Here is a 57,671-nt window from a genome sequence, read left to right on the forward strand (position 1 = left end):
AGTCACGGCAGCGCTTGATCGTCTCGAAGTCGAGAAGGCTCGCGTCTTCGAGCCGGGCGCGTTCCTCTTGACGGAGATCGCGGGCACAGTCGACACAGTGGCGTCGACGGGACGTCGGACGCCCACAGCGGTCGCACGTCATCGTTCCCTCCCGTTGAGCGTCACGTGATCGATCATCGCGACGCCCTCTCCCCAGGGAACGCAGTCGCCACAGCGGAAGACGTCGCGACCGTCTTCGACGCCGATCCGTCGAATGGGTCGGATCCGATCACAGCCGTCACAGTGACCGATCTTCGGTCGGGTCAACGGACGTCACCCCCGTCAGTACGAGCGTGGACGCGACGACCGCGGTTCCGGTTCGGGTGATCCTGAGGATCGGGTAGATCGACGATCGTGCCGGCGGCGCTCCCGCGTTGGATTCGCGCCCGGCAGTCACACGCGAGACAGCGGTGGGCGACGTCGTTCTCGTCGCCGAAGACGCGGCGGAAGTCGTCGGTGACGTGGGCCCCGCAACACGCGCACGCGGTTTGCCCTTCGGGGCGATCGCGAACGACGTGCATCATCGTGATCCCCCCGGGATGCGGGTGTCTCGATGTACTGATAGATGGGGCTCTCGGGTGTGTGAACGGAATCGAATATTGGACGGTAGACCGTCCAACACCGTAGAATATCCGCCCTCCCCGAATTGAACGGGGGACAAGCCGATCTACAGTCGGCTGCTCTACCAGGCTGAGCTAAGGGCGGTCAACTCTACGTAGCGCCGCTGGCGGACTTAAGGGTTACTCATCGGAGCCGTCAGTCGATTCTGTGGGGAGGATTCACAGACGCCCCTCACGGCGCGTGGTCGGCGCCATCCACCAGGAACCGCTCGACTGTCCGGTCGATCTCGTGTTGCACGGCGGCCAACTCGGGGATCGTCTTTTTGTTGTACGCCCGCTTCGAGCAATCGACGTGGTCGGGAACGATCGAGTGGGCCTGCCGTGACAGCGCAGCGAGTCGCTGCTGTCGAGGCCCCGACGACCACTCGGGCAACGCGAGTTGCTCGACCGTCGACTTCGAGAGGCTCGATTTGCCGCCGGAAGAGATGTCCCGGAGACACCGCTGGTACGGCGCGGAGTTGAGGAGCGCACAGAGATAGTGGGCCTCCCGCTCCTCGTCGGTGGCGACGAACATACAGTGATCGCCCGGGACGACGGGCTTCTCGCCGACGACCGGATCGGAGACCGTCGAGACGACGGCGAAGTGCGGTTTGAACCCGAGGCGACACCAGACGATCTTGTACTCCGACCACGTATAGGGACCGACGCCGAACAGCGAGTAGAACGGTCCGTCGTCGAACCACGAGGACCCGCGGTCGCGGAGTCGGTCGCGGTGGGCGTCCAGATACGCGAACGTCGCCGGCGTCTCCGTCCGAAGTTCGTCTTCGTTGTCCTCGTTGACCCGTCGCTGCGGGACGAGTTGGAGGTCGTGACCGAAGAGACCGTATTTCACGATGTGTTTCGACTTCAGGTAGGGGTAGACGTGGTCGGGTTCGAGCCCGTGGCGTTCGATCGTCTCTCGGTCGACGGCGTAGACCGCCTTGGCGTCGTCTTTCACGCCGTGTCGGATCCGATAGGTGCACGTGCCGACCGCCGCTCGCTCCGCGTCGGCACGGAGCCACGGCGACGACGGGACGTCCGGTTCAGCCGGGACGAGGCGCGTCCGGGTGCGATCGAACGCGGATCGCATCGTCGACAGCGACTCGAAGGACCCGCCACGACGTCGCGAGGCCGTGGCGTCGGGCGCCGCTTCGGACTCTTCGGAGGCGGTGTGCCACCGCGTCGTCGGGACACCGTTCGGGTCCTCGTTCGCCCCGATCCGGAGCGCGAACAGTGCGGTTCCCGCATCGACGTCGGAGAAGGGGCGCAACGAGTCGAAGTCGTGGACGCGGTCGTAGACGATCGACCGATCGCCGAGGTCCGCTCGTCGGAGGCGCTCTCCCGCGGGGCCGGTGAGGAGGTCGCGTTTCAGGATCACCGACGCTCGGCCGCCGTCGCGAAGCAGGTGGTGGACGCATCGCAGCGCGTACGGGACCGAGAGGTCGTCGTTCGCGTACCCGAGTCGAGCGTCGAGACCGCGGCGGTCGAACAGTTCGGGTGCGGTCTCGGTTCTCTCCGGATCCGGTTCGGTCCCGTCTTCTTCCGGGTCCGGTCCGGTCTCCTCTCCCGTCTCGGTCCGCCAGCGGTCCTTCGCCGCCTCCGACAGCGAATCCCACGTCAACCACGGCGGATTTAGCAATAACGCGTCGGCCCGCGTCCCGCCGAGTGGAGGATCCGCTACCGTCGCTTCCGACGCGTCGCCGAGAACGATGCGGGGCGTAAACGTCGGCGGAGCGTCTGCCGACGCTGTCGCGTCGCCAACCGCTTCGAGCAGCGGTCGGACGGCGAGCACGAGCGCGAGCCGCGAGGCCCGAACGGCGTTCGGCGCGACGTCGAACCCGCGGACCGAATCGAAGACGGTCCGGACCCGTTCAGCGGCCGGAGCGTCTCGGTGGATCCCCGCGAGGCGCGTCGCAGCGGCCGCGAGGAGGGCCCCCGCCCCGCAGCCGGGATCGACCACGGTCGGGGGTCTACCCGGGCGACTGGAGTCCGATCCGCCGGTCCCGGCGGCTCCCTCGTCTCCGCCGAAGTCGTCGAAAACCTCCTCGGCGGCGAGTTCTGCGAGTCCGCCGGGCGTGTCGTAGCGGCCGAAGGCGCGGCGGGCGACCGGCGAGACGCACTCTCGGTGGAGGGCGCCGACGTCGTACGGCCTCGCCGCGTCGAGGAACTCGCTTGCCGCAGAGCGGAACGAGGCGAACGCGTCCGGGGGTAGCCGGGCGGTGACTCGCTCGTGGACGGTCGCGAAGCGCGCCTCGAAGGAGACCCCAGCATCGTCCGCGAGCGGTCTGGAGACGGTACAGCCGAGCCGACTTTCGAGTGTGTTGAGCAGTTCGGTGAGCAGGAAATCGAACGTCAGCGTCTCGACGAACAGCGCCTCGTCGACGCCGACTCGCGGCGACTCGGTGCCGCTCGCGTGAGAGTTTTCTGGACGTCCGACGTCTGTCCCTTCTGGGCGTCGGACACCTGTCCCTTCTGGATGTCCGACGTCTATCCCCTCGTCGGCGAGGTGAGAGAACACATCGCCGTGCCTCTCTCTCACGTACTCCCGCCAGGCGACGAACTCCGGTCGGATCCCCGGATCGCCCAACGAGGCTTCGAGCGTCGACCGGTACCCGCAGAGCAGATCGGTATCGAGAACCCTCGAACAGCGTTCGGCGACGGAATCCACGTCGGCAGATCGGTCTCGACCGGACATCGTACAGGTCAGCCTCCGGTCTCTGGGTCGCCGTCTCGGTTTTCCGCGTCTGGGTCGCCGTCTCGGTTCTCCGCGTCTGGGTCGCCATCCCGGTTCTCCGTCTCTCGGGCGCCGTCTCGGTTTTCCGCGTCCGGATCGTCATCTCGGTCCTCGCCATCTCCCGTCTGAGTGCGGTCGGATTCCGTCACCCGAACGCCTTTTTCCGCGAGGTGACGCATCCGCCGCTGTGCGAAATCTTCCTCGGAGGTGCCGCGAGTGGCGAGCACGTACACCCGGGACCCGCCGGCCGGGCGCATCGTCCGTCCGGCGCGCTGTGCGCCCTGTCGGCGCGATCCCCCGAGTCCGGACGCGACGATCGCGACTTCGGCGTTCGGGAGGTCGATCCCCTCGTCGCCGACGCGGGATATCACGAGCGTGTCGAGGTCGCCGTCGCGGAACGAGTCGAACACGCGTTCGCGGCGATGGTGCGGCATCTCGCCGCTGACGAACGGTACGTCGAGCGCCTCCGCGATCGCCTCGCCCTGGTCGAGCCAGTCGACGAAGACGAGCGCTTTCGAGTCGGGGTGTGCGTCGAGCAACCGGCGGGCCGCTTCGATCTTCTGTGGGTTCTCCGCCGCGATCCGGTGTCTGTCTCGCCCCTCCGCGCTCGCCCACTCGTTGCGTGCGAGGTCGTCGGCCCACGGCAGATACCTGATCTGAACCTCCGGTTCCTGGACGTACCCGGCGTCGAAGAGCTTCGACCAGTCGGTGCCGATCGGCGGCCCGATCAGCGTGAATATCTCCTTCTCCTTGTCGTCCTCCCGCACGGGCGTCGCCGAGAGTCCGAGGCGGTGCTTCGTCTGGAGGTCCGCGCTCCGTCGGTAGATTTTCGAGGGGATGTGGTGGACCTCGTCGTAGACGACGAGCCCCCATCCGCGGGAGCCGAACAGGGAGCGGTGGCGGTCCATCCCGGCGGTCTGGTACGTCGCGATCGTCACCGGCCGGATCTCCTTCTGCCCGCCGTGATACTCGCCGATCTGATCCGGGTCGAGCGTCGTGTGCCGGAGGAGTTCCTCGCGCCACTGGGTGGCGAGTTCCCTAGAGGGGACCAACACGAGCGTCTCGCCGCCGACGGCCGCCAGTACGCCGATGGCCGTCACGGTCTTGCCCGCGCCCGAGGGGCCGACGAGGACGCCCGAGCGCTGGTCGAGGAACCGTTCGATCCAGTCTTCCTGATACTCGCGGAGGTCGACCGTCAGTTCGAGGTCGAGCGGGTCCCCGGTGTCGAGATCGCGGTCGTCGACGACCGGATAGCCCGCCTCGTAGAGGGTCCGCTTGATCTCCGCTTCCGCGCCGTCGCGGACCCAGCTCTGAGTGTCCGATATCGGGGCCACCAACTGCTCCTCACCGAGTTTCTGGCGGCCCACGTTCCCCATCAGGCTCTCCGAGGCGCCTTCGAGGACGACGTAGCCGTCCTCGTGGGTGAACAGCCTGAATCGGTTCGCTCGTTTCCACTGCGACTCCACCCACGATTCGAGGTGCGGTGATCGCCGCGGGAGTACCGAGCGCATCAGCGAGAGCAGGTCGGACACGTCGTCGAACGGGGCCTGCCAGACGTCCTCCTGTCTGATCTCGTAGATGTATCCGCGCGTGTTCGCCTCCCGATCCGCGGTAGTTCGCTGTCGCTTCCCGGTGGAATCGACCAGGTGGGCGAACTGCGAGAGCTGCGCGCGGGTGTACTGTGTGGGACGGTCGACGACGATCTCCCGACGCTCGGGGAACAGCACGATCCGCTCCCGGTCGGCGAGTTCGCTCCACTCCGTCGGAAAGTAGACGATCGGGTCCGATTCGACGTTAACGCGCTCTACGGAGCCCGACTCCGAGAGGTCCTCGAGTGTCTCCGCAGCGGCCGACTGCGTGGTGTCGAGTCTCCGGGCCACTTCCGACGCCGTCACCACGGGCCGACCCTCCGCCTCCAGTACGTCGCGGAAGCTCTCGACGTCGACCGCCTCGCCGTCGGCTGTCTCGAGGCCGGGGCTCTCGGCGGCGACAGCCTCGGCCGCGCGGCCGGACGTCTCGTCCGGTTCGGACCGGTCGTCGGTATCTGATTCGGCGCTCCCCTCCTCGTCGGTCATTGTCCTTCGGGAGGGCCCCAATCGGGAAACGGCTTGCGACTCTCGCAGCGATCTCGCAGGTTCGACTGGTCATCATTCTAATGTGCAGACCCCGCCGACGAACGCGTCGAACGAGAGGACCGCGTGAACGGACACACCGGGTTTCCGGTGAAACGTCGTCGTCGCGAGCGGTCGGCCTGCGCCGGTTCGGCGGGACTCGGGTTCGCGGTGGCACACCACGTTTCCGGTGAATTCGACACCCTGGTGAATCGCCCCCGAAGGAGCTTGCAGAACGAGCATCAACCCGAAGTTCAAGCTGGGTACCGTCCTCGGGGGCACACCGGGTTTCCGGTGAAATGCGCTGGTACTGACTCGTCCGATATAGAGCGACCCGAGATAGCATAACTGAATCGCGTGAAGATGGGCCCCAATTCTGTCCTTCGAAAAGCAACAATTAAGTACTCAGTTTTCGTTACCTACCAGTGACTCCGTCGCACGCTAGTGAGAGAGGCTCGTCGAGCCTGTTCCGATCGAAATACGCCCGTCGTCCTCTCCCTCCATTTTATAGGCAGAGTCCGCTCGCCTCGTTCCTCATCGACGCATTCTGGATTACGGCTGTCCGCTGATCGGCGTCTTCAGCCCGAGAGACGCCCACGAATCGGCCCAGGCCTGCGGGGACCACACCGTGTTTCCGGTGAACACGACCTCCGTTCGCGACCCCCGCTTCGAGTCCAACCCACCCCCTCCTTCCCCCGTTTCACCGGAAACCCGGTGTGTGTCCGATGCCGAAATATACACCATTCTCCGAGGGAGGCGGACGCGGCACGAGCGACAAGTACCACCCCGTGAGTCGCGGGGAATAACAACGTATTTCACCGGAAACCCGGTGTCCTGTAGTATGCCGGACACCAGCGACGACCTCTTTACGCGAGAGGATCCCATCTTCTCCAACAAGGAGTTACTCGAGATCAATCACCTCCCGGGAGAGGGACGAATCGTCGGTCGCGACGACGAGATCTCGGACCTCGCGGCCGCGGTCAACCCCGCGATCTTCGGTCAGAGTCCCAGCAACGTCCTCATCTACGGGAAGACCGGGACCGGGAAGTCCCTCTGTGCGAAGTACGTCTCACAGCGTCTGGTCGACACGGCCGGCGAGGAGGACGTGAAGGCGACCTTCGCCTACGTCGACTGCGCGCAGGACACCACGGAAACCCAGGCCGTCCAGACGATCGCCGACGGCGTCAACGAATCGGGAGTCACCGGCATCAAGGTCCCCGACAAGGGGCTCAGCACCTCGACGTACTACAAGCGCCTGTGGCGGATCCTGGACGCACAGTACGACGTCGTCCTCATCCTCCTCGACGAGATCGACAAGCTCTCCGACGACGACATCCTGATGCAGCTCTCGCGGGCCGGCGAGGCGGGCAAGATCGAGCAGTGTAAACTCGGCGTCATCGGCATCAGCAACAAGATCCAGTACAAGGATCGGATGGACGAACGGGTCAAATCCAGCCTGTGCGAACGGGAGTTCGTCTTCCCGCCGTACGACGCGAACCAACTGCGAGAAATTATGGAGGCGCGCTCGGACGCCTTCCGCGACGGGGTCCTCGACGCCTCGACGATCCCGCGGGCGGCCGCCCTCGCCGCCCGGGAGCACGGCGACGCCAGGAAAGCGATCGACATCCTCCGGTACGCCGGCGAGATCGCGCAGTCGACCGGCGCACAGACCGTCCGAGAGGAGTTCGTCACGCAGGCGCGCGAGCGAGCCGAAACCGATCGGTTCCGCGAACTCATCCGGGGATCGACGCCCCACTCGCGATACGTGCTCCAGGCGCTCGCGATCCTCTCGCTGTCGAGCGACCGCCAGGAGGGGTTCCGGACGAGTCGCGTCTACGAGGTCTACGAGAACATCTGCGACGGCCAGGGATCGGACACGCTCTCGCTGCGGCGCGTGCGCGACCTCCTCAAGGAGCACGCCTTCCTCGACATCATCGAACAGTCGAAACACAGCGGCGGGAGCGCCGAGGGCAGTTACACCAAACACCAGCTACTCGAAGACCCGCAGGTCGTCAAGGACGTACTGACCGAGGACGTTGCCTGATATCGATTACTCTCGTCTCGTACCGCCGAGGGCTCCCCCCGTTGACGACGCTCGGCAGTGAACAGTGAGAGTAATCATCACGATCCCATCCGACAACCCGGCGGTGATCGAAGTCCTTCTCTGATTCCGTTTCCGCTCCGGTTACGCTCTCTCCCCGAGCACCTCGTCGACGTCGGCGAGGGAGTCGAGGACAAAATCCGGTTCGACGTCGACCGCGTCGATGGTTTCGCGGTCTGTCACTCCCGAGAGCACCAGTACGGTCGTCATCCCGGCGCGTTCGCCCATCCGGATGTCCGTCTCGATCCTGTCGCCGACCATCAGACAGCGTTCGGGGTCGACACCGACCCGATCGAGCGCGGTCTCGATCATCCGGGGAGAGGGCTTCCCGAGCACCTCGTCCACCGTCTCTCCCGTCACGCCCTCGATCGCGCCGATCATCCCGGCCGCGTCCGGGATCGCCCCGTCCTCGGTGGGACAGGTTCGGTCGGGATTCGTCGCCAGGAACGGCGCGCCGCCGTCGAGGGTTCGGAGCGCAACGTCCAGCGCCTCGTAATCGAACTCCCGATCCATCGACGCCACGACCAGATCGGCCGGACGGTCGGTCGTCGTCTCGACGCCGGCCTCGTGGAACTCGTCGAGTAGCGGTGCTTCTCCGACGACGAACGCTTCCTCGTCGGGATAGGTCTCGCGAACGTACTGCGCCGTCACCCACCCGGAGTTGACGACGTCGTCGACGGTGGCCTCGACACCGAGTCCCCGGAGTTTCTCGCTGTAGTCCCGCCGACGGGCGATCGCCTTGTTCGTGAGAAACAGGACCGTTCCGACGCGCTCCCGAAGCGTCGCGATGCTGTCGTCGGCGCCGGCGATGAGCCGATCGCCCAGGTAGACGGTCCCGTCCAGATCGAGGATCGCCGCTTCGTAGGGACCGCCCGTCGGTTCCAGAGTGCCCCCGTTCATCGGCGGTTCCGTCGCTTCCCGCACTGTGGCACCTGCGCTCTCCTGTCGGAATCGAGAACCGCCCGACGGTCCACACCTGAGCGATTCCCGGATAAAATTACGGGCGCTATCCACTCCATCAATAAACAATTCCTACACGTTCCTAAATAAATCTTGTCGTGACAGCGTCCGTGACGCTCCGTCACTCGGGATCGACGGCTGGTTCCCTCGTGCGGTCGAGCGCTGACATCCGGTCTCCTACTTTTGACTGTCTCTCCTCCCGAGGCGGTTCACCGCTCCGCCTCCACGTACGGGTTCGGCGCGACGGTCGCGGTGATCTCCGTCTGCTCGTGCGACTCGACTTTCGGGTTTTCCGACTCGCCGCCGGGTTCGCCCCACACGAGCGTCACCTCGGTTCCGGGCTCGGCGTACTCCTCGTCGACGAGCGCCAGCGAGAGCACCGCACGCTCGTTGTACGTGTACCCGAAGTACTTCGAGAGCCCGACCGTCTCCTCGCCCTTCAGCACCTCGTCGTAGTGGAACACCGCCCAGTACGGCATCGAGAGGTCGAAGTACTTGTACGTCTCTCCCTCTCGCAGCAACGAGGCGAACAGTTCCAGAACGTCCTCGTCGTCCCAGACGAGCGTCACCTTCTTTCGCTGGGACTCCTCGGTCATCGCCCGCAACGCCTCCTTCCCGACGAAGTCGTGATCGAAGTCCACGAAGCGCTCGTAACCCAGTTCGATCGGGTTGAGGTAGTACTCCGAGACGTCGTCGGCGTCGAAGCTGCCGCCCAGGGTGCTGATCGCCTCGTAGCTGTCGGCGGGGAGCCACTCGCGGTACTCCGCCATCTCGTCGCCGTAGATGGCCGGCACCGGACGGGCGATCCACCCCTTCTCCTGACCCTGGGCCTTGTAGCTCTTCTCGCCCAGCTGCCGCAGCCCGTGGTCCTCGCCGGCCGCGACGAGGGCGTCGCGGACGGTCTCGTGTTCCTCCCACGGCCCCCAGATCTCGAACCCGACGTTCGAGGCCATCGAGTGCTTCAGCGCGTGGGCGTCGACGCCCGCGATGGTCACCTCGTCGAAGTCGAAGAACGGAATGTCGGGGATCTCCCCCTCGACGGCGTCGCGCATCACGTCGAGCGCGTTCGGGCCCTGGAGCTGATACCGAAAGGTCTTGTGCGGTTCGTCCTTGTCGTGATACCGCTCGTCGGCCTCCGACATCGCGTCGTACGCGCCTTTTTCGAGGTTGTACTCGACCCAGTTGGGGGCGATCGGCGTCCCCGTGAGCTTCAACTCCTCGTCGTCGAGGTAAAACAGGATGGCGTCGCCGATGAGGTACCCGTTCGGATTACACGCGACGAACTGCTTCGCCTGTCCGGGTTCGAACCCGCTGAAGTCGTTGACGCCGAGGTCGGCGAACACGTCGAGCGCCTCCGGACCCCTCACGTACAGATCCTTCTGGTGGTGTGAGAGGTCCGAGAGACTGCAGGTCTCCCGCCAACTTCGAACCTCCTCGATCCAGTTCGTGTGCTCGGAGGGAACGGGATAGGGGTGTCGGCCCCGGTTCCGTCGGAGCAACTCCGGGGGGCTCCCGGCCGATTCGAGCGCGTCCTGGAGGCTTCGCTCGGACATACGGTCCCATCTCGGGTCACCGACTTAATAATTACTACCGATATCGGTAGTGGGCGTAAATACGTGGGAACCAGCGCGTTCGAACGCCCGGTTTCCGATTCGACTGCGGATCGACCGCTCCGGTCGTCACTTGGTCGATTCGATGATGTGGAGCGCGTCCGGATCGAAGTCGACAGACACCGTGTCGCCGACGCCGACGGCCGTCTCCGAGCGGTCCAACCGGAGCGTCAGTTCCCGCCCGTCGGGGAGTTCGCCGGTCGCCTGGATGTGCTCGCCCTGGTAGAAGAGGTTCGTCACCTCGACCTCGACCGGTCCCGAGCCAACCGGGATGTCGTCCGGTCGGACCAACACCGTCACCTCCCCGTCGGAAGTGACCGTCTCCGGCGTCTCGACGTCCTCGAACCCGAGCGAGAGCGTCCCGTCGCGCACGGTCCCCTCGAGGAGGTTCGCCGTGCCGATGAACCCCGCGACGAACTCGTTGGCCGGTTCCTCGTAGATCTCCGCCGGCGTTCCGATCTGTTCGAGGTGCCCCTCGTTCATCACCGCGATCCGGTCGCACATCGACATCGCCTGCTCCTGGTCGTGGGTGACGTACAGCGTCGTCACGCCGAGGTCGTCGAGCAACTGGCCGAGTTCCTCTCGCAGCGTCTGTTTCAACTTGGCGTCGAGCCCCGTCATCGGTTCGTCCAGGAGGAGGATGTGAGGCTCGATCGCGAGCGCTCGCGCCAGGCCGACGCGCTGTTGCTGGCCGCCCGAGAGCGTCTTCGGATTCCGGTCGGCCAACTCCTCGATGTCGAGCAGTTCGAGCAACTCGTAGGCGCGCTCTCGACGCTCGTCCTTCCCGACGCCGTGCATCTTCGGCCCGAACGTGACGTTCTTGAGCACGCTCATGTTGTTGAACAGCGCGTACGACTGGAACACCAGCCCCACGTTGCGGTTCTCCGGTGGGACGTGGGTGACGTCCTCGCCGTCGTAGCGGATCGTCCCGTCCGTCGGCGTCTCGAATCCGGCGACGAGCCGCAGCGCGGTCGTCTTCCCGCAGCCGGACGGCCCGACGATGCCCATCACCTCACCGTCGTCGATGTCGATCGAGACGTCGTTGACGGCGACTGTCGAGTCGAATCGCTTCGTGACGTGTTCGAGTGAAACTTCGGACATAGGTTAGATCCTCCGTACCGCACCGCGGTTACCGATGATCTGCAGCGCGATCGTGACCAACGCGATCAGGAGGAAGAACACCGACACCGCGGCCGCGGCGTTCAGGAACGACGCGTTGGTGATGTTGTTGAACAGGAAGATCGCCAGCGGCGGCGTCCCCCGCGAGTACACGATGTACGAGAAGTTGAACTCCGCGGCGGCGAGCGTCCAGGAGATGATCGACCCGGCGATGATACCCGTCCGGGCGTTCGGAACGATCACCGTGAGGAACGTCCGCGGCCACGACGCGCCCAGCGAGCGCGCGCTCTCTTCGATCTGCTGGAGGTCCATCGACTGGAAGCTCGACTGGACGGCCATCACCATGTACGGCGCTTTCAACAGCGAGTAGCCGATGACCAGGGCGATGCCCGACGTCGAGAGGTCGGGGTACGTCCGGAGGAACGCGACCCCCAGGATGATCCCCGGTGCCAACGGCAGGATCGCGAAGACGTTGACCCAGTCGCGCCCCCAGAAGTCGTAGCGCGCGACGGCGTAGGCGATCGGCACGCCGACGATGAGGTTGATGACGACGCCGGCCAGCGCGAGGCCGGTACTGTACGCCAGCGAGGACCCGACCGAGACGTCGGCCCCGACGCCGGTCCCGACGATGACGTCCTCCCAGTTTGCGAGGGTGACGAACCCGGTGGGGAAGACCCCGAACCAGTCGGAGGCGAAGGAGCTGACGAACGTCATCACGACCGGAAAGGCCAGGAAGAACAGCGTCAGCACCAACACGAGCGTGACGACGGGGCGGCCGAATCGAGCGGAGAGGCTGCCCCGACCGAAGCGTTCCGTCATCAGATGCTCACCTCCGCGGAGGTGTAGCGCAGCATCAGCACGGTGAACCCGAAGACGAAGACGAACCAGACGGTCGCCATCGCCGACGCCTGCGCGATGTTGAACCCCTGGGCCAATTCGCGATCGATCTGGAGCGTCCAGACGAGCAGTCCCTTCAGGATCAGGACCGTCCCGAAGATGGCCAGTCCCGTCCTGAACACCAGGATGAACGCGCCGATGACTCCCGGCTTGATCTGCGGGAGCGTGACGTAGCGGAACGTCTGTAGCGGGGTCGCGCCCAGCACTCGGGCGGCCTCCTCGGCGTCGGTGTTCACTTCGGCGTACGTCCCGCGCAGCAGCAGCAGCGCCCGCGGGATCATCGAGTAGATGTACGCGAAGAACAGTCCGCCGACGCTCGTCGCGATCGCGACGTCGATCCTCGATTGGCCCGAGAGGAAGGCGAACACGTTGCTGAGGATTCCCGTGTTACCGAACAGGATGATGATCATGAACGCCGCCACGATCCCGGGGAGGCTGTTCGGGAACGAGAGCACCGTCAGCATCACCGACTTCGCGGGGAGGGCGTACTTCTCGAGGGCGTGCGCCACGGGGACGGCGACGCAGATCGACGTGACCGTCGTCGCCGCCGCGAACCAGAGCGTGTTGAACGCGATGTTCCGGTAGTAGGGGTCCGTGACCATCGTTCGGTAGTACTCGACGGTGAACCCCTCGGTCACCAGTCGGCTCTCGGAGAAACTGATCCGGAACATCTCCGTCAGCGGGAACACGCCGGAGAACAGCAGGAGCACCGAAAACGGGAGGCAGAGCGCGATCACACGCCGTATCTCCCGCTGTCGCTCGGACGCGGGCGACACCAGCGACCCGACGGTGGTCCGAATCGACTCCACCGCCCGCGTGCCCGTCGATACTTGATCGGCCGCCATCGTTCAGATGCTGGCCCCGCGCGTGATGTCCTGAATGATGGACTCCTGCTTCTCGATGAGCTCCGTCTGATCGACGGTGAACTGCGTCTCGTCGTACCGGCTCTGCGGCGGGAACTCGTCGGGCATGTCCATCTCGGGCGCGCGGATCGGCCGCGCGTACGCGTCGAGGAAGTGCTGTTGGCCCTCGATCGAGAGGACGTAGTCCATGAACAGCTTGACGGCTTCCGGGTTCGGCGCGTTCGCGAGCATCGCGTACCCGTACAGCGCGTTGTACGCGCCGGCGTTGCCGTCGGGGCCCTCCAACAGGGCGACGCCGACCTGTTCCTCGTCGAGGTCCTCGACGTTGTACTTCAGGTCCAGTCCCGAGTAGTCGTATCGGATGAACGAGGAGTACTCCCCGCTCGTGAACTGCGCCAGGAAGTTGTCGGTGAACTCCGCGCCGCCCTCCTGGATCGTGTTGTAGTAGTCGATCACCGGCTGGACGTCGTCGAGGCTCCCGCCGTAGGCGTTGTTGATCGACAGCGCCGCCGCCAGGCCGACGGCGGCTTGCGGCGTCTGGAGGGCGAGGTCCTGCATGATGTCCGGGTGTTTGAGATCGTCCCAGGTCTCGGGCTCGTCGAGGCCGCGCTCCTCGAAGATGTCCTTCCGGTAGGTGAGCGCCGTCGTCACCTTTCGGGTCCCGGTACAGTGACCGTTGTCCGTCTTCGCGTTGTCGGGGACCTTGTCCCAGTTCGCCGGCTTGTACGCCTGCGTCAACCCGTCGTTCATCGCCTGGATCGCGAAGGTGTACCCGCCGTTGAACGCCGAGTGCGTCGGGTTCTGCGCGTGCGACCGCGCGTCCTGTAGGGCCTCCCCGGACGACCGGTCGTCGTCGTTGAGCTGCACGCCGTACTGCTCGTTGAAGGCCTCCATCACCGACGGCCAGTTCATCCACCCCGACTGCACGGCGTACACGTAGAGCTTCTCGTCGGTCGGGAAGTTGTCCGAACAGACCGTCGTCTGGGAGTCGCCGTAGCCGACCTCGTAGGTCTCGCCGGAACAGCTACCGCCGCCTCCGTCTCCACTTCCGTCGCCCGAGTCACCACCGCTTCCGTCGCCGCCTCCGTCTCCGCTTCCGTCGCCGCTGCCGCCGCCCATACAGCCTGCCAGGCTTCCGCCGATGATTGCACCGCTCGATGCGAGGACCTTTCGACGCGTTGTTGGATCGTTCATTGGTACCATAGCGAGCGTCAGTAAAGCGGTTTGTGACAAATTGTGATAAATTTATTGGTAGTCGGACCGGATATATATCCGGTTTTGTAGGGATAGAGGGTCTGTATCGACTACTTTCTCGATATCGTTTCCTACGGCTATGTTTCACTATGTATTGCCTACCGAACCATCGCTACTCGGAACCCCGTCTCTCTCGCGTAGATCCACTCTTACCCCCGCGTACTCACCCGACGGACGTAAGTTACGCACGCTTACCTAATTGCGTATAAAATTCGGTTCCGGATTTCGACCGATCGAAGCGGTAGTCGGCCGCTCACGCCGACTCCTCTGGTCTCTTACCGCCGAGCGCCATCGACGGGGGTGGCCTCGGCGGTACAAAGTGAGAGTGATCAGTACCAGACCGCCTAGCTCATCCGCGCCACCGTCTCGACGACGTCTCGCCAACGCCGGTACGCGTCGGTGACGGCCGCCGAATCGCCGGTCGGCGAGAACGTCCGTCCGTTCGGTCGGCAGGGTTCGAGGTCGTCGAGCGACCCCCAGACGCCCGCCGCTAGCCCCGCGGCGAAGCACGCACCGAGCGCGGTCGTCTGCGTCACGTTCGATCTGACCAGCGGTCGGTCGATCAGATCGGCCTGACACTGGGCGAACTCGTCGTTCTGGATCGCCCCGCCGTCGACGAGGAGGCGGTCCTGAGCGACGCCCGTCGCCGCCTCGGCAGCCTCGACCACCGCGCGCGTCCCGAACCCGATCGCCTCGACGGCCGCCCGCAACACGTCGTCGCGGTCGGTGTCTCTGTGCAATCCGAACACGCCGCCCCTGGCGCCCGGGACCCAGTCCGGCGCGCCGAGGCCGCCGAACGCCGGCACGAAGTGGACGGCCTCCTCGCGCTCCGTACACCCGGGCTGATCCAGTTCGGCGGCGTCTTCGAGTAGTCCGACCGTCCGTAGCCACTCCAGGACCGCGCCCGTCGCGAACACCGGCCCTTCGAGGCCGTAGTACGGATCCTCCCCCGCCCGCTGGAACCAGATCGTCGTCAGCAACTCCCCGTCGGCCTCGACGGGTTCGGTGCCGGTGTTCTGCAGAAAGAAGTTCCCCGTCCCGTAGGTGACCTTCGCGTTGCTCTCCGTGCAAGCGACCCGTCCGAGCAGCGCGGCCTGCTGATCGCCCATCACGCCCGTCACCGGCACTGCGGCGTTGAGGACGCCGTCGGGATCGGTCACGCCGAACCCCTCGGGGTCGCTGGAGGGTCGAACCGTCGGAAGCGCCGGTCTGGGAACGTCGAACAGCGCGAGGAGGTCGTCGTCCCACTCGCGTCCGCGGATGTCGAAGAGCATCGTCTGTGCGGCGTTCGTGACGTCCGTCACGTGTCTCCCGGTGAGGTTGTAGCACAGCCACGAGTCGACGGTGCCGAGCAGGACCTCCCCGCGCGCTGCCCGTTCTCGCAGGTCGGCGTCCCGGCGGCCGTCGTCGTGTCCTGCTGCGCCTTCGTCCGCGTCGGCTCCCCGGTCTCGATCGGCTCTCCTCTCGCTTCGTCCGGATTTCTGTCCGTTCGGACCTGCTCTCTCCCCGCTCCGTCCGGCTTCCTGTTCGCCCCGACCGGCTTTCTGCGCTCCATCGCCGCCCTCGTCGAGGAGCCACTTGATCTTCGGCGCGGCGAAGTACGCGTCCGGTTCCAACCCCGTGCGGTCGCGGATCAGCCGCCGTTCCTCGTCGTCGAGCGCCTGGATCTGCGCCGTCGTCCGGCGGTCCCGCCAACTCAGCGCGCTGGTGCAGGGCCGTCCCGACTCGGCGTCCCACAGGAGGACGGTCTGTCGCTGACTCGAGATACCGAGCGCGCGCAACTCCGCGGCGTCGAGGTCGGCCCCGGCGAGTCCGCGGCGGATCGCGTCCGTCGCACACCCCCACAGCCGCAGCGGGTCGTATTCGATCCTGCCGGCGCCGGCCGTCTGCGGTTGATGGCCCGTGAACGCTTCGGAGATCGGGGTCCCGCTCTCGTCGAAGATGACGAACCGGGTCCCGCTGGTCCCCTGATCGAGGGCCCCGAGGTGAGACGTTCCGCTCATCAGTCTCTGAGGGCCGTGAACAGCCGCTCGGAGAAATTCAGCCCGACACCGCTCGGCCGACGCCCCGTCATCCGCGAGCCGACGGCCACCTCGTGTCGCTCCAGCACGCCGCGCTGTGCGAGTTCGTACAGGAGCCGTTTGACCGTCCCGCCGGTCAGGTCCGTCCGCGCTGCGATCCGTTCGGCGGCGGTCTCGATTCTGACCTCGCCGTGGAGCGCCCGCTCGACCAACTGCTCTAACACGAGTTGCTCGTTCTCCGAGAGGGCCAGCACCGTCCCGATCGGAACGCCGCCGAGCGGGACGGCCGCGGTCCCGGCGTCGATGTCCTCGTCGCGGAGTCGGGTCGCCCCGTCCGCCTCCGCGTTGGCCGCGGCCACGAAGAGCGCCGCCAGGGCGTCGTGGGCGTCGCCGTCGGCCCACTCGGCGAGCCGCTGGGCGTGCACGTGATCGAGCGTCTGCGACAGCCCGCGCGAGCCCCGGACGGTGAGGACGTCGACCAGCTCGTAGGTGTACCCCGGGACGTGGACCTGCTGCTCCGGGATGGGGAGCGATAGCTCCTCGGGCGACGTTCGGCCCACGCCGATCCACGCCAGGTCGTCGAACGGCTCGAAGGTGGCGTACAGATCCGCCAGGTCGGGCGTTCCGGCTTCTCCGAGGTGGTCGACGGCGACGAGGACCGTCTCGCTCGTGTCGGTGACGTCGGCGATCCGTTCCCGGAGCGCGTCGGTGCTGATGCCGCGCTCGGGGACGCTTTCGACGAGGAGGCTGTCGAGTAACTCCCGGTAGAGCCGGAACCGACTCGTCGCCCGCCGCGCGTCCAGGTAGACGAAGAGCACGTCCGGGCGGTCGCTCCCCCCGCGCGTGGCGGTGTAAAACGGCTCTTTTCCGGTCACCTCGGCGTCGAGCGCCGAGACGAGCGCCGTCACGATGGCGGACTTCCCCGACCCCCGCGGCCCCCAGACGTAGGTGTTGGGTGGGACGGCCCGATCGAAGAGGGGGTCGACCGCGTTCAACAACGCCTCGAAGAGCGTTTCTCGTCCGACCGGCTCCGAGAGGTGCACTGCGGGATTCAGCGCGTCGCGGTCGACGACGAGTTCGTTCTTGCTCCGCCGGGTTCGCCGCCGTTCGATGCGCTCTGTGAGATCCATAGGCTAACGGTGAATTACACAGTACACGGACCACCGTGCGTAAAACTCTTTTTGCTAGCGCACTCCCGCGAGCCGTCGGAAACCCGACTTCGACCCCGATGCGCGCCGAGGTGGCCTCGACGGCCCGACGTCAGGACCACTCGGAGGTCCGCTCGCGGACGCGCTCGAACGTCCGCTCGGCCCACGACACGAACTCCTCGTCGGAAGCGTCCGCGCTCGCGACCAGGTTCCCGCCGTCGTCGTACGCCCCCAGGTAGGCGTGTCCGTCGACGATCATCAACCCGGATTCCAGCGACTCCCGGGCGACGTACAGCGTGAACCCGTCCAGCTCTTCCGCCCGTTCGAGGGCCTCCGGATACTCGGAGGCCGACGTCGTGAGGACGTCCCTGTCGACGATCAACTGAACGTCCGTCTCCGGCCGGATCACGCGGCCGGCGGCCCGGTTGAACACGCGGCTCACGATCGGCGTGATCCCGTGGAACTGTTCGACGGGCTCGTCGCCGACGACCGCGAGAAAGCGGTCGATCGGCGCGTGCGGGTTTTCGGTCGTCGCCTGCGCGTACGTCACCTCCGAGAGGGTTTCACAGTCGATCCGTTCCGAGATCGTTCCGAGGTTCGCCAGCAGATTCCGGAACCGGTTCGAGGCGACCACACACCGCTCGAACTCGTCGTATCCGCCGGCCACCAGCTCCCCCGCGCGCGTGAGACGATATCCCTCCTCGGTGGAGACCTTCTCCGCCCAGCCCCGTTCGACGAACGCGCTCACCGCTCGCTGTGCCGTCTCGCGGGCACACGAACACTCCTCGGCCAGTTCGGTCGGACGGGCGGCCTCCGCACGCAGCGCTCGGAGGACATCGACTCTGACCTCCGATCCGGCCAGGAACGCGATGTCGTCGCGCGCGTTCATCGCACCACGCCGTTCGGTTCGGCCGTCATCGCGATATCCACTCGCCTTCCAGACGGTTCGCTCGTCGTTACCCCAGCAGACCCAGGTCGTCGATCCGCTTTACGATCTCCTCGACTGCGGTCTTCGCGTCGTCGGTTCGCTTGCCCCCGGTGATGACGATCTTTCCGGAGCCGAAGAGCAGGATGACGACCTCGGGTTCGTCCATCCGGTACACGAGGCCCGGGAACTGCTCGGGTTCGTACTCGACGTCTTCGAGGCCGAGACCGATCGCGAGCGCGTTCAGGTTCAGGTTGTGTCCCAGATCCGCGCTGGAGACGATGTTCTGGACGGTGATCTCGGGGTCCTCGTCGACGGGAATGCTCAGGCCGCGGAGCTTCTCGAAGATGATCCCGAGCGCCTCGTGGACGTCGTCGATGCTCTTTGCGCCCGTGCAGACGATCTTCCCCGATCGGAAGATGAGCGCCGCCGCCTTCGGCTCCTGAGTCCGATAGACGAGGCCGGGAAAGTTGTCCGGGTTGAAATCCGCTCCGGGCAGGTCCTCGGCGAGGGCCTCGAGATCGAGCTCTTGGCCGATACCGGTCGATGCGACAACGTTCTGAATCTCGATTGAATCTGCCGGCGCACTCATGCTCTGTCGGATTATCTTCCCCCTCCCTTATAAAGGCCCCCGTTATAAAGAGGGCGATTCGGCAACGGGGAGCGAGAAGGCGCTTAACGCGTCCGGGCGCGGGTGCGAAATCGGTCTGGGGGACGCCCGTGCGGCTCCGTCGGGGACCTCCCACACTATCGTAGCGTTTGCAAGTCTTCACTCACTCGATCGCACGCTGTCGTGCGATCGGACGAGCAATTAGTTGCAAACGCTACTACAATCCCCTTCGCTCGTTCGTGTTTCCTGCCCGCCCACGCGCGAAACACGATAAATAGTGGTCTCGTATCACTGGTCAAACGTTCACCTCCCTCCGTTTCGACTGTCCGTTGTTAGACGATCACACATATCTTCCACAATTTTTCGAAAATCGTTCGAGATCAACGAGGTTAAGTACAACCCACGCATCAGACAGTAATGCGAAGAACACTACGCGACTGCGGGCGGTTGAACTCCGTCCGCGCTCGCTCTCCGACTCCCGCGGCGATCGACGCTGCGAGTCGGATCGGATTCAACGGGTTTATACCCGTACGCCGATTCGACTGAGTCGGACACGGAATGAGGATTCCACCCCTGCGGTCCGCCGTACAGATGGGATCTGATGTTAGCCTTGGTGGTTCGGTGACACCTGTCTGGTGTCTCCCGAACCACTGAACGGACCACGCAATGACGATTGGTGATTCTCCCCTCATCCGAGGGGAAAATCCCGCCACACCCCTCCCCCTTACGGGGGAGACCCATTCCGGTTGATCCTGCCGGAGGCCATTGCTATCGGAGTCCGATTTAGCCATGCTAGTCGCACGAGTTCACACTCGTGGCAGATAGCTCAGTAACACGTGGCCAACCTACCCTACAGAGACGAATAACCTCGGGAAACTGAGGCTAACTCGTCATAGAACTCCCATGCTGGAACGCCGGGAGTCACAAACACTACGGTGCTGTAGGATGAGGCTGCGGCCGATTAGGTAGACGGTGGGGTAACGGCCCACCGTGCCCATAATCGGTACGGGTTGTGAGAGCAAGAGCCCGGAGACGGAATCTGAGACAAGATTCCGGGCCCTACGGGGCGCAGCAGGCGCGAAACCTTTACACTGCACGCCAGTGCGATAAGGGGACTCCGAGTGCGAGGGCATATCGTCCTCGCTTTTGTGTACCGTAGGGCGGTACACGAACAAGAGCTGGGCAAGACCGGTGCCAGCCGCCGCGGTAATACCGGCAGCTCAAGTGATGGCCAATCTTATTGGGCCTAAAGCGTCCGTAGCTGGCCCTGAAAGTCCGTCGGGAAATCCACACGCTCAACGTGTGGGCGTCCGGCGGAAACTTCAGGGCTTGGGACCGGAAGGCTCGAGAGGTACGTCCGGGGTAGGAGTGAAATCCCGTAATCCCGAACGGACCACCGATGGCGAAAGCATCTCGAGAAGACGGATCCGACAGTGAGGGACGAAAGCTAGGGTCTCGAACCGGATTAGATACCCGGGTAGTCCTAGCCGTAAACGATGTTCGCTAGGTGTGGCACAGGCTACGCGCCTGTGCTGTGCCGTAGGGAAGCCGAGAAGCGAACCGCCTGGGAAGTACGTCTGCAAGGATGAAACTTAAAGGAATTGGCGGGGGAGCACTACAACCGGAGGAGCCTGCGGTTTAATTGGACTCAACGCCGGACATCTCACCAGCTCCGACTACAGTAATGACGGTCAGGTTGATGACCTCATCACGAGCTGTAGAGAGGAGGTGCATGGCCGCCGTCAGCTCGTACCGTGAGGCGTCCTGTTAAGTCAGGCAACGAGCGAGACCCGCACTCCTAATTGCCAGCAGCAGTTTCGACTGGCTGGGTACATTAAGAGGACTGCCAGTGCCAAACTGGAGGAAGGAACGGGCAACGGTAGGTCAGTATGCCCCGAATGAGCTGGGCTACACGCGGGCTACAATGGTCAAGACAATGGGTTGCAACCTCGAAAGAGGGCGCTAATCTCCGAAACTTGATCGTAGTTCGGATTGCGGGCTGAAACTCGCCCGCATGAAGCTGGATTCGGTAGTAATCGCATTTCACAAGAATGCGGTGAATACGTCCCTGCTCCTTGCACACACCGCCCGTCAAAGCACCCGAGTGAGGTCCGGATGAGGCCATTTCACAATGGTCGAATCTGGGCTTCGCAAGGGGGCTTAAGTCGTAACAAGGTAGCCGTAGGGGAATCTGCGGCTGGATCACCTCCTACAGACCGGGACTAGGCCGCCGCGCCTAGCCCACTTTCACTCATCGCGTGATCCCGTTCAGGATTCGACAGACGCCAGACAGGCACCTAAGAACCACCAAGGCTAACACGGGCCCGTAGCTCAGCGGTAGAGCACCTCCTTTGCAAGGAGGACGCCCTGGGTTCAAATCCCAGCGGGTCCATCACCCACTCCACTCGAACACAGAACGAGTCCCTTAAGTGGGACAGTCTACTCGACTGGAGTGGACACGAACTGATGCACTATCCCGTGAAAACGCGGATAGGAAGGGTTCGACGGACGCTCCGGCAGCCACCGGACGTTCAATGACGACCATTGTACGCGCGCAATCCAGACGCCCACTGAACCCGTCCACCGAGGACGGACACATTGTGGACGTCTCAGATCACCAACTCAACTGCAATTCAACTTGCAACCAACAGCAAACAGTCGTCTACGCGTGACACACGTCACGTTCGTAGACGAGTCGTAACCACACGACACTCAAACTGGCTACTGTACTGGCTGGTGAATGGCTCGGCTCGAGAGCCGACGACGGACGTGCCAAGCTGCGAAAAGCCCGAGGGAGTCGCACGGAGACTAAGAACTCGGGATCTCCGAATGGGAATCCCCACCGCAATTGCTTCGCGCAATGGGGAACGCTCCGAATTGAAACATCTCAGTAGGAGCAGGAACAGAAAGCAAACGCGATGTCGTTACTAACCGCGAGTGAACGCGACACAGTCCAAACCGAATCCCTCACGGGAAATGTGGTGTTCGGACTGGTCACAACGAAACACAACTTCACGAGAAATCTCCTGGAACGGAGTACGATACAGGGTGACAGTCCCGTATCGTGAACGCGTGTTTCCGGACCAACTCCAGAGTAGCGGGGATTGGATATTCCTCGTGACTACCGCAGGCATCAACTGCGAAGACTAAATCACTCCTCGAGACCGATAGCGAACAAGTAGCGTGAGCGAACGCTGAAAAGCACCCCGAACAGGGCGGTGCAATAGGGCCTGAACTCAGTCAGTGATAGAACGACGAGGCATACAAGGTCCTCGAATAAACGACCGTGGGGCGACCCACCAGTAGGACTTCGAGGAAGCCGGTGTCGCGTCGTGCGTTTTGAAAAACGACCCAGGGAGTGCATTATCGAGGCAAGCCTAACTGGATCATCCAGGCAGGCACAGGGAAACCGACATGGCCGCAGTCCTTCCGGACCAGGGCCGCCGTGTTCAAGCGCGGGGAGTCCCGATGATGCGACCCGAAACCGAGTGATCTACGCGCGAGCAAGGTGAAGCGTGGCGAAAGCTGCGTGGAGGCCTGAAGGGATGGTGTCCTACAATACCCTCCTCTGACTCGTGCGTAGGGGTGAAAGGCCCATCGAACTCGGCAACAGCTGGTTCCAGCCGAAACATGTCGAAGCATGACCTCGATCGAGGTAGTCTGCGAGGTAGAGCGACCGATTGGAAGTCCCGCCTCCGAGAGGAGTCGGCCTTCCTGTCAAACTCCGAACTTGCAGACGCCACAGACGTCGGGAATCCGGTATGCGGGGTAAGCCTGTGTACCGTGAGGGAGACAACCCAGAGCCGGGTTAAGGTCCCCAAGTGTAGATTAAGTGCGATCGAAGGTGGTCTCGAGCCCTAAACAGCCGGGAGGTGAGCTTAGAAGCAGCTACCCTCTAAGAAAAGCGTAACAGCTTACCGGCCGAGGTTCGAGGCGCCCAAAATGATCGGGGCTCAAATCTACCACCGAGACCTGGCAGCGTCCTTCACCGGACGACCTAGTAGGCTTGGCGTACTGTACGGGCGGAAGCACGGGCGAGAGCTCGCGTGGACCGTATAGTAACGAAAATCCTGGTCACAGTAGCAGCGAGAGTCGGGTGAGACCCCCGACGGCCAAACGAGCAAGGGTTCCTCGGCACTGCTAATCAGCCGAGGGTTAGTCGGTCCTAAGTCCCGCCGTAATTCGACCGGGACAACCAGGGAAACTGGTTAATATTCCAGTACCACCGTGCATATTGTCGACGCTTTGGGAAACAGCGAGCGGGGCCTTCGCCCCGTCGAATCGTGGAACATCGTGGAAACCGTAACGGTACGAAGCGATCGAATCACGAGACAGCGCAAGTCGCTGGTACCGAGAGCCCGTGAAAAGACGCACGGCGACCGTACCGAGATCCGACACAGGTGCTCAGGCAGCGAAAGCCACGGCCCGTCGGGAGCAACCGGCGTTAGGGAATTCGGCAAGTTAGTCCCGTACCTTCGGAAGAAGGGATACCTGCTTTTGACCGAGCAGGTCGCAGTGACTCGGACGCTCCGACTGTCTAGTAACAACATAGGTGACCGCAAATCCGCAAGGACTCGTACGGTCACTGAATCCTGCCCAGTGCGGGTATCTGAACACCTCGTACAAGAGGACGAAGGACCCGTCAACGGCGGGGGTAACTATGACCCTCTTAAGGTAGCGTAGTACCTTGCCGCTTCAGTAGCGGCTTGCATGAATGGATCAACGAGAGCGTCACTGTCCCAACGCTGGGCCCGGTGAACTGTACGTTCCAGTGCGGAGTCTGGAGACCCCCAAGGGGAAGCGAAGACCCTATAGAGCTTTACTGCAGGCTGTCGCTGAGACGTGGTCGCTGATGTGCAGCATAGGTAGGAGACGTTACACAGGTACCCGCGCTAGCGGGCCACCGAGTCACACGTGAAATACTACCCGTTAGTGACTGCGACTCTCACTCCTGGCGGAGGACACCGGTAGCCGGGCAGTTTGACTGGGGCGGTACGCGCTCGAAAAGATATCGAGCGCGCCCAAAGATTTCCTCACCCGGGTCGGAAACCCGGAGAAGAGCGCAAGAGCACACGGAAGTCTGACAGTGATCTTCCCAACGAGGATCGCTGACGCGAAAGCGTGGTCTAGCGAACCAACGAGGCTCCTGGATGGGGCCCGTTGATGACAGAAAAGCTACCTTAGGGATAACAGAGTCGTCACTCGCAAGAGCACATATCGACCGAGTGGCTTGCTACCTCGATGTCGGTTCCCTCCATCCTGCCTGTGCAGAAGCAGGCAAGGGTGAGGTTGTTCGCCTATTAAAGGAGGTCGTGAGCTGGGTTTAGACCGTCGTGAGACAGGTCGGCTGCTATCTATTGGGGGTGTTTTGGTACTTGAGAGGAACGGTCGTATAGTACGAGAGGAACTACGACTGGGTGCCGCTGGTGTATCGGTTGTCCGAGAGGGCAGATGCCGAGCAGCCACGCACCACGGGGTAAGAGCTGAACGCATCTAAGCTCGAAACCCACCTCAAAAAGAAGTACCACCGAGGACACTCGTAGAAGACGAGTTAGATAGACTCGGGGTGTACGCACCGAGGCAACGAGGTGTTAAGCCCGCGAGCACTAACAGTCCAAAGCCACACTCATACCACGAGAATACAGTGTCGTGGCAGTGTTCTGCATAGAACACACGGTTACGAAACTGTTGGACGTGGGTGGTGGTCCGAGACTATCACACTGAAGTCCACTCCGTGGACGGGTTCAGGCGGAAGCTGGATTGCGCGCGATACAATGGTTACCGTACGCTACGCGATGGCTGATGACCGACGACGGTCACTGTCTTCGGTACACCGGAGACCGAAGAGAGCACGTGGTTCGAGTCCACGAGTCGGCGTTAAGGCGGCCAGAGCGGCAGGGCGACACCCGTACCCATCCCGAACACGGAAGTTAAGCCTGCCAGCGTGTCAGCAAGTACTGGAGTGAGCGATCCTCTGGGAACACTGGCTCGCCGCCTCCCACTCATATTCCGATACTCGAGCGCCCGCGAGACAGCGAGTCTCGTGGGCGCTCTGCATTTCGAACGGGATCGACGAGTCGCTACTCTCTCCGACGACCGCGGACAGACGGTGGCTCGCACCCACACTTGACCGGCTGTCGTCGTACGGTCGGACAAGGGATAGGCGCGCGCGAGCGAACGGGTGGTCGTTTTCGGCCCGAACCACGGACGATATCGACGACGACCTCTCCCATCACTGTTCGACCCAGACAGAGCGACGTTTAACGCGATTAAATCGGGTTAATCCGGGAGAAGACGGCCTGAGCGAGTTCCCTTTTTATGTGGTAATCGTCGCAAAGAGCGGACGCAATGAACGCAAAGCGAACACTCACGATCGCCCTGATGATCGCAGTCGTCGGGATGGCCGCGTTCCCGATGGCCGCGAGCGCAGCGTCCCTCTCGGTCGGTGTCGACCAACAACCCGAGACAGGCGAGGCGGTCGTCACGGTCACGGACAACGGAACCGCGGTCGAGAACGCCACCGTCGAGGTGACGTCCGACTCGGCGTACGCCGGTAACGGCACGTACGAGACGGACGCGGACGGAACCGTCACCTTGTCCGATCCGAACGAGACGGTGACGGTGCAGGTGAACGCGACGGCGGACAACGCGACCGCGAGTAGCGAAGCCGAACTGGTACCCCACGAGGAGTCCCTCGAACTCTCCGTGAGCCAGGCCGAGGACGGCACGGCCACGGTGACCGTCACGCAGTACGACGAGGCGGTCGAGAACGCCACCGTCGAGGTCTCGTCGGATTCGAACTACACCGATAACGGGACGTACGAAACCGACGAGAACGGCGAGGTCGACCTGTCCGCACCCAACGAGACGGTGACGGTGCAGGTGGACGCGACGGCCAACGGCGCGAACGCGAGCGGTGAATTCGAGCTCGTGTCGCTCGAAGACTCCCTCGACGTCTCAGCGAGCCAGACCGACGACGGGACGGTGAGCGTCGAGGTCACCCAGTACGGCGCTCCGGTCGAGAACGCGACCGTCGAGGCCGAAGGCGCGGAGAACTACTCGGCGACGGCCACCACCGACGAGAACGGCACCGCGGCGTTCGAACAGCCCGAGGACGACCAGGAAGTGACCGTGACCGCGCAGGTCGATAACCTCACCGCGGAGACGACGCTCGCCGTCGACGGATCGGCCCGGCTCGACGTCAGCGCCGACCAGCGGACGGACGGCGTCTTCGTGACGGTCACGCACGGGTCCGACGCCGTTTCCAACGCGACGGTCGACGTCGCGGTCGAGGGCGACGGCGAGTACTCGGGCACGGGCACCTACGCGACCGACGAGAGCGGTGAGGTCGCCCTCCCGCTGCCCCAGGAGAACGTCACGATCAGCGTGACCGCGACGGCCGACAACGAGACGGCCACGACGACGACGGACCTGACCGTCGAGTTCGTCGAGGAGCAGGGGCCGTTCGGACTGGCGGTCTCCCAGTTCGTCAGCGCGCTGCAGTCGGCCGGCTTCGACGGCCCGCCGGGACAGGCGATCTCGGACTTCGTGACCGGGAACAACCCCGGTAACGCCGACGGCGCGCCCGGCCAGTCCGGTGACGCTCCGGGTCAGTCCGGCGAGGCTCCCGGCCGGGACGACGGCGACGACGACGATGACGGAAACGAGACCGACACCGAGAGCGAGGACGACGCCCCCGGCCGGTCCGGTGACGCGCCCGGACGGTCCGACGACGCACCGGGCCGGGACGACGGCAATGACGAAAACGGCGACGCTGACGACGAAGACGGCGGCCCCGCCGCGAACGGCGGAAACGGCAACGGTAACGGACCGGCGAACGCCAGCGAGCGCGGCGGCCCGGACGACGGTGACGACGCGGAGGACGACGACTCCGAGGAGCGTGAGGAGTCCGAAGACGAGGCGGCCGACGACGAGGAAGACGAGGCAGCTGACGGCGACGAAGACGAGGACGAAGAGGAAGATGACGATGAAGATGACGATGAAGACGACGACGCGGACGAATCAGGCGGCTCGGACGGCGCTCCGGGCAACTCCGGGAACGCTCCCGGTCGCAACTAGCTGACTCCCTATTCTCGCGGTCCGCTCGGCTTTTCCGAGGCGTCTTCTCCCGGTTGGCAACGGCCCTCCTCAGCGGGTCCCCGCCCGAGGAGTCGCTCTCGGGGCACGCCCGCCCGCGCAGCGACGGTCTCGGCGTCGGTCTCGAACCGGCGGAGGGCGAGTCGGGCACCGGTCGCGACGAGTTCCGCCCGCGGATCGTCGCCCGGAACCCACGCGTCGGCGTCGATCCCGTCCGGACGGGTCGCTTCGAGCGCCCGCACGGCGACGGTGCTCACGAGCGCCGCGCCGAGTCGATCGACGTCGATCGTATCGGACGGCTCCGATCCCGTTCGGGGCGTCGGTTCCGGTCCGCTGTGGGTGCCGCGGCGGTCGATCGCGGTTCCGCTCCCGTCCGTCTCGTCTCGATCCGTCCCCTGAGTCCCGTCCGCCCGGGCGCGTTCCAGCGCGCCCGCGAGCGCGAAGTAGCGACGGGCGTCCGAGCCGTCGACGAGCGCGCGTTCGATCGCGGCGTCGACGACGGCCTCGAGCGCGCCGGTCACGATTCGACGGCGGGGTCGCGGAACGCCGTCTCGACGACCGTTTCGTCGGGGCGGAGCGTGACGCGGCCCAGCGTGACGGTGTCGCCGACGGACGCCTCCCGTGCGATGCCGCGGAGCGTCGCCTCTCGATCCAGGTGATTCCAGACGGTCCGTTCGACGAGTCGCTGGAAGGCCTCGGGGTCGGTCCACCCCGAGTCGATGTCGGCTGGCACGTGGACGACGAACTGGAACTCCGCCTCCGTGACGTGGATGCCGACGCCGAACGTGTCGCCGTCACTATCGGTGTCCTCGCCCTCGCCATCGACGTCCTCGCCGTCGCGCTCGGGCGGTTCGTCCTCGTCGTCGCCGCGGATCGGTTCGTCGTCGTTGCGGGCCGCGTCGTCCCCGGCGTCGTTGTGAGTCGCATCGTCGCCGCCGTCGCCGCGACGATCCTCGGTGTCGTCCATACAGGATCGTGGGTGTCGGCGTTCAAATACCCTGTCGATGGCCGCCCCGACGCACCGGCTCGATGGGGAGCCGTCGCGGATAATCTGTGCTATGTCATCACCTCACGACGAGGGGTCGGATAGGGCCGCTTTTGAGCGACGAACCACTGCGAGGAGTCAATGAGCTACAAGATCGGACTCGTCGGAAAGCCCTCCGTCGGCAAGTCCTCCTTCTTCAACGCGGCGACGATGAACGACGTGCCCGAGGGCGCGTACCCGTTCACGACCATCGACCCCTCCGTCGGCGAGGCGTACGTCCGCGTCGAGTGCGCGGCGCCCGAGTTCGACGAGACGTGTACGCCCTCCGTGGGCTTCTGCGACGACGGCACGCGGTTCGTTCCGGTGAAACTCGTCGACGTCGCGGGGCTCATTCCCGGCGCACACGAGGGGAAGGGGCTCGGAAACCAGTTTCTCACCGACCTCAACGAGGCGGACGTACTCGTCCACGTCGTCGACTTCTCCGGCGAGACGGACCTGGAGGGCGAGCCCACCGAGGACCACGACCCCCGCGAGGACATCGACTTCCTCGAGAACGAACTCGATATGTGGTATCTCGACGTCTTGGAGAAGGGGATCGAGCGGTACCGCTCGGGGTACGAGGGTGAAGAAAAGAAGATCGAGGAGGACCTCGCAGAGCAGATGTCGGCGTTCAAGACGAACAAAGACGAGATCAAGCAGATCCTGCTCGCGACCGACGCGGGACTCGACCCCGAGGAGTGGGACGAGAAGACCAAAGAGCGCGTCGCCCGCGAGATCCGAAAGCGGACGAAGCCCATCGTGATCGCGGCGAACAAGATGGACAAGCCGGCAGCCCAGGAGCACTACGACGACGTGACCGCCGATCCCGACTACGACCACCTCACGTTCGTGCCCACGAGCGCGCACGCGGAGAAGGCGCTGAAGCAGGCCGACGAGGCGGGCGTCGTCGACTACCAGCCCGGGGCGTCGGCGTTCGAGATCGTCGGCGACCCCTCCGACGAACAGGCGGCGGGCCTCGAACGGATCCGCGAGTACGTCGAGGCCTTCGACGGGACGGGCGTCCAGGCCGTCCTCGAATCCGCGCTGTTCGACGTGATGGGCGCGATCGCGATCTTCCCGGGGAGCGCGAACGGCCGCAGCGACTCGCAGGGGGTCTTCCGCGACTGCTTCATCCTGCCGGAGGAGTCGACGACCGAGGACTTCGCGTATCACCTCCACTCGGACATCGGCGACGGGCTCCTCCACGGGATCGACTGCCGCTCGAACCGGCAGGTCGGCGCCGATCACGAACTCGGCCACCGCGACGTCGTCGAGATCGTCACCACGAACTGACCGGCGAGCGCGTCACCGACGTGACGAACGCACCGCGGCCGTTCCGGTTGGGGACCACCCGTGGCCCCCGCTCGCCGCCGGGGCGTCGGCCGTTCGGCCGGACCTTCTTGACCTCGCGGCACCGAGGGCGGCTATGAGCTACGACGACGTCCGGATCGGAGCGTTCCTCGACGACGTCGCCTCCGAGCGGGTCGCGCCCGCGGGCGGCACCGTCGTGGCCGTCGCCGGTGCGATGGGGGCGGCGCTCTGTGAGATGGCCTGCATCCACACGACGAACGCCGGTGAGGCGAGCGACGCGACCGTCCGTCAGGGGGACGGAGCAGCGGAGCGGTCGTTCGAGGTGATCAGGGACGATCTCGCCCGGCAGCGACGCGAGCTGCTGGCGCTGGCTGCGCAGGACGCGACGCTCGTGGACGAACTCTTCGGTGGCGATGGAGAGCCGACCGACCGCCTCGCAAAGCGCGCTTCGGGAATCCCGCTCGCGACCGCGGAGTCGTCGCTGGCGGTTCTCGAAGACGCCGCCGCCGTCGTCGAACGCGGCCGTTCGGGCGTCGCGGCCGACGCGAGAGCCGGGGCCTACCTCGCCGACGCCGCAGTCCAGGCGTCGCTCTCGACGGTCCGGGTGAACGCGGCGGCGCTCTCAGACCACTCGTTCGCCGAGACGATGACCGACCGCGCCGACGCGGTCTCGTCGTCGGCGGCGGAGGTCCGCAGCGAGATCCTGAGCGACGACTGTAGCGGCCGCTAGCCACCGAATCGGACCGAACGGCCACCGAATCGGATCGAACGGCCGCCGAGTCGGATCGAACGGCCGCCGAGTCGGACCGAACGGCCGCTAGCCGCCGAGCCGACGAGAGCGGTCCGCAGAGCCGCCCACCGTCCACCACGTTCGTATCGGCTCTTTGATACGGTGGAAATGACTAATAGGGGCCCGATCGGTGGGGCAAACAATGGACGGCCCGATTCGGGTTCTCTACGTCGAATCCGACCCGCAGTTCCGGCAGTTGACGGTCGAGTCCCTGCAGCGTGCGAGCGATCGTCTCGACGTCGTGGCCGAACGGCGCCCCGACGGCGGACTCGCGAGGGTCCGCGAGGAGGCGGTCGACTGCGTCGTCGCCGATCACGAGTTCCCGAGCACCACGGGCCTCGATTTTCTCGACGCGGTTCGAGCGGAGTCTCCGGGGCTCCCTTTCATCTTGTTCACCGGGACGGGATCCGAAGCGGTCGCGAGCAAGTCTATCTCGGCGGGCGTGACCGATTACTTCCGGAAACGAGGCTCTGCGGAACAGTACGCGCTCCTCGCGAACCGGATCGAGAACGCCGTCGAACGGCGACGCGCGGACCAGCGGGCCGACCGCCGCAAACGCCGGCTCGAAACCCTCATCAGCAACTTACCGGGCATCGTCTACCGGTGTCGAAACGAGCCCGGATGGCCGATGGAGTACGTCGCCGGCGAGGCCGAGGACCTCGTCGGATACTCCGCGGAGACACTGGCGGCCAACGAGGTGAACTGGGGCGAGGAGGTGCTGCACCCCGACGACAGGGAACGGGCGTGGGAGGAGGTTCAGGCGGCGATCGAACGCGGAGAGCCGTTCGAGTGCACGTACCGCGTCGTGACGGCCGACGAGGAAGTGCGGTGGATGTGGGAGCAGGGGCGCACCGTTACCGATTCGGGCGTCGACGTCGGTGACGGCCCGAGCGCCGGCGGCGACGCGGCCGCCGCAGACCGGGCGACGATCATCGAGGGGTTCATCACCGACGTCACCGAGTCGAAACGCCGCGAGCGGGAACTCCAGCGGAGCGAACGGCGGTTCCGAGCCATCTTCGACGACCCGAACCTGTTGGTCGGCCTCCTCGACACCGACGGCCGGGTGGAGGAGGTCAACCGAACGGCGCTCGAGTACGTCGGGATCGAGCCCGAGGACGTGATCGGCGAGGACTTCTCGGAGACGCCCTGGTGGACGGCGGAGATGCGCGAGGACGTCAGGGAGTGGGTGCGACTCGCCGCTGCCGGCGAGTACGTGAGCTACGAGGCCACGCATCCGAACCCCGCGGGCGATCCGATCACCGTCCAGGGGTTCTTCAGGCCGGTGACCGACGACGCCGGGACCGTGACCGCGATCGTGGTGTCCGCGCGGGACGTCACCGCGCGGCGGGAGCGCGAGGAGAAGCTCGAACGGCAGTACGAGCGGCTCGACGAGTTCGCGAGCTTCGTCTCACACGATTTCCAGAGCCCGATCTCGGCGGCTCGCGGCCGGCTGGAACTGGCCCTGGAGACCGGCGACGACGCCCACATCGAACGCGCGATCGACGCGATCGAGCGGATCGACGAACTCCGAACGGACCTCGTCGATACCCTCCGGAGCGGGGATATCGTCTCCGAGCCGGCGATTCTCGCGGTCGACGACGTCCTCGACACCGTCTGGGAGACCGTAGATCCCCCGGCGGAAGCATCGTTTCGGACCGACGGCGCGATCGAGGTCGCGGCCGACCGCGAGGCGCTCCAGCGCCTCCTCGAGAACCTGGTCCGCAACTCCGTCGAGCACGGCGGCGACGACGTCGACGTTCGCGTCGGGGAAACCGACGGCGGGTTCTACTACGAGGACTCCGGTCCGGGGATCGATCCGGAGCACCGCGGTCGAGTGTTCTCGCCGGGGTTCTCGACGAAACGCGACGACGACGGGACCGGAATGGGACTCGCCAGCGTCAGGCAGATCGTCTCCGCCCACGGTTGGGAGATCGACGTCGACGACGCAGAGCGACTGGACGGCGTTCGATTCGTGATCCACACGGAGTGAGGCGACGCGTCGCGACCGGAAGCCCGCGCCGTCGGGAGCGGGTGGACGTCGATACCGGCCGGCCGGTCGGCACCGCTCACGTCCGGAACTGCAGCCAGGCCTCGTAGTACACGTCGCCGTACCTGATCAGCCGGGGCTCGTCGGGATCGACACCGGCGTCCTTCTCCACGTTCCCGTCCAGGTACGGTCGCCGGTGAATCGCACGCAGGACGGCCTCGTAGGCGTCCGAGTAGGGGCGCGACTCGCTGTACCCGTCTCGCTCCGCGGCGCGGAAGATCTCGCGAGCCTCCGACGAGAGGTCCGAGCGCGAGACTCGCGCTTCGAGGTGGCCGGCGCGGAGCACCCGCTCCATCTCTTCGGGCGACGTCGCGACCGGTTCGACGGTCGCCCGATAGACGGGTTCGTAGAATCGCTCCCGCGACACTTCGGCCCGGTACCGCCGGTCGCGGTAGCGGACGAACGCGGGGGCGTCGTCCGCCAGCAGTTCGCTCGTCTCGACGGCAGTTTCGTCGCGGTAGACGTATCCGCCGCGCTGCACCAGCCCCCACGGTGCCCCGCCTGTGTTCCCGCGCGCCCGGGCGGCGAGGTGTGCGACGTGGACCGCCGTCGCGTCCGCCTCGGGAAGCTGACCGGCGTCGACGACGCCCTCGGCGTCCGCGCCGTCACCGGCGCCACCGCCGTTGGAGTCCGCACCAGCGTCACCGGCGTCGTCATCGGCCGTCTCCGCTTCCGCCGAGGGTTCGGCCGAATAGAGCCGCAGCACCGGTCGGGTCGTCTCGACCTCGTCGACGACGACGGAACCGAGCCGGTAGTACGTCCCGCCCGATTCGGCGTACTTCGGGTCGTCGGGGGTCGAGTAGAAGGGCTTCCGGTACTGCGTGGTGTACTCCTCGCCGTCGAGGGTCGCCTCGAACGCCGCCTCGTCCCACTCGGGACGGGTCTCTCCGAGGTCGACTACGAAATTCTCACGGAGGGTGCTTCCGCGTCGAGTCAGCATCAGTTCGAGGACGCGACCGCCGTCGTCCGCGCCGCTTCGGTCGAACACGCCGAGACAGCCGGCGGACGCGGCGAGCGCTGCGGTGGCCAGCGAGCCGAGCACTCGCCGTCTGGAGGGAGTTGACATCGGGACCGTCTGTCAGTCTCGCGGCCAAGTACAAAAATCCGCGTCACCCTGTGCAACGATCCGCGTCGGTCCGGTGGAACGATCCGCGCCGACCGACCCGTCGCGATCAGGGCTCGACGGGCGTCTTGACCACGGTGACGGGCATCTCCGCGAGACGGAGGACGCGGTCGGTGACGCTGCCGAGCAGGCTCCGGTACTCGTCGGGCCGACGTCGGGTGCCGAGCACCACGAGATCGACGCCCGCCTCGCGGGCGAACTCGACGATGGTCTCGGGCGGTTGCCCGTGTTCGATGTGGCCCTCGACGTCGACGCCGCGGTCGGCCGCCCGCTCGGAGACCGCCGCGATGGCCTCCTCGCCGACCTCTTCGAGGCCGTGTTCCGGTCCCTCCCGGCCGTCGACGTACTCGTCGCCGCTGTAGGCGTCGTAGACGTCGCTATCGACCACGTAGAGAACGTGTAGCGTGGCGTCGTGGTGGGCGGCCAGTTCGATCGCGTGGTCGGTTGCTCTGTCGGATGCGGCCTCGCCGCCTGTCGCGAGTAGTACGTTCTCGAACATACGCGCAGCTACGCGCCCCAGCACGAAAAATGTCGGTGTCTGTATGAGTTCTCCCGGACGACAAAAATAAACTATAATAAGATTTCATCAATCGAGAAAAGAAAAATACTGTCTAAACTTCGTAAAAAGGAGGTAGAACGCTTTTCAAAACTAATTATTTATCAAATATAACAACTATATAGGGGTTTTAATACTACGAAACGGAGCCATCGCGACGGTATTCCCGTCTCGAAAGCGTCGCGTCGTAAGGAAGGCTTTTGTAGGATGGATGCTGTAACGGCATTATGTTACGTGGTACCAATAGCGGTCCACGGCGGCCGACCGCGACATCGACCGGGCATCCACCGGGGCCGGACGTCCCCGGGAGTTACCACCGACCGACGTTCGGCGTGCCACGGTATCAAGGAACCTGCAGTGACAGACGGAGATCTCAATGAGCACGAACGATAGCTGCGACGGCGACGACGGGACAGGAGACCAGAACAGTCGAAGCGTGTCCGAGAGGGTGATCGAGTGATGGACGGACGCGTCACGATATCCGAACTGGAGAAGGTGTACGGCGAGGGCGCAGAGCGGACGAAAGCGATCGAGGACCTCTCCTTCGAGGTCGAGGGCGGCGAGTTCGTCAGCGTCGTCGGACCGAGCGGGTGCGGCAAGAGCACGCTTCTGTACCTCATCGCGGGCTTCCTCGACGTCACGAGCGGGACCATCGCCGTCGACGGGGAACCGATCGACGGCCCCGGGACCGACCGCGGCGTCGTCTTTCAGGACTACGCGCTGTTCCCCTGGCGGACCGTCTTCGAGAACGTCACGTACGGCCTCGAAGAGGACGGCGTCCCGAAGGAGGAGCGACAGAGCATCGCCCAGAAGTACATCGACCTGGTCGACCTCGACGGCTTCGAGGACAAGTACCCCAAGGAGCTCTCCGGCGGGATGAAACAGCGCGTCGGCATCGCGCGCACGCTCGCGTACGAACCGAAGATCCTGCTGATGGACGAGCCCTTCGGCGCGCTGGACCAGCCGCTGCGCGAGGCGCTTCAGGATCAGCTACGTGACATCTGGGACGATCTCGGGAAGACGATCGTGTTCATCACCCACGACGTCGAGGAGGCGGTCTACCTCTCCGAGCGCGTGCTGATCATGACGCGACACCCCGGAACGAAGAAGACGGTCACGGAAGTCGGCCTCGACCGCTCGGGCACGCGCGAGGACATCGTCACCTCCGACGAGTTCGCCGACTACAAGAACACCGTCTGGAAGTCCCTCCACGAGGAGACCCAAACGGAGGTGAAGCTGTAGCCGTGCGACACGCGACCTCGCGCCGAATCGAGGGGCTTCCGGCTCCCGTCCAGGGCGTCGCCCAGACGCTCGTCGACTGGATCCCGCTCGGCATCCTCGTCGTGCTCTGGGAGATCGCGAGCGGAACGGTCGTCGCGGAGGCGGTCCTCCCCCCGCCGACCACCGTTTCGAGCCGCATCGCGAACCTCGTCGTCACCGGCGAGGTGTTCTCACATCTCTTCATCTCGCTGTTCCGGATCGGCGTCGGACTGGGTCTGAGCATCCTCATCGGCGTGCTCCTCGGGATCGGGATGGCCCGGTCGGACCCCGTCGAGAACTTCTTCGATATCTTCCTCTCTATGACCTACCCCATCCCGAAGACGGCGCTCGTCCCGCTCGCGATCCTGTGGCTCGGCGTCGGCACCGAGGCGGCGATCCTCATCGTCTTCCTCGCGTGCCTGCTCCCGATCGTGCTCAACGCCTACAACGCGGCCGTCGACGTCGATCAGAACCTGGTCTGGTCGGCGCAGATGATGGGCACGAGCGACCGTGAGATGCTGTACAAGGTGATCTTCCCGGCGACGGTTCCCGAGATTATGACGGGAGTCAGACAGGCGGTCCCGATCGCGTTCATCGCGCTGGTGAGCGCCGAACTCATCGCGTCGAACCAGGGGATCGGCTACCTGATCCTCACGTCCGGACAGATCGGCAACTACCCGACGATGTTCGCGAACATCGTCATCATCTCCGCCGTCGCGTTCGTGGCGGTCCGTGGCTTCGAGGAGACGCGTGACAGGGTGTTAGTATGGACGTAACCGCAGACGCCGAGGGCGGGTTCGACCTCTCGCGAGTCATCGACATCGGGAAGTCGATCTACTCGCTCGTGATCCTCCTCGTGCTCTGGGAGGTCGTCGGCCAGCTCGGTCTCATCCACTACTACTTCCTGCCGCCGCTGTCGGCGATCGTCGCCCGGTTCGTCGAACTGACGCTCAACGGGGAGATGCTGTACAACGCGTATCTGACCCTCTATCGGGCGCTCATCGGCCTCGCCATCGCGTCGGTGCTCGGCGTGATCGTCGGCGTTCTCTCCGCGCGGAACGACCTCGTCGACTGGTTCTTCGATCCGATCATCAAGATCGGCTACCCCGTCCCGATCATCTCGCTCATCCCGGTGTTCATGCTCTGGTTCGGGATCGGCGACCTCTCGAAGATCATCATGGTCGCCGTCGGGACGTTCTGGCCCGTCGCCGTCAACGCGCGCGACAGCACGCGACAGGTCCAGACGAACCTCATCTGGTCGGCGCAGATGATGGGGACCGGTGACCGACGACTCCTCTGGCGCGTGATTATGCCCGCGGCGCTGCCGGGCATCCTCACGGGCTTTCAGATCGCGATGCCGCTGTCGCTCATCATCACGTTCGTCTTCGAGATGGTGGCCGGCGGTGGCGGACTCGGGGCCTTAGAGATCCAGGGCGTCCGTTCCTTCGAGTCCGAGCAGGTCTACGCGGCGATCATCGCGATCATGTTCATCGGGATCGGTCTCGACCGCCTGCTCCGATTCACCCGGAACCGACTCCTGCACTGGACGTAGGAGCTGCTCCGTCCGTCGGCACCGATCCGTTTTCTCCACCGACCCCGAGCGCTTCGAGACCTGCATCCCCTACTGACTTTGCTTCGTCGCCGTCGCCTCCGCCGTCTCACCTCGGGAGCCAACGGGGTCGTGTTTAGTTAAGCGACTCCCACCCGGAAAACCACCGACGGGCGGGAATGGAAGGGGCCGCGTTCTCGACGACGACGCGCGACGTAAGCACCGCAGGAGCGAACACAGTGAGCGACGAGGAGCGCAGCGAGCGCATCGAGTCGAGAACGCGGGGGCTTCCGAGGGCTTCCCTGCATCCTTCCCACCGATTTCACTCCTAACTAAACAGTACCGCCAACGGGGCACAAAAACCTAAATGGATGTACATCAAAGATACCTCTGTATGCCAACGACTCTCTGTCACGGTCGCACGGTCTGTGAGTGCCCTCCGTCGGCGCCGGCGGTCGTCGTATCCGGAAGGGGGACGCGGCGATGATCGACGCGTCCGAGACGCGGGTCGTCGACTGCGACTGGCACTACCAGGACTCGTTCAAGGAAGTCGCGGAGTACATGCCCGAACCGTGGAACACGAAGTACAAGAACAGCAACTGGGACGACGCCGGGGTGAAACAGAACCTCAGTTCGTTCTTCCCGACGTCGACGGGCGACAGGCAGAACTACGGGAAAGTGCTGCGCGAGCACTCGAACTACCCCGACGAACCCGAAGAGCCGGAACGCGTCCGCGAGGGGATGGACTTCCTCGACATCGACGTCTCCCTGCAGATCTCACATCTCATCCTCGCGATGGGCGGGGTCAACGCCGACGACGAACGCGTCCAGGCGTTCACGGAGGCGTACGTCGAGTACATGCTGGCGGAGGTGCTCGACCCCGACGAGGGCGTCTACGGCCTCGCCCCGATGCCCTACGGCGACGTCGACGCCTCCCTCCGGATCCTCGACCGGGTGGAGGACGAGGAGGCGTTCGTGGGGGCGTGTTTCGTGACGGCGGGGGCGAGTCCGCCGCTGGGGAACAGAAAGTACGATCCGATCTACGAGCGCTGTGAGCAGATGGACTTCCCCGTCGTGTATCACACGGGCGGGTCGGGCCTCGACGAGTACGTTCGCGCGGGCTACCAGGAGATGATCGAGACCCACACGCTCGGATTCCTCGAATCGAACATGTCCCAGATCGTCAGCGTCGCCTGTCAGGGCGTCCCCGAAAAGTACCCCGATCTGGACATCGTCTTTATGGAGTCGGGCGTCACCTACATCCCCGGCCTCGTCAGCCGCCTCGACGAGGAGTACCTCAAACGCCCCGAGGAAGCGCCGCTACTGGACACCCGCCCCAGCGAGTACATCACGGACTTCTACTTCGGCACCCAGCCGCTGGAGATCTCCGCCCGCAACGACCTGCTGGAACTCTGCTTCGATATGGTCGGCACCGACCGACTCCTGTACGCCTCCGATTACCCCCACTGGGACTTCGACAGCCCCTCGATCATCAACGACCTCCCGATGCTCGACGACGACGACAGGAGAGCGATACTCGCCGGCAACGCGATGGAGGTGTTCGGCGTATGAGCGCCGACGGACTCGTCGAGGTCGGCCCGGCCGAGGAGTTCGACGACGGCGACCACGCGCTCGTCGAAGTCGGCCGCGCGGAGGTGGGCGTGATCAAGGCCGAGGGCGAGTTCTACGCCCTGCGGAACCAGTGCCCGCACGACGGCGGCCCGGTCTGCAAGGGGAACGTCCAGCGCGAACTCGTCGGCGAGTTCACCGGGACGGGCGAGCGCATCGACCAGCACTACAGCGACAACTGCATCGTCTCCTGTCCGTGGCACGGGTGGTCCTTCGAGTTGGAGACGGGCAAACACATCGGGGACGACCGGATCAGGGTCCCCACCTACGACGTCGTCGTCGAGGACGGCGTCGTCTACGTCGACGGCGGCGACTAGTCGATCGATCGGTCCGAAGTGCCGCCTCCGGGACAATCTACTTGTGTTCGAGCGGTGAGCTACCGGTATGCACGTCGCGATCATCGGCGGCGCGAGCACCATCGGTTCGACCGTCGCCTACACGCTCGCCGGACTGGCACCGACCGTCGACGTCTCGCTCGTCGACATCAACGAGGGCGCCGCGTGGGCGCACGGAAAAGACATCTCACACGCGAGTTATCACTTCTCGAACGCGCCAGGCGCGTCGCTCGCCGGCGACGACGTCGGAACGGTCCGGGCCGCGACGCCCGACGAACTGGCGGAACTGGCGCCGGACCTGCTCGTGTTCAACGCGGCGGCACCGCAACCGGAGGACGCGACGGGCCGCGGCGCGCGCGAGGCCGAACTCGATCGGAACCTCTCGATCGTCGCGGACGTCGCCGAGGAGCTCCGCCCGCTGGATCCGACGCCGCTTCTGGTCGTGACGAACCCGATCGACCGACTCGTCTATCAGTTCTACTCGCTCCTGGAGTGGCCGCGGCGCTGCTTCCTCGGGTACTCGCTCTCGGAGAGCGCCCGCGTCGCCGACGCCGTCGGCTCGGAACTTGGGGTGCACCCCAACGAGGTCTACTGTCCGATGATGGGCGAACACGGCGAGAACGTCGTCCCGATCCTCTCGCGGGCGCGGGCGGGCGGCGAACCGGTCGCCGGCGACGACCTCGACCGCGAGGCGATACGGGAGTACGTCCTCGACATCCCGTTCGACATCGCGAAGGAGCGCGGCGTCAACGAGACGTCGCGGTGGGTGACGAGCGCGGGCGTCACGCGCGTGATCCGCTCGATCGCGGCCGGATCGGAGCCGGACGGCGAGGACCCCCATGGCCGTCTCGGAGAGCCGTTCTGTCTCTCGACGCCGCTCGACGGCGAGTACGGCTTCGCGGATCTCGCACTCAGCGTTCCGGTCGACCTCGACGAGGGCGGCGTCGCCGCGATTCACGAGTGGGACCTTCCCGACGTCGAGGCCGACGAACTCGCGACGGCGGCCGACGCGGTCCGGGCGGACCTGGCTCGGATCGGCGCGAAGGGATACGACGGCTGAGTCCGTCACGTCCGTCGAACCCGTCCGTACCGCATAACGGGACGGAAACGAGAGCGGGCAGCGGGACGGGAGGGTGATCGACTGCGCGTATCGTCGTCGTCGATCGGGTGTCCGTGGTCGCTCGTCGGCGGCGGCCGCGGGGCCGAGCGTCGACCCGGGAGGGCCGGTGGGCTGATACTGTCGGCTGTAAATCCGCGGAGAATCCCGCGAGCCCGTTCAGTTCGACGGGACGTACTCGTTCGTCGCGTACTCGCCGACGTCGAAGCTCTCTTCGACGAACCCGAGTTCGACGAGTTCGTCGATGGCGAACTGGAGGCGGTCGATGTCGATCGTGATGTCCTGACGGTAGTAGTCGTTGTTCGTGAGGAAGAAGCCGTCGACGACCTGTTCGGGGAGTTCGAAGTGCTCCGCGGCCAGGGAGACGACCTCGCTGCGGTTGTCGTAACAGTACTCGACGAGTTCGTCGAGGTCCTCCCCGAACGCGGCGATGGCGTCGCCGTTCTCGTCGAGGGAGTTGTTCGACGCGACGGTGTACGCGAAGGGGTACGCCTCGTCCCAGAGGTCCTGGCTCTTGTACACCTCGGTGAAGCCCTCCGCCCGCGCCGCGACGGCGAACAGCGCGGGGAAGATCCCGGCGTCGATCCGGCCGTCGTTGATCGCGGAGACGAACGTCGGGAACGGCAGTTCGACGATCTCGGCGTCGGTGCCGAACTCGAGGTCGGCCTGCCGGATCCCCTTTTCGAGGACGGCGTGCGTGCCGGTCCCCTGCGCGTTCACGCCGACGTTTGCGCCCTCCAGATCGGCGATTTCGGTGATGTCCGAGTCGGGACCGGAGAAGATGGTGAACCCGTACCACTCCGGATGGGCGTCCCAGAAGTCGGTCGCGATCATCGAGATGTTGCCCGGGACCGCCTCCTGGCGGACCGCAGAGGCGTAGCTCACGGTGGTGAGAAGCGCCATATCTACCTCTCCGGCGGCCATCGCGTTGAGCGAGTCGGGCGTGCTCTCGTTTCGCGACACGCTGAGTTCGTACTCCGAGCCCAGATTCGAGACCTGGTCCTGTAGCTCCTCGATCGCGAACAGCGACCCGAAGTTCTCGACGGGAACCGTAAAGGCGAGTCCGAGTTCAGGCGTCCCGCCACCGGTGATACTGGAACAACCCGCGAGCCCCGTCAGTCCGATCGTACTGGCCGCCGCACCCGTCTTCAAAAACGATCGACGCCGAATGCTGTCGAATGACATCATCGAATAGGATAGATGTGGTGGTATATAAAATCACCTGTCCATCGACATTTCGGTGCCGTCGTCGACGCCCGTATCGAGTCGGCGACCGCAACCCGTTCCCCGTCGTCTGCCGATCGGTCGCCGGTCACCACGGTTGCAGGGGCGGTCGCCGGTCACCACGGTTGCAGGGGCGGTCGCCGGCCGTCACGGTTGCGGAGTCGGTCTCTGGCCTCCGAGGTTGCTGAGTCGGTCACCCGGCACCACGGCTGCGAGGTCAGTCGCCGGACATCACGGTGACGACCGGTAGATCCGCGGTGAGCAGGATGGACTGCGTCTTGCTCCCGAAGAGCGCCTTCCCGGTGGGCGAGCGCTTCCGGCCGCCGATGACCAGATACTGGGCGTCACGGCGGTCTGCCTCCGAGAGGATCTCTTCGACGGGTTCGCCGACGCGACCCTTGAGAATCGTCTCCTCGGGTTCGTCGAGCGTCTCCTGGACCACGTCGCGCGCGACGCCTGTCGCGTGCCGCTCTCCGTCCTCGACGGTGTACTCCTCGCCGGAGCCCTGCTGGTGCGCCCGGCCTTCCGCACTCCCGTAGGACGCCGGCGTCGTGACGGATCGACCCGACGACCCGCTCGCGGCCGAGCGGAACTTCTCGAACACGTCCTGCGGCATCACGTGCAGGACGACGTGATCGACGTCGAAGGCAGCCGCCAGTTCTGCGCCCCGCGCTACGGCGTCGCTCGGGACCGTCTCCCCGTCGACCGCTGTCAGTATCGTCATAGGCGATACTCCAACCGATGGCTAATAAATCGTGGTGGCAGTTGTCGACGTCGTGGTCGGATCGAAGGGGGAATCGCGTCCGGGGCAGAGTGGAGGTTTGCCTCCGGTACGGAACGGCCTCCGAGATGCACCGAGGAGTCGCGTTCGACCCGCGATTTTATTACCGGGCCCGCGCAAGAACGCGTCGTCGAATGAGCGATAGAGAGTCAGACATACGAGTACCGCCGGCTACGGGCGACGACGGCGGTGGCGAGGTGCGGTACCTCTCGCAGTCGGACCTGTCGGTACCCACCCACCAGATCGTCGCCCCGGACGGATCGTACGACGCGGAGGCGATCCCGGACCTCGACGACGGGGAGCTTCTGGACCTGTATCGGTGGATGGTGACCGACCGGGTGTTCTCCCGGCGGATGGTGAACATCCAGCGGCGGGGCGAACTCGGCACGTTCGGATCCACCCGCGGTCAGGAGGCGAGCATCATCGGGAGCGCGTTCACGCTCCGGCCCGAGGACTGGTTGTACGTCGGCCGCGCGTGGACGCCGATGTTTATGCGCGGCGCGTCGATGACGGACATGATCCTGTTCTGGCGGGGGATCGAAGAGGGACAGGAGGCCTTCGCGAAGCACAACTCCCAGATCGCGATCTCGATCGGATCGCACCTCCCGCTCGTGGCGGGCATCGCCTGGGGGATGCACCTGGACGACGCCGACGCCGTCGCGACCGCGTACCTCGGCGACGGCGCGACGAGCACCGGCGCGGCCCACGAGGGGATCAACCTCGCGGGCTCGCTCGGCCTGCCGGCGCTCTTCTTCTGTCAGAACAACGGGTACGCCATCTCGATGCCGTACGGGAAACAGAGCGGCGCGAACACGATCGCCCAGAAGGCGCTGGCCTACGGCATCGACGCGATCCGGGTCGACGGCCAGGACGTCCTCGCCGTCTACGACGCCGTCCAGTCCGCGCGCGAACGCGTGAAGGACGGCGAACCGGTGTTCGTCGAGTCGGTCACGTACCGTCTCGACGCGCACACGACGAGCGACGACCCCACCCGCTACCGGGAGGACGAAGAGGTCGAACACTGGGAGGCCCACGACCCGATCGAGCGCTACCGGGAGTTCCTGAAGTCGGAGGGCCTGTGGTCCGAGATCGATCACGACGCGATCGTCGAGGAGATCGACGCCGAGTTCGACGAGGCGCTCGCGGCCGCCAACGAGATGGAAGAGCGGGCCGTCTCGGAGATGTTCGCGCACCTCTACGACGAACTGCCGCCGGAACTCGCCCGCCAACTGGCGGAGTTCGAAGAGCTCCTCGAACGGCGCCCCGAGATGTACGACTACATCGAACAGCGACCGAAGGGATGACTATGCAGGCAACCATCGTACAGGCGGTCAACGACGCACTGCACACCGAGATGGAGCGCGACGACCGGGTCGTCGTCTTCGGCGAGGACGTCGCCGAGAGCGGCGGGGTCTTCCGCGCCACCGACGAACTCCTCGAGGAGTTCGGGAGCAAGCGCGTGGTCGACACGCCGCTGTCGGAGATCGCGATCGTCGGCGGCGCGGCCGGGATGGCGATGTACGGCTACCGGCCGGTCGCGGAGATCCAGTTCTCGGGCTTCCTCCCGCCGGCGTTCGACCAGCTCGTCACGAACGCGAGCCGGATCCGCTGGCGCACCCGCGGCGAACTGAGCGCGCCGATGGTCGTCCGGATGCCCTACGGCGCGGGCGTCCGGGCGCTGGAACACCACTCCGAGAGCTTAGAGGGCGCGTACGGGCACATCCCCGGCCTCCAGGTCGTCGTCCCGAGCACGCCCGCGGACACGAAGGGACTGCTCACCGCGGCGATCCGCGATCCCGACCCGGTGCTGTTTATGGAACCGAAGCGGATCTACCGCTCCATCAGGGAAGAGATCCCCGAGGGAGAACACGAAGTCCCGATCGGCGAGGCCGCGATCCGAAGCGAGGGCGAGGACGTCACGGTCGTCGCGTGGGGGGCGATGATGCCGCCGACGCTGGAGGCGGTCGAGCACGGGAGCGTCGACGCCGAGGTGATCGACCTCCGCTCGATCTCGCCGATGGACACCGAGACGGTCGTCGAGTCGGTGAAGAAGACCGGTCGCTGCGTCGTCGTCCACGAGGGACCGCGGACGCTCGGGGTCGGCAGCGAGATCGTCGCCCGCATCAACGACGAGGCGCTGATGTACCTCGAATCCCCGGTCGAGCGCGTCACTGGCTTCGACACGCCGGTTCCGCTGCTGTCGATGGAGGACTTCTACTTCCCGCACCCGCCGCGGATCCTCGACGGTATCGAGGCGGCGCTCTCGGACTGATTCGACCTCCGTTTCCCGGCTGTTTCCGACGTCCGCGACGCAGCGGCGCGCAGGGAAATACTGAAATGGTCGTGCCCCGACCGACTGGTATGGTAGAACGAACCTTCGAGTTGCCGGACCTCGGCGAGGGGATCGCCGAGGGGGAACTCGTCTCGTGGCTCGTCGAGGAGGGGGAGTCGGTCGTCGAGGATCAGGTCATCGCCGAGGTCGAGACCGACAAGGCGCTCGTCGAGATTCCGAGCCCACAGGAGGGGACGATCGCGCGACTGCACTACGACGAGGGGGAGATCGTTCCGGTCGACGCGGTCTTCGTGACGTTCGACGTCGCCGGCGGAGAGGACGACGCCGCCGAGGCAGCGGCGGACGCCGAAGAGGGATCTCTGGAGTCGGCCGCGACGTCCGACGCCGCACCTGCGGACGCCGAGCGCGACGAGGCAGCGGAGACCGAGGACGAGGCGGAGACGGCGGCATCGGCCGACGCCGAGGAGGGCGAATCCGTCGACGCCCCCGTTCCCTCGGGACGCGTGTTCGCCGCGCCGAGCACACGTTCGCTCGCCAGGGAACTCGGCGTCGACCTCGCCGCCGTCGAGGGTTCGGGACCGGGCGGTCGCGTGACCGGGGCCGACGTCAGAGCCCACGCCGGTGACGGACCGTCCGCCGTCCCGGAAGACGGGACCGCTGCTGCCGCTGCGACGACGGGGACGACCGCCGACGGGACCGAAGCAGCCGCCAGCGCCGCGTCGGCGTCAGCCGGCGCGTCGGACGCGCCAGCTCCGGAGACCGAGGACCGCGGGGTTGAGTCCGCGGCTGCGGCGGCCGTAGCCGGGAGCACCGCCGACCGCGATCGCACGCTCGCGATGCCGGCGACGCGACGACTCGCCGGGGAACTCGGCGTCGACCTCGATTCGGTGCCCGCGAGCGAGGAACGCGAGGGGGAGCCGTTCGTGACGCCCGAGGACGTCCGGCGGTTCGCGGCCGGCGGCTCGGCGGATGCGGCCGCGGCGTCGCCCGAGAGGACGGCTGGATCGGAGGCGTCGACCGTCTCCGCCGGCGAGGCCGACGGAGCTGTCGGGGCGGACGCGGTCGGCGACAGCGGGGCGCAGAGCGCCTCGGGCGGCCGGACGGAGTCCGGCGACGCCGACGCCGAAGCGCGCTCCGGCGAGCGCGTCCCCTACCGCGGCGTCCGTCGGACGATCGGCGAGCAGATGGCCGAGTCGAAGTACACCGCCCCGCACGTCTCTCACCACGACGAGTTCGACGCGACCGAACTCGTCGAGTTGCGGAAGGAACTCGCCGCGATCGCCGAGGACGACGGCGTGAAGCTCACGTACCTGCCGCTCGTCGTGAAAGCGGTCACGACGGCGTTGCAGGAGTACCCCTACCTCAACTCCAGTCTCGACGAGGAGAACGAGGAGATAATCCTCCACGACGAGTACAACGTCGGGATCGCGGTCTCGACCGACGCGGGACTGATGGTCCCGGTGATCGAAGACGCCGACGAGAAGGGGCTCAAGCAGTTGGCAGAGGAGATTCGTGACCTCGCCGAGCGCGCCCGAAACCGCAAGATCAAGCCCGAGGAGATGCGGGGCGGGACGTTCACGATCACGAACATCGGCGTGATCGGCGGCGAGTTCTCCTCTCCGATCATCAACCACCCCGAGGCGGCCATCTTCGCGATGGGGCCGATCAAGGAGCGCCCGTGGGTCGTCGACGGCGACGTCGTCGCCCGCGAGACGATGCGCTTCTCGATGTCGGTCGATCACCGGCTGGTCGACGGCGCCGACGCCGCCCAGTTCTCCAACCGCGTGAAGGAACTGCTCGTCGACCCGACGCGGCTGCTGCTGGAGTGAGCGTGCGGCTGTTCCTGGCGTGAGCGCGCAGCCGCACTCGGGGTGGGCGCCGTCGGACGCCGCCCGCGATCGGCGGTCCCGACTCGAAAGCGCCCCGGACGGGTGTCTTTTTGACCCGGGAGCGAGTGGGTTGCCGTATGGTAATGGGCGACATCGCCACGGCGACGGACCTGCTCGTGATCGGCGCGGGCCCCGGCGGCTACGTGGCTGCGATTCGCGGCGCACAGAAGGGTCTCGACACGACGCTCGTCGAGAAGGACGCCTACGGCGGGGCGTGTCTGAACCGGGGCTGCATCCCCTCGAAGGCGTTCATCCACGGCGCGGACGTCGTCCACGACGCCGCCACCGCCGAGGACCTCGGCATCCACGCCGACCCGGCGGTGGATATGAGCCGGATGCAGGAGTGGAAGTCGGGCGTCGTCGACCAGTTGACCGGCGGCGTCGAGAAGCTCTGTAAGGCCAACGGCGTCTCGCTCCTGGAGGGGACCGCGTCCTTCGAGGACGAGCACACCGCGCGCATCGCCCACGGCGGCGAGGGGCAGGGGATGGAGACCGTCGAGTTCGAGCACGCGGTGGTCGCGACGGGGTCGCGACCGATCCAGATCCCCGGGTTCGACTTCGCCGACGATCCCGTGCTGTCCTCGGAGGACCTCCTCGATATGGAGTCGCTGCCGGACCGACTCGTCGTCGTCGGCGCGGGCTACATCGGGATGGAGCTGTCGACGATGCTCGCGAAGCTCGGAACCGACGTCACCGTCGTGGAGATGCTCGACGACGTCCTGCCGGGCTACGAGTCGGACGTCCAGCGGACGGTCCGCTCGCGCGCGGAGGACCTCGGTATCGAGTTCAACTTCGGCGAGGGCGCGACCGGGTGGGAGGAGACCGGCGACGGAATCGTGGTCGCGACCGAGACCGAGGACGGCGAGACAGCGGAGTACCTCGGCGACGCGGTCCTCGTCGCGGTCGGTCGACAGCCCGTCACCGACACGCTCGAACTGGAGAGCATCGGGCTCGAACCCGACGAGAACGGCTTTCTCGCGACCGACGACCGCGCGCGAACCGACGTCGAGAACGTCTTCGCGGTCGGCGACGTCGCCGGCGAACCGATGCTCGCGCACAAGGCCAGCGCCGAGGGGATCGTCGCCGCGGAGGTCGCCGCGGGCGAACCCGCCGCCCTCGATCAGCAGGCGATCCCCGCGGCGGTGTTCACCGACCCGGAGATCGCGACCGTCGGGATGACCGAGACGGAGGCCGAGGACGAGGGATTCGACCCGGTCGTCGGCGAGATGCCGTTGCGTGCGAGCGGCCGCGCGCTGTCGATGGGCGAGTCCGACGGCTTCGTCCGGATCGTCGCCGACGAGGCGAGCGGGATCGTCCTCGGCGGCCAGCTCGTCGGCCCGAACGCGTCCGAACTCGTCGCGGAGGTCGCCCTCGCGGTCGAGATGAGCGCCACCCTCGAAGACGTCGCCGGGACCGTCCACACGCACCCGACACTCGCGGAGGCCGTGATGGAGGCCGCAGAGAACGCCCAGGGACAGGCGATTCACACGCTGAACCGCTGACTGCGACTCCCCCGTTTTGGACGTCGCGGTCGCGAGCCACTCTCTCTCAGACTGAGACCGCCTCTCGGGCCGACCCGAGGAACTATTTTTCCCGCTGCAGTGGTGGGGATATGACCCGAGAACGGACGATTCGACGCGTCGGCATCCACGACTGGGGGACGCACCCGTGCCCGCCCGAACACCTCCGGGAGCTGCTCGAAGAGCGCGCGGAGGTCGACTGCGAGGTCGAGGTGTGCGAGACCGACGAGGTCGGAGCGTTCGACGGCGTCGTCACGCTGTTTCACCACGACGAGTTCCTCGACGCCGTCGAGTGGGTCCACAACATCCGCTCGGGATACGAGGACTTCCCGCTCGACGCCTACCGAGAGCGCGGCGTGGCGATGACCAACAGCACCGGCGTCGCCGGCGACCTCGTCGGCGAAACCGTCACCGGTCTGGTCCTGACGCTCGCGAAGGGGCTCCACCGGTTTCGGGACCGACAGCACGAACGCGAGTGGGAGCGACTCCCCTGGCGACGACCCTTCGAGGTGAGCGGCTCGACCGCCTGCGTGGTCGGCCTCGGCGAACTCGGCGGGAGCGCCGCGACCAGGCTCGGCGTGCTCGGGATGGACGTCGAGGGCGTCGACGTCCGGCCCGTCTCCGGGCTCGGCCTCGGTCGGGTGTACGACCCCGCCCGGATCGAAACCGCCGTCGCCGACGCCCGGTTCGTCGTGCTCACGACCCCGCTGACGGACGCGACGCGTGGCCTCGTCGACCGATCGGTGTTCGAGGCGATGCGCGAGGACGCCTACCTCGTCAACGTCAGCCGCGGCGAAATCGTCGTCGAAGAGGACCTCGTTGACGCCCTGGAGTCTGCGGAAATCGCCGGTGCCGCGCTGGACGTCTTCTACGACGAACCGCTCCCCGAGTCGTCGCCGTTCTGGGAGATGGAGAACGTCGTCGTCACCCCACACGCCGCGGCACAGGCGGCCACCTACGGCGACCGGATCGCCGACCTCGTCGCGACCAACGTGGGCCGTCTCAACGACGGCGGGACCCCGTGGAACCAGGTGGTCTGACCCGAGCGGGGCGCACTCGTGGTCTCGACCTGTCCCGTCATCGGGAACGGTCATCCGGAATCGACGAGCATCCGGAAGTGATTCGCTCCTGAGGATAGCTTGTTCCTTGAAACCGAACCAAATTGGCAAAACCGGCTTGTCCGACCATATTAGCCCTGTCTCTCACCTCTGATGCGGATATATCATCGATATCTATGATCTTTATTTCATCCGAAGAGAACACTATTTCACTCTTGGCGAAAGCAGTGAAAGCAATCCTCAGGAATGCGCCTGATTGAGTTCGATGATGTTCGCCGCCCGGCGGAGTTCCGGCAGGACTTCGTCCTCGATCCGGTCGTGTCCCATCCGACTCACCGGTCCCGAGACGCTCAGTGCACCGGCGATGTCGTCGTCGTACAGTATCGGAACGGCGACGCAGTTGAGGCCCTTGATCCGCTCTTCCCTGTCGTAGGCGCACTCGCGCTGTCTGATCTCTTCGAGGGCGTCGAACAGTTCGTTTCGCTCCGTGATCGTCCGTTCGGTCATCGCCGGGAGGCCGTGACGGTCGATGATCGCCTCGACGCGCTCGCGCGGGAGGTACGCCAGGATCGTCTTTCCGAGCGCGGTGGTGTGCAGTCTGACCGACTGTCCCGTGTACGAGTCGAGGCTCACGGCGTCGGCACCGCGCTCGCGCGCGAGGAACACACCGAGTCCGTGCTCTTCGACCAGGAGGTTGGCGTACTCGCCCGTGGCCTCGGCGACCCGCTCCATCTCCGGGATCGCGATGTCGTAGAGGCGCTCTCGCGAGCGGGCGTACCCGCCGAGGTCGAGAAATCGCAACCCGACCTCGTACTCGCCGTTTCTCTCGACCACGTAGCCCTCGTGTTCGAGCGTCCGGAGGTAGTTGTGAGCGCTGCTCTTCGCGATGTCGAGTCGGTCCGCGAGCTCGGTGACCGTCGCGCCGTCGAGCGATTTGAGCGTCTCCACGATCCGGAACGTCGTCTGCGCCGTCTTGACCGGCGTGTTCGGTTTCTGCCCCGGTTGTTCCATACGGCTAGCGATGACGTTCATCATTTTATATTTACTGTTCGGCGGTCGCGAAACACCGTTCTTCGGACTGGATCCCGAACGGAAGCCGAGCGCGGTCCCTACGAGGCGCTTCCCGACCGTTACACCACTCGGTACACGGCGAGGCGGACTCCGGTCGGCTGGCGGGTGCCGGCCGCGACGAAGACGCTCTCTGTGAGCCACTCCAACTCCGGAGCGGCGGTCTCGAACTCCGGGACCGAACAGAAGTAGACGTCTTCGGGTTCGACCGGTTTCCCCTCGCGGAGCCGTGCCTTCGTCTCGGGATCGGCGACGCGCATCCCCCGGTTCTCGACGTAGACGCGGTCCCCGTCGATCGTCTCGAAGGCGTACTTGGCGACGAGTTCGGTCGGCCGTCGGTCCCGATAGAGCTGGTAGTCCGCGCCGGCTTCGAGCACCGTTCCCTCGATCTCGCCCGAGACTGTGCCGCCCAGAATCGGGATGATGCGCCGCTGTCCGTCGCCGGTCTGTCCGATCTCGATCGGGGATTCGACGTCGATCTCCAGTTCCATCACGCGTTCGAGGCCGAGTTCGAGGTTCGGGTCGTCCGTCTGCCAGCTGTCGTCTGCCATACGCTCCCGTCCGGACCGGACTCACATAACCGTTTGGCGGACGGCCTCCGCGTCCGAGTATGTCGTAGCCGTTGTGGTGCCGTCCGGAATAACATATGTACTGATGTTATCTGAACTGCTTTCGTCCGTATCCGTTCTCCAGATACATCAGATAAGAATTAAAATATGTATATTTATATATTTTTGCAAGGTATTCGTCGTTCAAACGAGGTAGTACATATTCTGCCAGGGATAGCTAGAATAATTCTGTCGCCGTCAGAAGTTAGGTACTTTTTGAAACAAAAAGAGTCTTATTAGAAGCCTCGAAGATTATTTTACTCTAAAATATATTTGACTATTCTCTTTTATTCAGGTACTAGATAACTCTGCCGCCGTAAAGGCTTAAAACAGCGCGTCGGACTCGGGGAGGATCGCTGCGGGTCCGCCGACCTCCCACACGTCCGTGTCGACGCCGACGTCCCCGACCGCCGCCTGCACCGCGTCGACGTGGGCCGCGGTCGTGTTCACGTAGACGCTCGCGCCGGTATCAGTCGAGAAGTACACCGGAATGTCCCTCTCTTCGCGAAGCTCTCGGACGGCGTTGAAGACGGCGATCGTGTCCGGCTGCCAGTAGACCCACCCGGCCGGTCCGGTCATCGTCGTCGCCGTCAGCGACAGCGAGTCGTGTTCGGCCAACTCGAACGCGCGATCGAAGTCGGCCTCGTAGAGCGCGTCCCGCATCGCGTCGATCTGGTGGTGGACGTGTGCCATCCGCGCCTGGAACATGTGGCTCTCCGCCGCCTCGCGGTGCGCCTCTTCGGTCTCCTTGTACGCGGGGACGTGCGCGGCGACGATTCGGAGGTCGTCTTCGAGGTCGGTCTCGATGCGCTCGGAGCGACAGTCCTCGTCGTTCATCCCGGAGTAGAGCTGTGAGAACGCGCCCGTGACCGCGCGGGCGGCCGAGGAGGACCCCCGGCGGGCGATCGTCGAGACCTCCGGACGGGTTTGATCGAGTCCGGCGGCCTCCGCGAGCGCCATCGCCGCCGCGGCGAAGCCGGAGGAGGAAGAACCGAACCCGATGTTCGACGGGAACGAGTTCTCCGATTCGAGCCGGACTGCGTGATCGAAGCCGGCGAGTTCGCGGACGTGCTCGACGACGGCGTCGATCCGCTCCGCGCCGCGACCCTCGACGCGGTCGCCGCCGATGCGGTAGACGTCCTCTCCTCCCCCGGGCAGGAACTCGACGGTCGTCTTCGTGTGACTGGGCGCGGTACAGACGCTGATACTGTCGTGGTACGGAAGTCGCCGCTCCTCGTCGCGCATACCGTGGTACTTGATGAGCCCCTGAATCGGGTGGGCCTTCGCTGTCGCTTTCATACCCTTATGCGAGAGAGACGGTGGGTTAAACGTCCCGAAAAATCAGGGGCCGGCGTCGTCGCCGCCGTCCCGGCGGTCGCCGACCGGTTTTATAACCCGATTCCGACCGCGTACGGCCACGCGGTCCCCGAGAGCGCGAGGAAGACCAGCGCGCCGCCGAGCAGCGCGACGTTCTTCAGGAAGTTCGTCATCTCCGACTGCTGTTGCTCTTCGGGGACCGCCCAGAAGTCGTGCATCGTCGGCGTCGACACGAGCAGGAACAGGGCGATGGCACCGGCAGCCAGGGCGGGATACGCGCCGACGGCGACACCGAGGCCGCCGAACAGGAGCATCCCGCCGCTGAAGAGGACCGCCAGCCGCGGCGCGGGGAGCCCCTTCGCCTCCGCGTACCCGGCCATTCCGTCGACGTTCATAAAGTGGTTCAGTCCCATGAACGCCAGGACCGCCCCGAAGAGCACGCGCCCGAGGAGGAACGCGATGCCGCTCGATCCGGCGTCCAGTTGCAGTACCGTCGTGGAGATATCAGGTATCATCTCGTTAGTTGGTTACGAGAGGAACTGTTATATCATTTCCCGGACTTCGGTGATACCGGGTTACACGCGCGTCACGTAGTGATGAACCGCATACTCCGAACGGGACTCACAACGTAACGACCATTCGGTCGGCGACCGAGTTCCCGCGCTCGGGGACGTCTCCGCCGGTTTCGATCGCGACCGCCGAGGCGGAACGGAGAGACGTCTCCCCCGGACGGCCGGAGACCACCGGGCGGAGAGAACCTCGATACTGTTTGTAGAAATTTACAATCGCTTAAGTACGAAGCGTCCGACGGACCAGTATCGGTCGCGCGTTGCCGGTCGCTCCAGCGCCGCCGGGCGTTCGACAACTCGCGAACAACACGGTAGGTCCCCCTCGATGAAACGCAAACTGCTCGTGATCTTGATCGTCGCATCGCTCCTGGCAAGCGCCGTCCCTGCCACCGGATACCTCACCTCCAACCCCGACATCAGGACCGTCGCGCAGAACCCGACGCTCCAACCGGGTGGCGTCAACGAGGTCGACTTCAAGTTGGTGAACGATCCGGACGGCCCCGACGACGACACGCGGACGGCGCGAAACGTCCGCGTTCGCCCCCGCGACACCGGCCGGATCGACGTCGAGACCAACGAACTGTACGTCCAGTCGCTGGCTGACGGCGTCCCCGCCGAACGCTCGCTCCGGTTGAACGTCCCCTCGGACCTCGAGAGCGGAACGTACCGCATCCCGCTGCGTCTCACCTACGAGTACGACAACGGGGCGGGCAGCGCAGTCGAACGACAGCGCACGATCTATCTCCCGGTCCGCGTCGAACCGGGTCCGCGCTTCTCCGTCGTCGACACCAGTTCGACGGCGACCGTGAACGGCCAGGGAACGCTCGAGGTGACCCTGCAGAACGTCGGGGACTCGGCGGCCAGAGACTCGACGGTCTCGCTCTCCTCGTCGTCGCCGGACGTCACGCTCGGAGCCGGTCAGTCGAGCGCGCGGTACGTCGACGCCTGGGAACGCGGCGAGAACCGGACCTTCGAGTTCGAGACCCGACTCGGCGAGAGCGCGAAGCCCGGGAACTACTCGCTGAGCGCTCAGGTCGACTTCGAGAAGACGAGCGGGACGACCGGATCGAGCGCCAGCCTCGACGTGCCGCTCAGGGCGCTCCCCGAAATGACGTTTGCCGTCTCGGACGTGGACGGTTCGCTCCGGGTCGGTGAGACCGGAACGCTGACCGGGACGGTCACCAACACCGGGCCGATGGCCGCCGACGACGCCGTCGTGACGTTCCAGGACCCGGGGCCGACGGTCACGCCCATCGAGACGTCGGTCGCGGTCGGATCGCTCGCGCCGGGTGAGTCCTCCGAGTTCGCCTTCGACGTCGAGGTGACGAGCAGCGGGAGTTCGGGCCCCCGGCAGTTCGATCTCGGCGTCCGGTACTACGATCAGGACGACAGACAGCGGCAGTCTGACCCGCTCCCGACGCGCGCCGACGTCGGTTCGGAGACCCCCGAGTTCGACGTCGACCCGGTGAACGCGACGTTCACTGCCGGTTCGGGCGACGAGTTCAGCGTCACTGTCACGAACACGCGCGAGCACGCCGTGACCGACGTCTCCGCGAAGATCTACGCCGATTCGCCGCTCTCGACGTCCGACGACGAGGCGTTCGTCGATCGCCTCGAACCCGGTGAGTCCAGGGAGGTCGTCTTCCAGCTCAGCGCCGGCGGTGGCGCGACCGCGAAGACCTACCCGGTGAAGATGGACTTCCAGTACGACGACGACGACGGCGACACCATCGTCTCCGACACGTATCAGGTTCCCGTGGAGGTGACCGAGAGCACCGACGGCGGGCTTCCGATCGTGCCGATCGTCGCCGTCGCTCTGGTCGTCTTGGCCGCCGGCGGGTTCCTCTACTACCGTCGCCGGGGCTGATCGATGGACCTCGACTATCAGCGCTTCGTCGACTGGGCGGACGACAAGATCGTCAACAGCCCGAAGCGGGTGATGCTCACCTTCCTCCTGGTGACGGTGCTTTTCGCCGGCGGGCTGGGGAACGTCTCCACCGAGGCGGGGACCCAGCAGTTCGCCGAGGACATCCCGGCCGCGGACGCGCTCGAACGGATCGAAAACGAGTTCGAACCGCCGTTCAGTCCCGATCCCGGGAGCACCCAGCTCGTCCAGCGCGACCGCAACGTCCTCTCGAAGGGGTCGATGCTCGCGATGCTCAGAGCCCAGCGGGCGCTCGAAGACCGCGACGATATGTACGTCTCCAGCACCTCGTCGGCGGCGGCGGTGGTGGCGCAGACGATCGATCCGGAGGCGACGACGCTCGAACGGCAGATCACCGCGCTCGAACGCGCGACGGGGGCGGACGTCAGACAGGCCGTCCGCGAGAACGCGGACAATCCCCGGTTCACGGGGACGGTGAGCAACGACTTCAACGCGCGGTCCGCGTCGGCGTCGGCGACCATCGGCGTCGTGCAGCACGACCTGCCCGGCGGCGCCGGCGGCGGCACGGCCGGCCAGTCCGGCGACAGCCCGCTGACGCCGATCCAGAACGACGCCCAGCGGATCATCGACGCGGAACTCGACGCCGACATCACCGTCTTCGGAAGCGGGATCATCGCCGACGAGTTCGGCACCGTCATCACGGACTCGCTTCTCATCGTGACGCCCGCGGCCGTCCTCCTGATCGTGGGCTTTCTCGTCGTCGCCTACCGGGACTTACTCGACCTCCTCCTCGGCGTCACCGCGCTGGCGATGGCCGTGATCTGGACGTTCGGCTTCCTCGGGCTGGCGGGTATCCCGTTCAACCAGATCATGATCTCGGTGCCGCCGTTGCTCTTAGCGGTCGGGATCGACTTCGGGATCCACGCGATCAACCGCTACCGCGAGGACCGGGCGACCGGTCTCGGCATCGAGTCGGCGATGCAGCGGGCGACCGATCAGCTGCTCGTCGCCTTCTTCATCGTCACCGGGACGACCGTCATCGGCTTCCTCTCGAATCTCGCCTCGGACCTGCCGCCGATCCGCGACTTCGGCATCGTCGCGGGCGTCGGCATCGTCTTCACGTTCTTCATCTTCGGCATCTTCCTCCCGGCGGCGAAGGTCTGGATGGACCGCCGCCGCGAGGGCTGGCCGATCCCGACGTTCAGCCAGCGCCCGCTGGGCGAGGAGGGGTCGGCGCTCGGCGAGGTGCTCTCCGTCGGCGTGTTCGCCGCCCGGAAGACGCCCGTGCTGCTGCTCGTCGTCGCGCTGCTGTTCAGCGCGGGCGCGGCGGGGTACGCCACCGGCGTCGACACCTCGTTCTCCCAGGAGGACTTCCTCCCGCCCGAGGAGGTCTCGCCGCTCCTGAAGTCGCTGCCGGAGCCGTTCGCGCCGAGCGACTACGGCGTCGTCGGGACGCTGAACTTCCTTGAGGACAAGTTCACGAGCACGCAGGGGGGATCTGTCACCATATACCTCGAGGGCCGTATGGAGAACGACGCGGCCCTCGAACGGATCCACCGCGCGGGCGAGGACCCGCCCTCGGAGTTCGTCACCGACGGAAACCGCCGCGCCGAGTCGACGAGCATCGTGACGATCATCCGAGAGCACGCCGAACGGGATCCGGAGTTCCAGGCGCTCGTCGAGCGCAACGACCGCAACGACAACGGCGTCCCCGACGACAACCTGGATACGATCTACCGCGAACTGGAGGCCTCGTCGTCTGGCGACCGCGCCTCGCAGTACCTGGCCGACGACCGCCGCAGCGCGCGCATCGTGTACACGGTGTCGGCGGACGTCTCAGACCAGGAGGCCGTGGCCGCGGCCGAGGAGGTCTCAGAGCGCTTCCGCGAGGACACGACGCCCACGGGCCAGACGGTCGTCTTCCAGGCGGTCTCCGATCTCATCTTCGAGTCCGCGATCACGAGCCTCGCGCTCGCGCTCGGGCTGACGGTCGTGTTCCTGGTGGTCATCTACTGGGTGCTGGAGGGGCTCCCCTCGCTCGGCGTCGCGAACCTGGCGCCGATCGTCGTCGCGGTCGCGTCGGTCGCGGGGACGATGCGCCTCTTGGGGATCTCCTTTAACGCCTTCACCGCGACGATCCTCTCTCTCACCATCGGGTTGGGCATCGACTACTCGGTCCACGTCGTCCACCGGTTCGTCGACGAGCGCCGCGAGCGCGCGCTGGTCCCCGCGCTCCGGCGGACGGTCATCGGCACCGGCGGCGCGCTCCTGGGCAGTATGGCGACGACGGCGTTCGGCATCGGCGTGCTCGTCCTCGCCGTCCTCTCGGTGCTCGGCCAGTTCGGCGTCCTGACCGCCATCTCGATCGTCTACTCCTTCCTGGCGTCGCTTCTCGTCCTCCCGTCGGCGCTGGTGGTCTGGGACCGCCTCGTCAACGGCGATCCCGACGTGCCGATGGGGTACCCCGCGGCGGACTCGACCGCCGAATCGACGTCCACGGGTCGAATCGACGACGCCGACACGGCCGAGGGGGGAACGCTATGAACGCCACAGTCACGCACGCGATCGACGGGGGGCGACCGTGAACCCGGCCGACGCAGCCGACGTGTCGGACGTCTCCGAGCACGACGCCGTCGCCGCGCTCGAACGCCTCGGGCTGTCGAACTACGCGGCGCGCGTGTTCGTGGCGCTCCAGCGCCTCGGCGTCGGGACGGCCAGGCAGATCCACGAGGACACCGAGGTCCCCCGCTCGCAGGTGTACGGCGCGGCGGAGGAACTCACCGACCTCGGCCTCGTCGAACTCCAGCAGTCGACGCCGAAGCGCTACCGGCCGGTCGACCTCGACACGGCCCGGCGGCAGCTCGCCGAGGCGCTGAAATCCGAGGCCGACCGGGCCTTCTCGTTCCTCAGAGCGCAGCGCAGCGCTCGCAGCGAGCGCGAGACGCGCGACGACGTGTGGACCACGCGCGGACGCGAACCGATCAACGGCCGCGTCACCGAACTTGCCAGGCAGGCGACCGACACCGTGTTGTTCGCGGCCCCCGACCCGGCGTTCGTCCCCGACGATCTGATCGCGGTGCTCGAAGCGCGCGTCGACGACGGCGTGTCAGTTCGCGTCGTAAGCGAGAGTCCGGCGGTCAGAGAGACGTTCTCGGACGTCGCCGGCGTCGAGGTGGACGCGGCGATGGACTCCCAGCCGATGGAGTACACCGGTCGGGTCCTCCTGGTCGACGATCGGGCCGTCCTGCTGTCGGCCGTGTCGCCGACGGAAGCCGCCGAGGAGACGGCCATCTGGTCCGCCGACACGGCGATGGCGGACATCCTCGTGCGGGCGATCGCCGGCAACATCGACTCGTTCGTCCGCGACGGGGACGCCCCGGCGTGAGCTATCGTACCGTTTGCAAGTCTTCGCCCACACGATCGCGCGACGACGTGCGATCGGATGTGCGACCGGTTGCAAGCGCTACTACACTTCCGGCGACGCTCACCAGCGGACCTCGAACCCGGACTCGGCCTCCGGCTCCTCGTAGGTCACGTCGACGTCCTCGACGGACGCCGCCGGACTTCCCGTGTGACACCACTCGATCAGCTCCTCGACGGCCGGTTCCGGCCCCTCGAAGACCGCCTCCA

45 protein-coding genes, 2 tRNA genes and 3 rRNA genes (2 of these 50 cut by a window edge) are annotated in these 57,671 nt (G+C 65.6%); 23 read left to right on the forward strand and 27 right to left on the reverse strand.

The genetic code is table 11. From position 1 onward, the window contains the following. From DV707_RS07640 to DV707_RS07660, 6 genes are all read right to left on the reverse strand, one after another. A protein-coding gene (locus DV707_RS07640) for a hypothetical protein (RefSeq protein ID WP_103989853.1) crosses the window boundary here: on the reverse strand, positions 1 to 142 show its 5' portion. The gene continues 158 nt to the left of window position 1, outside the view; 142 of the gene's 300 nt are visible here — the first part of the coding sequence; it begins with the start codon at positions 140 to 142; its stop codon lies off the left edge, out of view. Next, on the reverse strand, positions 139 to 306 hold the full coding sequence (locus tag DV707_RS18440) for a hypothetical protein (protein ID WP_160113896.1): 168 nt from the start codon (positions 304 to 306) through the stop codon (positions 139 to 141). Before DV707_RS18440 ends, DV707_RS07640 begins: the two co-directional genes overlap by 4 nt. Beyond that, complete coding sequence (locus DV707_RS19390; protein WP_103989852.1) at positions 303 to 563, reverse strand: DUF7563 family protein; 261 nt, start codon at positions 561 to 563, stop codon at positions 303 to 305. The genes DV707_RS18440 and DV707_RS19390 overlap by 4 nt, the downstream gene beginning before the upstream one ends. A 107-nt stretch (positions 564 to 670) precedes the next feature. Next, positions 671 to 744 (reverse strand) — tRNA-Tyr (locus DV707_RS07650). Between the two features lie 87 nt (positions 745 to 831). Continuing rightward, entirely contained in the window at positions 832 to 3,333 is a 2,502-nt protein-coding gene (locus DV707_RS07655; RefSeq protein ID WP_103989851.1) for a type I restriction endonuclease subunit M, read from the reverse strand. An 8-nt stretch (positions 3,334 to 3,341) separates the two neighbouring features. Further along, entirely contained in the window at positions 3,342 to 5,447 is a 2,106-nt protein-coding gene (locus tag DV707_RS07660) for a DEAD/DEAH box helicase (RefSeq protein WP_103989850.1), read from the reverse strand. 877 nt (positions 5,448 to 6,324) lie between these two features. Between DV707_RS07660 and DV707_RS07665 the strand changes: the two genes are divergently transcribed. Continuing rightward, positions 6,325 to 7,527, forward strand: coding sequence for a Cdc6/Cdc18 family protein (locus tag DV707_RS07665; RefSeq protein ID WP_103989849.1), 1,203 nt, complete (start codon positions 6,325 to 6,327; stop codon positions 7,525 to 7,527). A gap of 141 nt (positions 7,528 to 7,668) precedes the next feature. Here the strand turns inward: DV707_RS07665 and DV707_RS07670 are convergent, their stop codons facing one another. The 10 genes from DV707_RS07670 to DV707_RS07715 all read right to left on the reverse strand — a co-directional run bounded on the left by DV707_RS07670 (position 7,669) and on the right by DV707_RS07715 (position 18,973). Then, positions 7,669 to 8,484, reverse strand: a complete 816-nt coding sequence (locus DV707_RS07670) for an HAD-IIA family hydrolase (RefSeq protein WP_103991180.1) — start codon at positions 8,482 to 8,484, stop codon at positions 7,669 to 7,671. A 269-nt stretch (positions 8,485 to 8,753) separates the two neighbouring features. Then, a complete protein-coding gene (locus DV707_RS07675) occupies positions 8,754 to 10,097 on the reverse strand; it encodes an aminomethyltransferase family protein (protein ID WP_103989848.1) in 1,344 nt (447 codons plus the stop codon). 126 nt (positions 10,098 to 10,223) lie between these two features. After that, the gene (locus DV707_RS07680; RefSeq protein WP_103989847.1) at positions 10,224 to 11,255 is read right to left on the reverse strand and encodes an ABC transporter ATP-binding protein; all 1,032 of its coding nucleotides are present in this window, start codon (positions 11,253 to 11,255) and stop codon (positions 10,224 to 10,226) included. A 3-nt stretch (positions 11,256 to 11,258) separates the two neighbouring features. Then, positions 11,259 to 12,092: an ABC transporter permease gene (locus tag DV707_RS07685; protein WP_103989846.1), complete on the reverse strand. Its 834-nt coding sequence runs from the start codon at positions 12,090 to 12,092 to the stop codon at positions 11,259 to 11,261. Beyond that, a complete protein-coding gene (locus DV707_RS07690) occupies positions 12,092 to 13,015 on the reverse strand; it encodes an ABC transporter permease (protein WP_103989845.1) in 924 nt (307 codons plus the stop codon). The genes DV707_RS07685 and DV707_RS07690 overlap by 1 nt, the downstream gene beginning before the upstream one ends. A gap of 3 nt (positions 13,016 to 13,018) precedes the next feature. Further along, on the reverse strand, positions 13,019 to 14,152 hold the full coding sequence (locus DV707_RS07695) for an extracellular solute-binding protein (protein ID WP_327328787.1): 1,134 nt from the start codon (positions 14,150 to 14,152) through the stop codon (positions 13,019 to 13,021). 479 nt (positions 14,153 to 14,631) lie between these two features. Next, a complete protein-coding gene (locus DV707_RS07700) occupies positions 14,632 to 16,290 on the reverse strand; it encodes an FGGY family carbohydrate kinase (RefSeq protein WP_103989843.1) in 1,659 nt (552 codons plus the stop codon). Next, positions 16,290 to 17,438, reverse strand: a complete 1,149-nt coding sequence (locus DV707_RS07705; RefSeq protein WP_103989842.1) for a Cdc6/Cdc18 family protein — start codon at positions 17,436 to 17,438, stop codon at positions 16,290 to 16,292. Before DV707_RS07705 ends, DV707_RS07700 begins: the two co-directional genes overlap by 1 nt. A 130-nt stretch (positions 17,439 to 17,568) precedes the next feature. Then, positions 17,569 to 18,345, reverse strand: coding sequence for a helix-turn-helix transcriptional regulator (locus tag DV707_RS07710; protein ID WP_103989841.1), 777 nt, complete (start codon positions 18,343 to 18,345; stop codon positions 17,569 to 17,571). 67 nt (positions 18,346 to 18,412) lie between these two features. Further along, positions 18,413 to 18,973, reverse strand: coding sequence for a TATA-box-binding protein (locus tag DV707_RS07715; RefSeq protein WP_089769931.1), 561 nt, complete (start codon positions 18,971 to 18,973; stop codon positions 18,413 to 18,415). A 757-nt stretch (positions 18,974 to 19,730) separates the two neighbouring features. On the opposite strand from DV707_RS07715, the gene DV707_RS07720 reads away from it, so the two are divergent. The 5 genes from DV707_RS07720 to DV707_RS07740 all read left to right on the forward strand — a co-directional run bounded on the left by DV707_RS07720 (position 19,731) and on the right by DV707_RS07740 (position 27,070). After that, positions 19,731 to 21,202, forward strand: a 16S ribosomal RNA gene (locus DV707_RS07720). A gap of 109 nt (positions 21,203 to 21,311) precedes the next feature. Continuing rightward, positions 21,312 to 21,383, forward strand: a tRNA-Ala gene (locus tag DV707_RS07725). Between the two features lie 320 nt (positions 21,384 to 21,703). After that, positions 21,704 to 24,620, forward strand: a 23S ribosomal RNA gene (locus tag DV707_RS07730). Between the two features lie 249 nt (positions 24,621 to 24,869). Next, positions 24,870 to 24,991, forward strand: a 5S ribosomal RNA gene (rrf, locus tag DV707_RS07735). Together the 16S, 23S and 5S rRNA genes with 1 tRNA gene alongside form the textbook arrangement of a ribosomal RNA operon. Positions 24,992 to 25,339: 348 nt before the next feature. Continuing rightward, complete coding sequence (locus DV707_RS07740) at positions 25,340 to 27,070, forward strand: hypothetical protein (RefSeq protein WP_103992003.1); 1,731 nt, start codon at positions 25,340 to 25,342, stop codon at positions 27,068 to 27,070. 8 nt (positions 27,071 to 27,078) lie between these two features. Here the strand turns inward: DV707_RS07740 and DV707_RS07745 are convergent, their stop codons facing one another. Both DV707_RS07745 and DV707_RS07750 read right to left on the reverse strand, forming a co-directional pair. Beyond that, complete coding sequence (locus DV707_RS07745) at positions 27,079 to 27,609, reverse strand: hypothetical protein (RefSeq protein WP_200820899.1); 531 nt, start codon at positions 27,607 to 27,609, stop codon at positions 27,079 to 27,081. Continuing rightward, positions 27,606 to 27,962 (reverse strand): hypothetical protein, encoded by a 357-nt coding sequence (locus DV707_RS07750; RefSeq protein ID WP_394337409.1) that lies wholly within the window; start codon positions 27,960 to 27,962, stop codon positions 27,606 to 27,608. The genes DV707_RS07745 and DV707_RS07750 overlap by 4 nt, the downstream gene beginning before the upstream one ends. Before the next feature lie 252 nt (positions 27,963 to 28,214). Between DV707_RS07750 and DV707_RS07760 the strand changes: the two genes are divergently transcribed. The 3 genes from DV707_RS07760 to DV707_RS07770 all read left to right on the forward strand — a co-directional run bounded on the left by DV707_RS07760 (position 28,215) and on the right by DV707_RS07770 (position 32,203). Further along, positions 28,215 to 29,405: a redox-regulated ATPase YchF gene (locus DV707_RS07760; RefSeq protein ID WP_103992004.1), complete on the forward strand. Its 1,191-nt coding sequence runs from the start codon at positions 28,215 to 28,217 to the stop codon at positions 29,403 to 29,405. A gap of 133 nt (positions 29,406 to 29,538) precedes the next feature. After that, positions 29,539 to 30,153 (forward strand): cyclodeaminase/cyclohydrolase family protein, encoded by a 615-nt coding sequence (locus DV707_RS07765; RefSeq protein ID WP_103992005.1) that lies wholly within the window; start codon positions 29,539 to 29,541, stop codon positions 30,151 to 30,153. 202 nt (positions 30,154 to 30,355) lie between these two features. After that, positions 30,356 to 32,203 (forward strand): hybrid sensor histidine kinase/response regulator, encoded by a 1,848-nt coding sequence (locus DV707_RS07770; protein ID WP_103992006.1) that lies wholly within the window; start codon positions 30,356 to 30,358, stop codon positions 32,201 to 32,203. A gap of 76 nt (positions 32,204 to 32,279) precedes the next feature. On the opposite strand, the gene DV707_RS07775 is transcribed toward DV707_RS07770, so the two are convergent. Both DV707_RS07775 and DV707_RS07780 read right to left on the reverse strand, forming a co-directional pair. Next, complete coding sequence (locus DV707_RS07775; protein ID WP_103992007.1) at positions 32,280 to 33,326, reverse strand: hypothetical protein; 1,047 nt, start codon at positions 33,324 to 33,326, stop codon at positions 32,280 to 32,282. A 106-nt stretch (positions 33,327 to 33,432) separates the two neighbouring features. Further along, positions 33,433 to 33,882, reverse strand: coding sequence for a universal stress protein (locus DV707_RS07780; protein WP_103992008.1), 450 nt, complete (start codon positions 33,880 to 33,882; stop codon positions 33,433 to 33,435). Positions 33,883 to 34,398: 516 nt separating this feature from the next. Between DV707_RS07780 and DV707_RS07785 the strand changes: the two genes are divergently transcribed. The 6 genes from DV707_RS07785 to DV707_RS07810 all read left to right on the forward strand — a co-directional run bounded on the left by DV707_RS07785 (position 34,399) and on the right by DV707_RS07810 (position 39,772). Beyond that, positions 34,399 to 35,181, forward strand: a complete 783-nt coding sequence (locus DV707_RS07785) for an ABC transporter ATP-binding protein (RefSeq protein ID WP_103992009.1) — start codon at positions 34,399 to 34,401, stop codon at positions 35,179 to 35,181. A 2-nt stretch (positions 35,182 to 35,183) separates the two neighbouring features. Further along, a complete protein-coding gene (locus tag DV707_RS07790) occupies positions 35,184 to 35,975 on the forward strand; it encodes an ABC transporter permease (RefSeq protein WP_103992010.1) in 792 nt (263 codons plus the stop codon). After that, positions 35,966 to 36,751: an ABC transporter permease gene (locus DV707_RS07795; RefSeq protein ID WP_103992011.1), complete on the forward strand. Its 786-nt coding sequence runs from the start codon at positions 35,966 to 35,968 to the stop codon at positions 36,749 to 36,751. Before DV707_RS07790 ends, DV707_RS07795 begins: the two co-directional genes overlap by 10 nt. 480 nt (positions 36,752 to 37,231) lie before the next feature. After that, positions 37,232 to 38,320, forward strand: coding sequence for an amidohydrolase family protein (locus DV707_RS07800; RefSeq protein ID WP_103992290.1), 1,089 nt, complete (start codon positions 37,232 to 37,234; stop codon positions 38,318 to 38,320). Beyond that, entirely contained in the window at positions 38,317 to 38,694 is a 378-nt protein-coding gene (locus DV707_RS07805; protein WP_103992012.1) for a Rieske (2Fe-2S) protein, read from the forward strand. The genes DV707_RS07800 and DV707_RS07805 overlap by 4 nt, the downstream gene beginning before the upstream one ends. Positions 38,695 to 38,761: 67 nt before the next feature. Beyond that, positions 38,762 to 39,772, forward strand: a complete 1,011-nt coding sequence (locus DV707_RS07810; protein WP_103992013.1) for a malate dehydrogenase — start codon at positions 38,762 to 38,764, stop codon at positions 39,770 to 39,772. A gap of 216 nt (positions 39,773 to 39,988) precedes the next feature. On the opposite strand, the gene DV707_RS07815 is transcribed toward DV707_RS07810, so the two are convergent. Together DV707_RS07815 and DV707_RS07820 are read right to left on the reverse strand one after the other, a co-directional pair. After that, a complete protein-coding gene (locus DV707_RS07815) occupies positions 39,989 to 41,014 on the reverse strand; it encodes an ABC transporter substrate-binding protein (protein ID WP_200820900.1) in 1,026 nt (341 codons plus the stop codon). A 256-nt stretch (positions 41,015 to 41,270) separates the two neighbouring features. Further along, entirely contained in the window at positions 41,271 to 41,777 is a 507-nt protein-coding gene (locus DV707_RS07820; protein WP_103992015.1) for a universal stress protein, read from the reverse strand. Between the two features lie 191 nt (positions 41,778 to 41,968). On the opposite strand from DV707_RS07820, the gene DV707_RS07825 reads away from it, so the two are divergent. The 5 genes from DV707_RS07825 (at position 41,969) to DV707_RS07845 (ending at position 48,576) form a co-directional block, all read left to right on the forward strand. Then, on the forward strand, positions 41,969 to 43,138 hold the full coding sequence (locus tag DV707_RS07825) for a thiamine pyrophosphate-dependent enzyme (RefSeq protein ID WP_103992016.1): 1,170 nt from the start codon (positions 41,969 to 41,971) through the stop codon (positions 43,136 to 43,138). A gap of 2 nt (positions 43,139 to 43,140) precedes the next feature. Beyond that, positions 43,141 to 44,106, forward strand: a complete 966-nt coding sequence (locus DV707_RS07830) for an alpha-ketoacid dehydrogenase subunit beta (RefSeq protein WP_103992017.1) — start codon at positions 43,141 to 43,143, stop codon at positions 44,104 to 44,106. A gap of 89 nt (positions 44,107 to 44,195) precedes the next feature. Then, positions 44,196 to 45,956 carry a 2-oxo acid dehydrogenase subunit E2 gene (locus DV707_RS07835; RefSeq protein ID WP_103992018.1) on the forward strand — a complete coding sequence of 587 codons (1,761 nt, stop codon included), beginning with the start codon at positions 44,196 to 44,198 and terminating at the stop codon, positions 45,954 to 45,956. 137 nt (positions 45,957 to 46,093) lie between these two features. Then, positions 46,094 to 47,518, forward strand: coding sequence for a dihydrolipoyl dehydrogenase (gene lpdA / locus DV707_RS07840; RefSeq protein WP_103992019.1), 1,425 nt, complete (start codon positions 46,094 to 46,096; stop codon positions 47,516 to 47,518). A 110-nt stretch (positions 47,519 to 47,628) separates the two neighbouring features. Then, positions 47,629 to 48,576, forward strand: a complete 948-nt coding sequence (locus tag DV707_RS07845; protein ID WP_103992020.1) for a D-2-hydroxyacid dehydrogenase — start codon at positions 47,629 to 47,631, stop codon at positions 48,574 to 48,576. Between the two features lie 258 nt (positions 48,577 to 48,834). Here DV707_RS07845 and DV707_RS07850 read toward each other — a convergent pair whose 3' ends face one another. The 4 genes from DV707_RS07850 to DV707_RS07865 form a co-directional block, all read right to left on the reverse strand. Next, the gene (locus tag DV707_RS07850; protein ID WP_103992021.1) at positions 48,835 to 49,605 is read right to left on the reverse strand and encodes an IclR family transcriptional regulator; all 771 of its coding nucleotides are present in this window, start codon (positions 49,603 to 49,605) and stop codon (positions 48,835 to 48,837) included. Between the two features lie 119 nt (positions 49,606 to 49,724). Next, positions 49,725 to 50,213 (reverse strand): DUF3237 domain-containing protein, encoded by a 489-nt coding sequence (locus tag DV707_RS07855; RefSeq protein WP_103992022.1) that lies wholly within the window; start codon positions 50,211 to 50,213, stop codon positions 49,725 to 49,727. Positions 50,214 to 50,594: 381 nt separating this feature from the next. Next, the gene (gene mvaD / locus DV707_RS07860) at positions 50,595 to 51,569 is read right to left on the reverse strand and encodes a phosphomevalonate decarboxylase MvaD (protein WP_103992023.1); all 975 of its coding nucleotides are present in this window, start codon (positions 51,567 to 51,569) and stop codon (positions 50,595 to 50,597) included. Positions 51,570 to 51,658: 89 nt separating this feature from the next. Beyond that, positions 51,659 to 52,102, reverse strand: a complete 444-nt coding sequence (locus DV707_RS07865; protein ID WP_103992024.1) for a DoxX family protein — start codon at positions 52,100 to 52,102, stop codon at positions 51,659 to 51,661. 379 nt (positions 52,103 to 52,481) lie between these two features. Between DV707_RS07865 and DV707_RS07870 the strand changes: the two genes are divergently transcribed. Genes DV707_RS07870 through DV707_RS07880 form a run of 3 tightly spaced genes read left to right on the forward strand, consistent with a single transcriptional unit; the run spans position 52,482 to position 57,426 of the window. Beyond that, a complete protein-coding gene (locus DV707_RS07870; RefSeq protein WP_103992025.1) occupies positions 52,482 to 54,023 on the forward strand; it encodes a COG1361 S-layer family protein in 1,542 nt (513 codons plus the stop codon). Positions 54,024 to 54,026: 3 nt separating this feature from the next. Beyond that, positions 54,027 to 56,585 (forward strand): efflux RND transporter permease subunit, encoded by a 2,559-nt coding sequence (locus tag DV707_RS07875; protein WP_103992026.1) that lies wholly within the window; start codon positions 54,027 to 54,029, stop codon positions 56,583 to 56,585. A 37-nt stretch (positions 56,586 to 56,622) separates the two neighbouring features. Continuing rightward, entirely contained in the window at positions 56,623 to 57,426 is an 804-nt protein-coding gene (locus DV707_RS07880; RefSeq protein ID WP_103992027.1) for a TrmB family transcriptional regulator, read from the forward strand. Positions 57,427 to 57,525: 99 nt separating this feature from the next. Here DV707_RS07880 and DV707_RS07885 read toward each other — a convergent pair whose 3' ends face one another. Next, positions 57,526 to 57,671 carry the 3' portion of an acylphosphatase gene (locus tag DV707_RS07885; RefSeq protein WP_103992028.1) on the reverse strand. 136 nt of this gene lie beyond the right edge of the window, so 146 of the gene's 282 nt are visible here — the last part of the coding sequence; its start codon lies beyond the right edge, outside the window — the gene reads right to left on this strand; its stop codon occupies positions 57,526 to 57,528.

Origin of the sequence: Halobellus limi (assembly GCF_004799685.1) — an archaeon.
GTDB lineage: Archaea > Halobacteriota > Halobacteria > Halobacteriales > Haloferacaceae > Haloquadratum > Haloquadratum limi.

Excerpts from the sequence above, each read along its gene's own strand:
- DV707_RS07810 (WP_103992013.1), top strand. The coding sequence starts at position 38,762 with ATGCACGTCGCGATCATCGGCGGCGCGAGCACCATCGGTTCGACCGTC.
- DV707_RS07675 (WP_103989848.1), bottom strand. The coding sequence starts at position 10,097 with ATGTCCGAGCGAAGCCTCCAGGACGCGCTCGAATCGGCCGGGAGCCCC.
- DV707_RS07820 (WP_103992015.1), bottom strand. The coding sequence starts at position 41,777 with ATGACGATACTGACAGCGGTCGACGGGGAGACGGTCCCGAGCGACGCC.
- DV707_RS07695 (WP_327328787.1), bottom strand. The coding sequence starts at position 14,152 with ATGGGCGGCGGCAGCGGCGACGGAAGCGGAGACGGAGGCGGCGACGGA.
- DV707_RS07870 (WP_103992025.1), top strand. The coding sequence starts at position 52,482 with ATGAAACGCAAACTGCTCGTGATCTTGATCGTCGCATCGCTCCTGGCA.
- DV707_RS07780 (WP_103992008.1), bottom strand. The coding sequence starts at position 33,882 with ATGTTCGAGAACGTACTACTCGCGACAGGCGGCGAGGCCGCATCCGAC.
- DV707_RS07800 (WP_103992290.1), top strand. The coding sequence starts at position 37,232 with ATGATCGACGCGTCCGAGACGCGGGTCGTCGACTGCGACTGGCACTAC.
- DV707_RS07680 (WP_103989847.1), bottom strand. The coding sequence starts at position 11,255 with ATGTCCGAAGTTTCACTCGAACACGTCACGAAGCGATTCGACTCGACA.
- DV707_RS07845 (WP_103992020.1), top strand. The coding sequence starts at position 47,629 with ATGACCCGAGAACGGACGATTCGACGCGTCGGCATCCACGACTGGGGG.
- DV707_RS07705 (WP_103989842.1), bottom strand. The coding sequence starts at position 17,438 with ATGGATCTCACAGAGCGCATCGAACGGCGGCGAACCCGGCGGAGCAAG.
- DV707_RS07740 (WP_103992003.1), top strand. The coding sequence starts at position 25,340 with ATGAACGCAAAGCGAACACTCACGATCGCCCTGATGATCGCAGTCGTC.
- lpdA (WP_103992019.1), top strand. The coding sequence starts at position 46,094 with ATGGTAATGGGCGACATCGCCACGGCGACGGACCTGCTCGTGATCGGC.
- DV707_RS07660 (WP_103989850.1), bottom strand. The coding sequence starts at position 5,447 with ATGACCGACGAGGAGGGGAGCGCCGAATCAGATACCGACGACCGGTCC.
- DV707_RS07865 (WP_103992024.1), bottom strand. The coding sequence starts at position 52,102 with ATGATACCTGATATCTCCACGACGGTACTGCAACTGGACGCCGGATCG.
- DV707_RS07655 (WP_103989851.1), bottom strand. The coding sequence starts at position 3,333 with ATGTCCGGTCGAGACCGATCTGCCGACGTGGATTCCGTCGCCGAACGC.
- DV707_RS07690 (WP_103989845.1), bottom strand. The coding sequence starts at position 13,015 with ATGGCGGCCGATCAAGTATCGACGGGCACGCGGGCGGTGGAGTCGATT.
- DV707_RS07815 (WP_200820900.1), bottom strand. The coding sequence starts at position 41,014 with ATGTCATTCGACAGCATTCGGCGTCGATCGTTTTTGAAGACGGGTGCG.
- DV707_RS07835 (WP_103992018.1), top strand. The coding sequence starts at position 44,196 with ATGGTAGAACGAACCTTCGAGTTGCCGGACCTCGGCGAGGGGATCGCC.
- DV707_RS07775 (WP_103992007.1), bottom strand. The coding sequence starts at position 33,326 with ATGTCAACTCCCTCCAGACGGCGAGTGCTCGGCTCGCTGGCCACCGCA.
- DV707_RS07805 (WP_103992012.1), top strand. The coding sequence starts at position 38,317 with ATGAGCGCCGACGGACTCGTCGAGGTCGGCCCGGCCGAGGAGTTCGAC.
- DV707_RS07685 (WP_103989846.1), bottom strand. The coding sequence starts at position 12,092 with ATGACGGAACGCTTCGGTCGGGGCAGCCTCTCCGCTCGATTCGGCCGC.
- DV707_RS07785 (WP_103992009.1), top strand. The coding sequence starts at position 34,399 with ATGGACGGACGCGTCACGATATCCGAACTGGAGAAGGTGTACGGCGAG.
- DV707_RS19390 (WP_103989852.1), bottom strand. The coding sequence starts at position 563 with ATGATGCACGTCGTTCGCGATCGCCCCGAAGGGCAAACCGCGTGCGCG.
- mvaD (WP_103992023.1), bottom strand. The coding sequence starts at position 51,569 with ATGAAAGCGACAGCGAAGGCCCACCCGATTCAGGGGCTCATCAAGTAC.
- DV707_RS07825 (WP_103992016.1), top strand. The coding sequence starts at position 41,969 with ATGAGCGATAGAGAGTCAGACATACGAGTACCGCCGGCTACGGGCGAC.
- DV707_RS07855 (WP_103992022.1), bottom strand. The coding sequence starts at position 50,213 with ATGGCAGACGACAGCTGGCAGACGGACGACCCGAACCTCGAACTCGGC.
- DV707_RS07670 (WP_103991180.1), bottom strand. The coding sequence starts at position 8,484 with ATGAACGGGGGCACTCTGGAACCGACGGGCGGTCCCTACGAAGCGGCG.
- DV707_RS07795 (WP_103992011.1), top strand. The coding sequence starts at position 35,966 with ATGGACGTAACCGCAGACGCCGAGGGCGGGTTCGACCTCTCGCGAGTC.
- DV707_RS07850 (WP_103992021.1), bottom strand. The coding sequence starts at position 49,605 with ATGGAACAACCGGGGCAGAAACCGAACACGCCGGTCAAGACGGCGCAG.
- DV707_RS07715 (WP_089769931.1), bottom strand. The coding sequence starts at position 18,973 with ATGAGTGCGCCGGCAGATTCAATCGAGATTCAGAACGTTGTCGCATCG.
- DV707_RS07765 (WP_103992005.1), top strand. The coding sequence starts at position 29,539 with ATGAGCTACGACGACGTCCGGATCGGAGCGTTCCTCGACGACGTCGCC.
- DV707_RS07700 (WP_103989843.1), bottom strand. The coding sequence starts at position 16,290 with ATGAGCGGAACGTCTCACCTCGGGGCCCTCGATCAGGGGACCAGCGGG.
- DV707_RS07710 (WP_103989841.1), bottom strand. The coding sequence starts at position 18,345 with ATGAACGCGCGCGACGACATCGCGTTCCTGGCCGGATCGGAGGTCAGA.
- DV707_RS07875 (WP_103992026.1), top strand. The coding sequence starts at position 54,027 with ATGGACCTCGACTATCAGCGCTTCGTCGACTGGGCGGACGACAAGATC.
- DV707_RS07830 (WP_103992017.1), top strand. The coding sequence starts at position 43,141 with ATGCAGGCAACCATCGTACAGGCGGTCAACGACGCACTGCACACCGAG.
- DV707_RS07770 (WP_103992006.1), top strand. The coding sequence starts at position 30,356 with ATGGACGGCCCGATTCGGGTTCTCTACGTCGAATCCGACCCGCAGTTC.
- DV707_RS07665 (WP_103989849.1), top strand. The coding sequence starts at position 6,325 with ATGCCGGACACCAGCGACGACCTCTTTACGCGAGAGGATCCCATCTTC.
- DV707_RS07760 (WP_103992004.1), top strand. The coding sequence starts at position 28,215 with ATGAGCTACAAGATCGGACTCGTCGGAAAGCCCTCCGTCGGCAAGTCC.